The sequence below is a fragment of the Verrucomicrobiia bacterium genome (assembly GCA_036268055.1).
Classification (GTDB): Bacteria; Verrucomicrobiota; Verrucomicrobiia; order Limisphaerales; family Pedosphaeraceae; genus DATAUW01.
Genome location: DATAUW010000017.1, coordinates 403,701 through 461,371, shown reverse-complemented (window position 1 = coordinate 461,371; position 57,671 = coordinate 403,701). Strand labels below are relative to the sequence as shown.

Genomic DNA, 57,671 nt, shown 5'->3' with positions numbered 1-57,671 from the left:
CGAAGGAACTCGGTCTTTACCGCGCCGACCAGGAAAACAATCGTATCAAGGCTGCATGGGCGAAGCTGACTCTGGATGGCCGCGAAGTCGAAGGCCCGGTTTGGGTGCAACCCGGCCAGGCAGACAACACCGTTGGCCTTGCGCTCGGTTATGGCCGCACGCAGACGGGTCGCGTCGGAAAAAATTCCGGTTTCGACGCGTATAAACTTCGCACGCTCAAGAATACTCATATCGCTCTTGGCGGAAAGCTGACCGACCTCCGCAAACCCCACGCTCTTTCCGTCACACAGGATCACGGCGCGATGGAAGGCCGCCCGATCATTCGCGAAGCGACGCTCAAGCAATATCAACAGCATCCGCAATTCGCGCGCGGTTATGACATGGAACAGCCGCCCGCTTTCGCGCCACTGTATCCGAATCCTTTCGACGAGGCGAAAAAGCTCGGCCACCATCAATGGGGCATGTCCATTGACTTGAGCGCCTGCGTTGGCTGCTCGTCGTGCATGGTTGCCTGCCAAAGCGAAAACAATGTTCCCATCGTCGGCAAATATCAGGTGGCGAACAATCGCGAGATGCATTGGATCCGCATAGACCGTTATTATACCGGCGATCCGGACAAGGAAGACAGCATCCAGGTCGTCAACCAGCCCATGCTTTGCCAGCACTGCGAAGCGGCTCCCTGCGAAAACGTCTGCCCCGTCAATGCGACCGTGCATGACCAGGAAGGCTTGAACGTGATGGTTTACAATCGGTGCGTTGGCACACGTTATTGTTCAAATAACTGCCCGTATAAAGTGCGCCGGTTCAACTTTTTCGATTACAATCGCCGTCCGCTCGAACAGTTGGAAGGGCCTTTGTATTCGACGCCTTTGACTCACACGACCGATGGCGAGCTGGACCTGTTCCGCTGGTGGAAAGACCCGGACCGCGGTAACAAACCTTCGGATGAGTGGGAATTGCTCAAGCTGCTCAAGAACCCGGACGTGACAGTGCGCATGCGCGGTGTCATGGAGAAATGCAGCTATTGTATCCAGCGCATCCAGGGCGCGGAGATTTTGCAGAAGGTCAAGGCCCGCGACTCAGGGGATGTTCTCGTGCCCGACGGCATGATCAAGACCGCCTGCCAGCAGGCTTGCCCCGCGGAAGCCATCGTGTTCGGCAATATCGCCGATCCCGAAAGCCGCGTCGCCAAGCTCAAGGCGCAGGAACGCGATTATAAAGTTTTGGATTTCCTGAACACCAAGCCGCGCACCACTTACCTGGCGCGCATCCGCAATCCGAATCCCGAAATGCCTGACGCGTTCGACACGCCTCACAGCGCTGAGGAATTCGACGCGGCGAACCATCAAAATCCTTTCGAGAGCAAGGGCGAATCAGAACACGCCGAGTCCGCGCACGAAGCTGAGAAAGGAGCGCGCTAATGTCCGACGCGACCACTCACCAGCCTCATGGCCTGCCCAAAGCCGGCGATCCTGAAATCGTTGTCGGCAGCTTGATCGTCCAACCGCCGCCCGTGGAATTGCGCCGCGAGCCGCTCGTTGCCAATTATCGTTCGCCGGGCTGGATTTCCGATGCCATCGCCGGCGTCGCTGAAAACAAAACCCCGCTTTGGTGGTGGATTTCTTTCGTGCCCAGCGTCATTTTGATGACGGTTTGTTTCTCGATGATTCTCTGGTTGCTCTCCACCGGTGTTGGCGTGTGGGGTCCTGGCCATCCAGCCATGTGGGGCTGGGCGATCGTCAATTTCGTGTGGTGGATCGGTATCGGCCACGCTGGCACACTGATTTCCGCGATTCTCTTTTTGCTCCGTCAAAAGTGGCGCACCTCCATTAATCGCGCCGCAGAAGCCATGACGATTTTCGCCGTCATGTGCGCAGGTATTTATCCGCTGATTCACATCGGGCGTATTTGGTTCGGCTGGTGGTTGTTCCCGATTCCAAATTCGTTCGGCATCTGGCCGCAATTCCGTTCGCCGCTGATGTGGGACGTTTTCGCCGTTTCGACTTACTTTACGGTCTCGGTACTGTTCTGGTACATGGGCTTGATTCCTGATCTCGCGGTCATGCGTGATCGCGCCCGCAACAAGATCCGCAAATTCTCTTACGGTCTGTTTGCGCTCGGCTGGACCGGCTCGAACCGCCATTGGAGCAATTACGAAAAAGCGTATTTGATTCTCGCTGGCCTCTCGACCCCGCTGGTGCTCTCGGTGCATTCCATCGTGTCCCTGGACTTCTCAGTGTCACAACTCCCCGGCTGGCATACCACGATTTTTCCGCCCTACTTTGTCGCGGGTGCGGTGTTCTCCGGCTTCGGCATGGTGCTCTCGCTCCTTGTGCCGTTGCGCAAATTGCTGCGGCTCGAAGAAATCATCACCGTTCGCCACGTCGAATTGATGTGCAAAGTGACACTCGCGACCAGTTGCATCGTCGCCTACGCCTACGGCATGGAATTTTTCATCGCCTGGTATAGCGGCAATCCTTACGAACGCTTCACGTTCCTGCAACGCGTGTTCGGTCCTTATAACTGGGCGTGGATCACGATGGTTTCCTGCAACTGTATTTTCCCGCAACTTTTCTGGTTCAAGAAAGTGCGCACGAGCATGCTCACGGTGTTCATCCTGTCCATCTTCGTGAACATCGGCATGTGGTTCGAGCGCTTCGTCATCATCATCATGCCGCTGACCCGCGAGTTCATTCCCGCGAACTGGGGTTATTTCCGCCCGACCGCCGTGGACATCCTGCAATATCTCGGCACGTTCGGCTTGTTCTTTACGTTGTTCCTTTTGTTCATCCGCTTCGTCCCGCTGGTGGCCATCGCTGAAGTCAAGGGCGTGACCCCGCAGGCCGACCCGCATCACCCGCTGGGCGGTGCGAAAGGAGGGCATCACTAAAATGGCTGCCACCCCCAAACCTTACGGCATCATCGCCGAGTTTTTGACTCCGGCGGATGTCATGCACGCCGCGGAAAAAGTCCGCGACGCCGGTTTCCGCAAATGGGATGTCTTCACGCCGTTTCCAGTCCACGGACTGGATCAAGCGATGGGTTTGAAGAATTCGCCGGTCGGCTGGTTTTCGTTCATCGGCGGTGTGACCGGTTACACGACCGGCATGCTGATGATCTGGTGGATGAATGCCTATAATTATCCGATCCTCATCGGCGGCAAGCCCATGTTCAGCCCGTTCTCGGCTTTCCCGCCATCGTATGAATTGACGATTCTTTTCGGCGCGTTCGGCGCGCTCGGCGGCATGCTCATCATGAATCGCCTCCCGCGCCTGCATCATCCGCTGTTGAAGAACCGCCGCTTCGGCTTGGCGACGCACGACCGCTTTTTCCTTGTGATTGAAACCAGCGACCCAAAATATTCCGAAATCGAAACCCGCAAACTGGTCGAGTCTCTCGGCAGTTCGCATATCGAGATGGTGGAGGAATAAGCGATGCGTTATTTTCTGCTCATTTTCGTGATATGCTGCGGGTTGGTGGTGGTCGTGGCCGGCAAGCGTGGCAGCCTTTCGCGCCGCGAGCCCATCGAAATTTTCCCTGACATGAACCGCCAGCCCAAGCTGCGTCCGCAAACGCCGGACATGTTTTTTGCCGATGGCAAAGCCTCGCGTGTTCCCGTCGCCGGGACGATTGCCCGCGAAGATACTCATTATGAAGACCAGCCGGTCAATACCGGCCACGTCCCTGGCACGACGAATTTCATCGCAACCATTCCTGTTCAGGTAACTGAAGCATTGCTGGCCCGCGGCCAGCAGCGGTTTCTGATTAATTGCTCGCCCTGCCACGGAGCGCAAGGCGATGGCAACGGCATCACCAAGCGCATCGGCGCGATGGCCACGGTCGCCAACTTGCACGACAAACGCATCGTTGAATTGGCCGACGGCGAAATTTTCAACACCATCACTTACGGCAAGAGCCTCATGGGCCCTTACGGCGCGAACGTGACGGTGGATGACCGCTGGGCGATCGTCGCGTATGTGCGTGCGCTGCAGCTTAGCCAGTTGGGAACCATTGATGACGTGCCCGAACAAATGCGTTCGACGTTGAAGAAATAGCCTATGAGTTCGCACACCAAGTCACCAACTATCCTGCCGCCGCTGGACTTGTCCAAGTGGCGCAATGTGCCCATGTGGCTGATGGTAATCGGCGGCATCGGCGCTATCGCCGGGGTGGCCACCAACCAAAAGCAATTTGCTTTCTCCTGGCTGCTGGCCTACATGTTTTTTCTGAGCCTTTGCCTCGGCTCGCTCGGCTTTACCATGCTGCATCACTTGTTTGATGCCTCGTGGTCGGTGCCCGTGCGCCGCGTGCTGGAGCAAATGTCTTGCTCGTTCAAGCACATGGTTTATCTGTGGATCCCGATCGGAGTTTTCGCTCCCAAGTTGTATAAATGGATGGAAGGCGGCTGGACGCAAGCGACGCCAGATTTGGCAACGCAAGCCAAGCATCCTCTCTTCACAACGCCCGGTTTCTTTATCTCCTCCATCATTTGCCTTCTGGTTTGGTGGTGGCTCTCCAGCCAACTGCGCGCCTGGTCGCTTAAGCAGGACGAAACCGGCTCGGTCGAATGCACGCGCATGATGCGCCGTTACTCGGCTTTCGGCATTTTCCTCTTCGCCTTCTCCCTGACCACCGCCGCCATCATGTGGGTCAAGGCGCTGGAACACGAATGGTTCTCCACGATGTATGGCGTCTATTATTTCGCGGGCAGCATGTGGCTCACGATGATCACGCTTTACGTCATCGTCCTGCTCCTGCAACGCCAGGGGCCGCTCAAGCCTTACGTCCACGACAAAACCTATTACTTCATGGGCTCGCTTTTCTTCGCGTTCACTGTGTTCTACGGTTACGTGACCTTCGCTCAATATTTCATCATCTGGAACGCCAACATGCCGGAAGAAACTTTCTGGTATGTCCTGCGCGAAAAAGGCACTTGGTGGGACATCGGCCAGATCATTATCTTCGGCCATTTCTTCGTGCCGTTCCTGTTGCTCCTGCGCATTGACTGGAAACTCAAACTTCCGGTGATGGGTTTCCTGTTCGTCTGGGCGTGGCTGATGCATTTCAACGATATGGCCTTCAACATCGGCCCGGTGCTGCACCCGAACAATTATCATCTCGACTGGCGCGATGTCGCCTGCTTCATGTTGATCGGCGGCATCCTGTCGCATTTCTTTATCAAACGACTTTATTCCAGCCCCATGATTCCGCAGAAAGACCCGCGGTTCGCCGAATCGCAGGACATCTATGTGCGTCAGCCAGATCAATATGTTGAGGCAGCCACCACCACTGTCGTTGAGGTCAAGACCGGAGGTCACCATTGAATTCGCAGCCTGATTCTGATTGCCCGGAATGCAAGTCATGTGGTCGGTGTGCCTACGTGGCCGCCATCATCGGTGCTTTTCTCATCGTCGCCGGACTCGTTTGGGTCATGCGCTATTATACTCGTCCGATACCGCTCGGTGCAGACCGCGCCGCTGTCCGCATCAAGGCCTTGAGGGAGTTGCGCGCCAATAACGAGGAAGTGCTGAACTCCTACGGCTGGCAGGACCAAAATAAAGGCGTCGTTCGCATGCCGATCAAGGATGCCATGGCATTGTCTCTCAAACTTTGGCAGGACCCGGTGTCAGCCCGTTCCAATCTGGTTGCCCGCGTCGAAAAAGCGACGGCTGTGCCGCCGCCCCAGTCGTTCGAGTAATCCGTGGCTGTATAAAGATGAGCGCGATTTCCTCCCCATCGCAAACGATTTCCACTGGCGGCGCCCAAGCCGTTTCGCCAGCCGGATCGTTGGAGATTGACGCATCCTGCCGCGGTCCGGTGCTGTTCCTTTTCCTGTCCGCGCTCGGCTGGCTCCTGATTGGTTCGCTGCTCGGCCTGATCGCCTCGCTCAAATTTCATGCGCCCAATCTGCTCGCGGAATGTTCCGCATTGACTTATGGCCGCGTTCATCCGGCTCACCTGAACGCCCTCATTTATGGCTTTGCCGCGCAAGCCGGATTGGGCGTCCTGCTCTGGATCACGGCGCATCTCAGCCGCGTGCGTTTGGCGATGACTCCCGCCATCCTCACCGGAACCATACTTTGGAATTGCGCCGTCACGCTGGGCATCCTGGGAATTTTCTACGGCGAAAGCACCGGTTATGAATGGCTCGAAATGCCCCGCTACGCTTCCGCGACTTTGTTTTTCGGTTATCTGCTGATTGCCCTTGGCGCGATGGTTACTCTCCATCTGCGAACTGACCGCCAATTTTATATCTCGCAATGGTTCATTCTCGGCGCGCTGTTTTGGTTCCCCTGGATCTATTCCACGGCAAGCCTCACCTTGGTAGCTCATCCCGCGCGCGGCGTGCTGCAAACCGCCATTGATTCCTGGTACATCAACAACCTCTCAACCATCTGGTTTGGTTTCATCGGCATTGCCACCATCTTTTATTTCGTTCCCAAGATCAGCCAGCGTCCGCTTCACAGCCATTATCTGGGCGTCTTTACTTTCTTTGCGCTCGCGCTGTTCGGTTCGTGGGGCAACATCCCCGCCGCGACTCCGTTGCCCTCGTGGATGCCCGCGTTGAGCACGATGGGCGCGCTGATGACCATCGCCCCGATTCTTGGCGTCGGAATGAACGTCTTCGGCACCATCTGTGGTGATAAGTCCGCGCTCCGCGAAAACCGCCGGTTCAAGTTCTTTATTTTCGCCACTTCAATTTATATCGTGACTGGGCTTGCCAACGCCGTGACCTCGCTCGCATCGGTCAGCCGCATCACGAATTTCACCTGGTTCACACCGGGAATCACGATGCTGTTCCTGTATGGATTTTTCGCGATGACCATGTTCGGTGCGATGTTTTATATCGTGCCGCGATTGGTGCAGGCGGAGTTTTCAAAACCGGGGATGATCTGCGGCCAATTCGCCATCGCCGGTTTGGGCGTCATCATTTATTCGGTGCTGCTCGCAATCGGCGGCGTAGTTCAAGGTTTTGCGTTGAACGATTCGACGAAAGCATTTCCTGACGTCACACAATCCACGTTGCTCTTCCTTCGCGGCAGCACGCTTGGCGAACTGCTGATGATCCTTGCCAATCTCATGATACTCCTGAGCGTCGTCAGTCTGCTTGTGAGCGTCGGACGCAAAGTTGCGACCACCGCATTTGCCACCAGCGTTAAAAACGTGGAGGTGATCTGGTGAACTCGGGACCGCTTTTGTTTTTGGGAACCTTTTTCGCGATGTCCGCCTCGTGGCTCGGCTTCGTGCTCGCGCCGCAGTTGCAGCTTGGCAATCAGGCCCGCGAAGAATCCAAGGTCGGCGATTTATATCCCTCGATGCGCCCCGGCATTGCGCGCCAGGGCGAACAAATTTATCGCGCCAACGGCTGCTTCTATTGCCACAGCCAGCAAGTTCGCCCAAAAGGTTACGGCACTGATTTTGAGCGTGGATGGGGTGGCCGTCACGGTGTCGTCCAGAGTGTTGACGAAGATTATCTCTACGACGAACCCGCGATGCTCGGCACGCAACGCATCGGCCCTGACCTCGCAAACGTCGGTTTGCGCATCGGAACCAATGAGGCTCCCATCCTGCAACATATTTACGATCCGCGCTCGACCATGCCCGGCTCGCTGATGCCGCCTTATCAATATTTGTTCAAGAAACACAAGCTCGGCTTCAACGAACATCCGTCTGACGATGCCTTGCCCGCGGATAAGAACACTCCGGCCGGTTACGAAATCATTCCGACTGAAAACGCGCACGCACTGGTCGCTTACTTGATGAGCCTGCGCTCTGACGCGGTGTTGTTTGAAACACCGCCTTTCCCGCCGCCGGCCAAGCCAAAAAGTGCCTCGACCAATGCGCCCGCTGCTGCGGCCACAACGAATTCCGCCGCCAAATGAGTCTCGAACCTAACAAACCATTTGCGGAAACGATGGACGACGCCCCACCGCGCTCGAACTATACGGCTGCGCCGGTATTATTGATCGCACTCTTCGCGCTAATGACCTTCATCGGCATGGCTTACCTTGAAGATCACGGTGGTGAATTCAACAGCCAGGTCTATACCCCCTACGTCTCCTATCAAGAGGTGAAAGACCATCAGATTCATGATCCGCTGGAGGATTTCCGCATTGCTGGCGGTAGAATTTATTCGTCCACTTGCGCTGCGTGTCATCAGGCCAGCGGTTCAGGTTCTGCGGCTGTTAATGCACCGCCGCTGGCTGGTTCCGAATGGGTCAATGCGGAAGGTCCCAATCGTGTATTGCGTATCGTGATGAATGGTCTCAAAGGGCCCGTCACGGTTAAAGGCCAGCAGTTCGGCGCAGGCGTGATGGCCGCGTGGAAAGAAACTTACTCCGACGAGCAACTCGCCCAAATTCTCAGCTACATTCGTGGCAATAAAGATTGGGGTAATAACGCACCGCCCATCACCACGGAACAAGTCCACGCCATGCGCGAGAAGCTCAAGACCCGCTCGGTCCAGGACGCTTTCACCTCGGACGAATTGTTGAAGATTCCTGAAAAGGATTAATCCTCGATTTGTTCAACCGCCCAGCGCGCGTGCTCGGCAATCAACGGCTCCGCATCTTCAGACGCCCGCTTCAACGCCGGCAAAGCGGATTTATCCCCGCTGTTTCCCAAAGCGACACAAACATTTCTTAACAGTCCGCGCCGTTTCGTCCGCAACATCGGCGTGCCACGAAAACGCTCCTTGAACGCCGCGTCATCGAGCGACAACAATTCCAGCAAATCCGGTGTGGCCAAATCCGCGCGCGCGTGTTCACGCATCAGCCGCCCCTCCTGCGCAAAACGATTCCACGGACACGCCGCCAGGCAATCATCGCACCCATAAATCCGTTGCCCAATCGCGGGCCGAAGCTCCACGGGAATCGCGCCTTTCAATTCGATCGTGAGATACGAAATACACCGCCGCGCGTCGAGTTGAAACGGTGCGGTGATCGCTTCCGTGGGACACGCGCTGATGCAACGCTCGCACGAGCCGCAACGATTTTTCTCCGCCGCGTCCGGCGCCAACTCAAGCGTCGTCAAGATTTCCGCCAAAAAAATCCAGTTGCCTAGACGCCGGCTAATGACGTTCGTGTGCTTGCCGACAAATCCCACACCCGCGCGTTGCGCAATATCGCGCTCCAATAACGGCCCCGTGTCCACATACCAAAGCGACCGCGCACCTTTGCCGCCGAGTTGCGTCACAAAGTCCACCAGCGTCTTCAACCGCTCGCCCATGATGTCATGGTAATCCCCAAACCGCGCGTACCGCGCCACGACTCCTTCACACGAGGTGGCAACTTTCTTCGCCTCCGCCGCATCATACGAAACCGCCAGCGAAATAATCGTCTTCGCTCCGGCGAGAACTTGTTGAGGATCCATGCGTTTGTGCGCGTTGCGCTCGAGATATGCCATTTCGCCATGCTGCTTTTTCGCGAGCCAATCGGCAAAGTGTGGAGCCGTCGCGGGCGGTGACGCCGCGGCGAAACGGCAATCATCGAAGCCAAGCTCGAGAGCGCGCTGTTGAATGGCGGTCTTCACGGCACCCGCGAGCGCGCGGATTGAAATTGATGCAGCACCTGGGCCGCCACTTCCTTGAGCGGCCGTGACTCCGTGTTCAACAGCACATCGGCCTGCTTATAAACCGGCTCGCGCACCAGCAGCAGCGAACGGATTTTTGCGAGCGGATCGGCCTCGCGCAACAGCGGACGATGCGTCTGCGTGCGGACGCGTTCCCAGATTTTTTCCGGCGATGCCCATAAACAAATCACCAGCGCGTGCTGCTTGAGATTGGCGATATTCGCAGGATTCGCGCCCAGGCCGCCGCCGGCGGAAATCACCAGGTGCCGCCGCGAATTTAATTCCTCCACAATCTTTCGCTCCTGTTCGCGAAACGCCGGTTCGCCGTCGTTCGCAAAAATCGCCGCGATGGTTTTGCCCGCGCGCGACTCGATCAATTCATCCGTGTCGAGAAATTCGAAACGTAATTGGTCCGCGACCAGCCGACCAACGGTGGACTTGCCCGTGCCCATGAAGCCGATCAGCGCAAGGTTATGGATTTGCCGCGAGCTGTTCATGCTTTCACTTACCGCAGAAAATTTCCGTTGGCACGCAGTTATTTTGACTGGGTCGCAAAGCAATCGAGAAAATTGCGCAACACCGGCGAGGTATTCGAGCGCTTCCACACAACCAAGGTCTGCACCGGCGGCAAACCGTCCGGCAATTCGCGGAACGCCAATCCCGGACGCTTGACTTCGGCGATGGTTTTCGTTGTCGGCGCGACGCCGAAGCCCGCGGAGATCAACCACATCTTGGAATGCACATCGTTCGCGTACTGCCCGACCAGCGGCGTCGCGCCCGCCTTGGCGCAGTTCTCAAGAAATTTGTCGTAATAGCCGTGCTGCAACGTCGGATGAATCATGACCATCGGTTCGCTGTTAAAATCCATCCATTTTATCTTCCGCAATTTCGTCAGGCGATGCCCCGCCGGCGCCGCCAGCACCATCGGCGATTCCTCCATGAAAATCCAATCCAGTTCGGGAAATTCCACCGGTGGCCGCAACAATCCCACGTCGAGCTGGTCTTCGCGCAGGCGATGTAATTGCTCGATGGACGTCAACTCAAACAGCGAGAATTGCACGGCGGGATATTTTTGGCGATACGAACTGAGCGTGCGCGCCAGCCGCGGCGTGGCCGTAGGCGCGAGGATGCCGATGCGCAACGGCCCCAGCAAACCCTGGTGGGCCTTGCGGACATTTTGCTGCGCGCGTTCCGCCGCCATGAGCACCGCGCGCGCCTCCGTGAGAAAAACATTTCCTGCCGGAGTTAATTTGACTGTGCGCGTAGAACGATCGAACAGCCTCATCCCCAATTCATCCTCCAACGCCTTGATTTGCGAACTCAGCGGCGGCTGGGCGAGGTGCAAACGCTCGGCGGCGCGGCGAAAACTCAATTCCTCCGCCACCGCCACGAAATAACGCAAATGCCGTAATTCCATGATTGATACATACAAAGTATCAATCTTATTGTAAACATATATTGGCCAAGCGGGGTCAATAAGACGATTAATAGTGTGTCGCGGATGTAAGTTGTCGAAACCTGACAACGGTCTGCGGCCACCCCCGTTTCATTATTGGATAATGCGGTGGTGTCGTTAAATTGAGAGAAAGCTATGTGGATTGTCCGATTAGCCTTGCGGCGGCCTTATACGTTTGTGGTGGCAGCATTGGTCCTGGTGTTGCTGACCCCGTTCGTGTTGTTGCGCACGCCCACCGATATTTTCCCCGCGATTGATATCCCGGTCGTCAGCATCATCTGGCAATACGTCGGCCTCGACGCCGGCGAAATTGAAAAGCGCATCATCTACAATCACGAGCGCACGCTGACCACGACGGTCAATGACATCGAACACGTCGAATCCACTTCCTACAACGGCGTGGGCATCATCAAGGTCTTTTTGCAGCCGGGTTCGTCCGTGGATGCCGGCGTCGCGCAAATCACCGCCGTCGCGCAAACCATTCTCAAGCAGATGCCGCCGGGCGCCACGCCGCCACTGATCATTCGCTATAACGCCTCGACTGTGCCAATCCTGCAATACAGCATCACCAGCAAGACACTTTCCGAGCAGGAACTTTACGACATGACGCAGAACCAGGTGCGCGTCGGTTTGTCCACGGTTCGCGGCGCGGCGATTCCCTGGCCGTATGGCGGTCGTGCGCGGCAGGTTTCGGTGGACTTGGATTTGTCCGCGCTCAAGTCGAAGGGGCTTTCGCCGCAGGATGTCGTTAATGCCATCAGCGCGCAGAATTTGATTCTGCCCAGTGGCACCGCGAAAATCGGGCCGACGGAATATGACATCGAATTGAATTCCACCACGCGCCAACTGGACGAACTGAATGACCTGCCGATCAAGACGGTGAATGGCGCAACGATCTATATCCATGACGTCGCCCACGTGCGCGACGGTTTTGCCCCGCAACAAAATATCGTTCACATGGATGGTGTGCGCGGCGCGTTGCTGACGATTCTCAAGAATGGGTCTGCTTCAACCCTCGACGTGGTGAAGGGTATCAAGGCGACCATGCCAACTATGTTGAAGACGCTTCCACTCGGTCTGGACGTGCAGGAATTTGCCGATCAATCGCTCTTCGTGCGCGCGGCCATCAGCGGCGTGATGAAGGAAGGCATTGTCGCCGCTGCCTTGACGGCGGTCATGATTCTATTGTTCATCGGCTCGTGGCGCAGCACGTTCATCATAGCGCTCTCGATTCCGCTTTCGGTCATCAGTTCACTGATCATCCTCGGCGCGCTCGGTGAAACGATCAATCTGATGACCCTCGGCGGTTTGGCGCTTGCGGTGGGTATTCTCGTGGACGACGCCACGGTGGAAATCGAAAATGTGCATCGCCAGATGTCGCTCGGCAAGCCGCTGCAACAGGCCATCCTTGACGGCGCGCAGGAAATTGCGCTGCCGGCTTTCGTCTCCACACTTTGTATTTGCATCGTGTTCGTGCCGATGTTTTTCCTCACGGGCGTGGGCCGCTATCTGTTCGTGCCGCTGGCCGAGGCGGTGGTTTTCGCGATGCTTGCGAGTTACGTTCTCTCCCGCACGCTGATTCCGACGCTGGTGATGTATTTCTACCGGAATTTTTCCTATTACGAACATCATACCCAGCACGGCGATCATGTCGAAGACGCACCCGGGTGGAAGCGTCCGTTCATGGTCATTCAGGACCGCTTCGAGCGCGGGTATGCACGTTTTCAGCAAGGTTATCGCAGCCTGCTCGAGGCGATCTTTGAGCGGCGCGTGGGTTTCATGATTTTGTTTTTGGCATTGTGCATTGCGTCCGGTTTGCTGGTTCCGTTTCTCGGTCAGGACTTTTTCCCGAACGTGGATGCTGGGCAAATTCGTTTGCACTTGCGAGCACGCACGGGAACCCGCGTCGAAGAAACGGCCAGCCTCGTGGCGGACATCGAAGATGCCATCCGCAAAGTCATTCCCAAGGATGAACTGGTCGGCATGCTCGACAACATCGGCATTCCCAACTCCTCCATCGCGCTTAGTTACAGCAATAACGGCCTCATCGGCGCGGGCGATTCCGACATCCTGATTTCCTTGAAACAGGGTCATCATCATTCCACCGATGGCTATGTGGAAAAATTGCGGCATGACCTGAACGACGAATTTCCCGGCACGATGTTTTATTTCCTTCCGGCAGACATCGTCAGCCAGACGTTGAGCTTCGGCATTCCCGCGCCGTTGAATGTGCAGATCACCGGCTGGGACCGCGCCAAGAGCCGGCAGATTGCCGCCGACCTTGCCGAAAAAATGCGCAAGATTCCCGGAGCGGTGGACATCCGCATCCAGCAACCCGGCGACTTGCCCAAGTTGCGCTTTGACATTGACCGCACCAAGGCCCAGGAGATCGGCCTTTCGGAAGGCGACGTGGCGAACGCGGTGCTGCTGGCCGTCAGCGGCAGCGGCCAGGTCACGCCCGCTTACTGGCTGAACACCGTCTATGGCATTCAATATTTGATCAATGCCCGCGCGCCGGAACGGGTGCTCAATTCTCTCACCGCGCTAAACTCTTTGCCCGTCAGCGGCAGTGGCAAAGGCGAACAAGTGCTGGCAAATGTCGCCACCATGACACGCACAAATGATTCTCCCGTATTCTCGCATTACAACGCCGTGCCGGTCGTGGATATTTTCGGCGGCGTGAGTGGGCGTGATTTGGGCGGCGTATTGCGCGACCTTCAACCGCTGCTCGACCAGACGCGCAAGAGTTTGCCGCGCGGCAGCCAATTAATTTTGCGCGGCGCGGCGGAGACGATGCACTCAAGTTTCGTCGGACTGGGCGTCGGTTTGGTCGGCGCGATCGGACTGGTCTATTTGTTGCTGGTGGTGAATTTCCAAAGCTGGCTGGATCCGTTCATCATCATTTGCGCATTGCCCGGCGCGCTGGCGGGCGTTATCTGGGGATTGTTCCTCACCTTCACGACGATGAGCGTTCCCGCATTGATGGGCGCCATCATGTGCCTCGGCGTCGCCACCGCCAACGCCGTGCTCGTGGTGACGTTCGCGCGAAATAATCTGGATCAGGGCATGAGCCCGGTGCAAGCCGCGCTCACCGCCGGCGCGGGCCGCCTGCGCCCCGTCATCATGACCGCGCTCGCGATGGTCATCGGCATGCTGCCCATGAGCCTTGGCCTTGGCGAAGGCGGCGAGCAAAATGCGCCGCTTGGCCGAGCGGTCATCGGCGGTTTGTTCGTGGCCACGATTGCCACCTTGTTTTTCGTGCCGGTTGTTTTCAGCCTGGTCCACCGCCACAAGAAACAACCCGTCACCAGCCCGAACGGCGAAGCGCTGCCACACGCCGAACCTCTTTCTGCATAAACTAAATGAACTCACTGGAACGCAAAGCAACTCCTGTCATGGAATCACCCCTGCCCGCCCCGTCGAATGGTGACCGCACCGCGCATTCGCCATCGTCTTCGCCAAAACTTGGCCGCTGGATGATCGGCATCATCATTTTATTATTGGCGCTGGTCGTCGCCGGGCTCGTCCCACGCTGGCTGCACACGCAAGCGCTGGCCAAGGAAACCGTGGAACTGGCCACGCCGACGGTGCAGGTTGTCTCAGCCGCGCCGGGTGCCGCTGTGTCCACGCTTAAGCTTCCCGCCGAAGTCCAGGCGTTCGTGGCCGCGCCGATTTACGCGCGCGCCAATGGCTACGTGAAACATTGGTACGTGGACATTGGCACGGCGGTTGAAGCGGGCAAATTGCTGGCGGATATTGACACGCCGGAGTTGGATCAGCAGTTGACCGGCGCGCGGGCTGAACTCGTGCAGGCCCAGGCGGCCGAGTCGCTCGCGCAGATCACCGCCGATCGCTGGACGGAATTAATGAAGACTTCCAGCGTGAGCGCGCAGGAAGACGCCGAGAAACAGGGCGACTTGAAACTCAAGATCGCCGCCGTGGACACCGCCAAGGCCAATGTGGAACGGCTCGCGGATTTGCAATCTTTCAGCCACGTCACCGCGCCGTTCAACGGAACCATCACCACCCGTGATATTGACGTCGGCGATCTTATCATGCCGGGCAAGGAATTGTTTCGCCTCGCCGAGACCAGCAAATTGCGCGTGTTCGTTCGCGTGCCGCAATCGGCCACCCCTGGAATCGCCACCGGCGTGGACGCGGAATTGACCGTGCCGGAATTGCCGGGCCGCACCTTCACCGCCAAAGTGGTTCGCACCGCCGGGGCCATTGATGCCTCCTCGCGCACGCTGCTCGTCGAACTCGAAGTGAACAATCCGAAGAACGAAATCTTCGCCGGCAGTTACGCCGAAGTCAGTTTTCCTGACGTGAAACAAGCGCCGTCGCTGGTGCTGCCCGCGAACACCCTGCTCTTTCGCGATGCGATGCAAGTCGGCGTCGTCGGCGCGAACAACAAAGTGGAATTGCGCAACGTGGGCATCGGCCGCGATTTTGGCAAAACGGTTGAAATTGTTTCTGGCATCACGGCGCAGGACAAAATCATCATCAACCCCGTGGACTCGTTGACTTCCGGCATCACCGTGCGCGTGGCGGAAACACCCGTGGCGGAAAAGGCGCAATGAACAGCAATGACGGCAGGCGGGCCGGCGCGCTGGCAGCGACGGCATTGATCGTGGGTTTGGCGGGTTGCGCGGTGGGACCGGATTACAAACGTCCTTCGGCGGCAGTTCCCCCGGCTTACGCCAGCGACACGAATTCTTTCGGCACCAACGAATGGAAAATCGCGGAGCCGCGCGCGAATCTTCCCAAGGGCAAGTGGTGGGAAATTTTTCAGGACGCCCAGTTAAATGGGCTCGAAGCGGACGCCGCAACTTCCAACCAGGATTTGAAGGCAGCCGTCGCGGTCTTCGAGCAGGCGCGCGCGTTCGTGGACATCAATCGGTCGGGGCTTTTTCCGCACGTGGCCTTCGCGCCTTCCTACACACGCGAACGCGATTCCGCGAATCGCCCGATCAACGGCATCTCCAATGGTCTGCCGGACACTTACAACAATTTCACTGTGCCGCTGGATGCCAGCTACGAAGTGGATGTGTGGGGACGCGTGCGGCGCACGGTGGAAGCCGCGCGCACGGCGGCGCAAGCCAGCGCGGACGATGTCGAAGCCACGCGGCTTTCCATCCAGGCGGAATTGGCCACGGATTATTTTACGCTGCGCGCGCTGGATGCCGAGTTGGCGTTGTTGCGCTCGAGTGTCGAGGTGTTTCAAAAATCGTACGACCTCACACGCAATCGCCGTGCGGGCGGTGTGGCGACCGACCTCGATGTTGCACAGGCGGAAACGGTTTTGAAAACAACCGAGGCGCAGTTGCCTGTGACCTTGCTTGAACGCACGAAAGTGGAACATGCCTTGGCGGTTCTTACCGGCCGTCCGGCTTCCTCGTTTGATTTGCCGGAGAAAACCCTGACTCTCGCTCCGCCGATTTTGCCTGCCGGTGTGCCTTCGGAATTGCTCGAACGCCGTCCAGACATCGCTTCGGCGGAACGGCGCATGGCTTCGGCGAACGCGAATATCGGTGTGGCGAAAGCGGCATTTTATCCGCGCATCCAGTTGAGCGGGCTGGCGGGTTACCAAAGTGTCAGCGCGGGCACGGCGTTCGATTGGCCGAGTCATATCTGGGCGTTCGGCCCATCGGTGACGTTTCCACTTTTTGAAGGCGGACAGTTGCGCGCGGAATTAAAACGGACTCAAGCGGTCTATGACGAAGTTGTCGCGCAATATCGTCAAAATGTTTTGAATGCCTTTGCCGAAGTGGAAGACAACCTCGCCGGCCAGCGCTTGCTTGCTGTGGAAAACGAAGCTGAAGCCGCCGCACTTCAATCTGCCGAAAAGACTTTGGACATCGCCAACAACCGTTACCGCGCCGGCTTGGTGACTTATCTCGAAGTGGCCACGGCGGAAAACGCCGCGCTCGATCTCCAACGCACCGCTGTCCGCCTTCACGGTGATCAACTGGTCACGACCGTGGCTTTGATCAAATCCCTCGGCGGCACCTGGCAAGTCCCGCCAAAACAGCTTTAATCAACGGCTTGCAATCGTTGTCAGCATCCGTTCAGCCCGTGAAAAGGCTGGGCGGATAGACTGATTTTCGCCTTCCCTGGCTTCACCGCAATGTCTTCCCAGCGCACTCATTTTCTTCCGTAAGTTATTGCCGGTAGTGCTTGTTATATTTTTTGGCAACCCTATACTCCCGTCCAATTATTGCATCCAAAAGCCGGTTTCAAACGAATTCATTGCGGACGGGTTGGTGTTTTATGAGGTGATTCGGGCGGATTTGAAATTATGGACCGTTTAAAACCATTTTTTAAGGCGAGCTTTATTTCCGTGGTCCAGTGGGTGGACTCCGATTTTGGAAACGAAGATACCGCCGCGATCAAGGCGAAACCGGATCGCGTGGAATGGGTGCGGACCATCCCCTTCGTCATTTTGCATCTCGGTTGTCTCGGCGTCATCTGGGTTCATTGGAGTTGGATTTCCGTTTGCGTGGCCATCGGTTTATACCTCGCGCGCATGTTCGCCATCACCGGATTTTATCACCGCTATTTTTCGCACAAAACTTTTCATACCTCGCGGCTGGTTCAATTCCTCTTCGCTCTGGTGGGCGCTTCCGCTGTCCAGCGCGGGCCGCTTTGGTGGGCGTATCAACACCGTCATCATCATCAGCACTCCGACGAAGAATGCGATGTTCATTCACCGAACCAGCGCGGGTTCTGGTGGTCGCACATCGGCTGGATCACGAGCGCGCGCAACTTTCCCACCGATTACAATCAGGTCCGCGACCTTGCAAAATATCCCGAACTCGTTTTCCTCAATCGCTTCGACTCACTCGTTCCCATCGTGCTCGCGGTGCTGCTCGCGTTTGTTGGCCATCTGCTCTACGTCTTCAAGCCGAGCCTCGGTGTGACCGGCAACCAGCTTTTGGTCTGGGGCTTTTTTATCAGCACGACCGCCTTGTTCCACGCCACGTCTTCCATTAATTCCCTCGCGCATCTCCTCGGCAAACGCCGCTACGAAACCAGCGACAACAGCCGCAACAGTTTGATCCTCGCGCTCATCACGCTCGGCGAAGGCTGGCACAATAATCACCATCGCTACATGAGTTCCACGCGCCAGGGTTTCTATTGGTGGGAAGTGGATATTTCTTATTACGTGCTCAAGGCGATTTCCTGGACGGGCATCATTTGGAACTTGAAGCCCGTGCCGATCTCGGCGTATCAGGCACCGGCGTTGAAACCGAATAGTTCCGCGTCCGTGGCCAATCACCGTGCCTGACGGTTGTGACGAAGCTTGCGATCATCGGGACAGGCATTGCCGGGCTGGGTTGCGCGTATTTTTTGCATCCGCATTACGACCTGTCGCTTTACGAAAAAAATGATTACGCCGGCGGCCATACGAACACGATTACGGTCAACGAAGGCAATATCGCCGTGCCGATTGACACCGGTTTCATGGTGTATAACGAAGTCACTTATCCGAACCTGACCCGCCTATTTCGGGAATTGAACGTGGCCGTAAAACCCACTTCGATGTCCTTCAGCGTGCAACATTTGTCTTCCGGCCTCGAGTTCTGCGGCACCAGCCTGAACCACCTTTTCGCCCAGCGCCGCAATCTTTTCAGCCCGCGCTTCTGGCGGATGATCCGGCAAATAAATCGTTTCAACGAGGAAGCCGTCGCCGCGCTCAATCAATCCGAATACGCCGCGATGAACGTCGGCGATTACGTCCGCACGCGCAAATATGGCGACGATTTTCTGCATCTTTATCTCGTCCCGATGAGCGCTGCCGTCTGGTCCACGCCGCCTGATTTGATGCTCGAGTTTCCCGCGATGACGTTGCTGCGCTTTTTTCACAATCATGGTTTTCTCGGCCTGCACACGCAGCACCCGTGGCTCACGGTCGTCAACGGCGCAAAATCTTACGTGCAAAAAATCACCGCGCCTTTTCGCGATCGTTTGAAGTTGCAAAGCGGCGCAGCGAAGGTCGTCCGCGAAGGCGGCAAGGTGAAAATCATTTCGCGCGATGGCCGTTCAGAAACGTACGACAAAGTTATCTTCGCCTGCCACGCTGACGAAGCGTTGCAACTGCTCTCCGATGCCGATGCGCAGGAACGCGCCGTGTTGGGCGAATTCAAATATCAACCAAACATCGCGACCCTTCACACCGACGCGAGCGTGATGCCCAAAACCAAAATGTGCTGGGCGTCGTGGAATTATCGCATTGATAAAAACGCGGATGGAGGGGTTTCACCTTCGACGATTTATTGGATGAACAGCCTCCAAGGCGTTTCTCAAAAGCAGAATTATTTCGTTTCCATCAATGGGGCGGAAAAGATTCATCCAGATCGTGTGCTCAAGCGTATCTCATACGATCACCCGGTGTTCAGCCTGGGTGCGATTCGCGCGCAATCGGAATTGCCGCGGCTCAATCAGCGCATGAGCAATACATTTTTTTGCGGCAGTTATTTTCGCTACGGTTTCCACGAGGACGCCTTCACGTCGTCGCTCGATCTGTCGCGTCTGCTCGCCCAAGGAGTGTGGTCGTGAACTCCTGCCTTTATGAATGTTCGGTGATGCACCATCGCCTCGCGCCCAAGGAGCATTATTTCAATCACACTATTTTCATGTTCTATCTCGACCTGAACGAGGTGGATCACGTGGCGAAAAAAATATTTTTCTTTAGCCGCAATCGCCGCAACCTTTACGAATTCCGCGACGCCGATCACATGCCGCAAAGCGCCGGTCCTATTCGGCAAAGCGTGCTCGATTATCTTTCCCGCAACGGTATCGAGTTCGATCCTAATGGCCGTATCATGCTTCTCACTTTGCCGCGCACACTTGGCTATATTTTCAATCCGGTTTCATTTTATTTTTGTTTTGATACTGCGGGCGCGCCGGTTTGTGCAGTCGCGGAAGTTGGTAATACATTTCGCGAAAAGAAACTTTTTCTCCTTCGCGGCGCGGAGTTGGATGCGAAAGGCACGTTCCGCAAAATTACCACAAAACTTTTTTATGTTTCGCCGTTTTCAAGCCTTGATCTCAGCTTTGATTTCAAATTGAAAATTCCTGGCGACAATTTGGAAATTCATATTGATGATCGCGATGGCGCGGACCGGGTTTTGTTGAGCACGCTTGCGGGCAAGCGCGCGGAGTTGACGAACGCGCGGCTCGCGTGGTTCACGGTGAAATACCCGCTGGTCACGCTCAAGGTGATTTTTCTCATCCACTGGCACGCGCTGTTGCTTTACTTGAAAAAAATTCCGTTCTATCGCAAAGCCGAAAATCCAGCGATGCAGTCTGACGTCTTGAATCCGCACCCAACCTTAACCGGGAGAGCCAAATGAACCAGCACACCACCGCCACGCTCAATCAGCCGATCGCGACTTCTGCCGCGCGCATGCCGCTGCCTTTTTATGCGCGCATCATCATGCAAACGCTTGAGCGCATGACGCTTGGCTGCCTGCATCTTGAATTGCCCGACGGTTCGCGCCGCGTTATCGGGCAGCCCGGCGCGAGGGTTGAAGCGCAGGTGCGCATTCTGACCTGGGATTTTTTTAAACGCTGCGTGTTGTTCGGCGACATTGGTTTTGGCGAGGCTTACGTGGATGGGGATTGGGACACTGACAACATCACGCAGGTTATTTCGTGGTTTGTGCTGAATGTCGAAAATTCTCCAGCGATGTCGGGGTCGCAGAGCAAAAAATTTATCATCAATTTGCTGGGCAAATATAATCGCGCGCTGCACCTGCTCCGGCCCAACAGTCTCACGACCAGCCGGCGCAATATTCAGGAGCATTACGATCTCGGCAACGAATTTTATAAGTTGTTCCTCGACTCCACGATGACTTATTCGTCGGCGTATTTTGAATCGCCGGGGCAAAGCCTTGCGGAGGCCCAGACTGCCAAGTATGACCGGCTCTGCCGCAAGCTGCGCATCAAACCCGGCGAACATGTTCTCGAAATCGGCAGCGGCTGGGGCGGGTTCAGCCGTCACGCCGTAAAAAATTATGGCTGTCGCGTGACGACTATTACTATTTCCGATGAGCAGTTTAAATATGCGCGGGAATTGTTTCAGCGCGAAGGCATCGCGGACCGGGTGGATATTAAGTTGATGGATTATCGTTTGTTGGAAGGGCAGTTTGATAAGATTGCGTCCATTGAAATGCTCGAAGCCGTTGGAGACGCTTATCTCGAAACTTATTTTGGCAAATGCCAGCGGCTTTTGAAACGCGATGGGCTGCTCGGAGTGCAGATGATCACGTGCCCGGATGCGCGTTACGACTCGCTGCGCAAAAATGTGGATTGGATTCAGAAACATATTTTTCCCGGCTCGCTCCTGCTTTCCATTAATCGCGTGAATGAAGCTGTCTGCCACACTGGCGGCATGTTCATGCACGACCTCACTGATATGGGATTGTTCTACGCCGAGACGCTCAAGCGCTGGCATACGTCCTTCAATCAGCGCCGCGAAGAGGTTCTCAAGCTTGGCTTCGACGAACGCTTCATCCGCAAATGGAATTATTATTTGTGTTACTGCGAAGCGGCGTTCGCGATGCGCAACATCAGCGTCGTGCAGGCCATTTTCACGCGCGCCAACAACGCCACGTTGATGTAATCGCTCACGCCATGCCCGCGACGACCGCCGAACCAAAAGTTCCTGACGCCAGGTCATTCTGGCAGCGGCGGGTTGTGGATGTTATCGTTGGGCAACTCAAACAAGGCATCACGCCGGAAAAAGTTTCACTTACGATTGCCCTTGGCGTGACGCTGGCGATGTTTCCCATCATGGGCAGCACTACCCTGCTGTGCGGGCTGGTTGCCTTCGCGCTCAAGCTCAATCAGCCTATCATCCAACTCGTCAACTGGCTCATGTATCCGGTGCAGCTTTCGACGATTCTGGTTTATGTGCGCATCGGTGAATGGATCACGCGCGCCCAGCGCGTGCCGTTTTCCATTCCCGAACTGTTGAAAAAATTCAAGGAATCGCCGGCCAATTTCATGCGGGAATTTGGCATGACGGGTTTGCATGGAATTATCGGCTGGGTGGTGGTCGCTCCGTTCGTTGCGGCGGCGCTTTATTTTATTTTGCTTCCGGCGATGCGGAAACTTTCGAACCTCAACAAACCTGTGCATGCTGACTGAGTTTCTAAAATTATTTTTTACCGGCTGGGTGTTTGCCGGGTTGTTCATGGTGGTGACTTTTATCGTCAGCCGCCGGATAAAAAATACTGGGATCGTGGATGTCGCGTGGTCCATTGGGTTCGCGCCCGTCGCTATTTTCTATGCGACATTTTCGCATGGCGATCTTACGCGGCGCTGGCTGATCGCCGGCATGGCGACACTTTGGTCGGTGCGGCTGGCCGCGCATATCGCGGCTCGGGTGAAACACTCGCATCCCAAGGAAGATGAGCGTTACCACAAACTGCGCGAGGAATGGGGCGCGCAGGAAGCGCAAAAAATGTTTGGCTTTTTTCAGGTGCAAGCGGCTTTGCTGATCGTTTTATCCGTGCCATTTTTGCTGGCGTGCATGAATGCCCGCACAGGAATTTCCGCGTTTGAAATGGTTGGGGTCGCAGTCTGGTTGATTGCGCTCGGCGGCGAAAGTTTGTCCGACCATCAGCTCAAGCAATTCAAGGCCGATCCAAAAAACAAAGGCCATGTCTGCCAGGCGGGCTTGTGGCATTACTCGCGGCATCCCAATTATTTTTTCGAGTGGTTGATCTGGATGGGTTATTTCATTTTCGCGCTCGGTTCGCCGTGGGGTTGGATCACCGTTTATTGCCCCGCGCTCATGCTGTTCTTTCTGCTCAAGGTCACCGGCATACCGATGACCGAGGAGTTGTCCGTGAAAAATCGCGGCGATGAATATCGCCAATATCAAAAGACCACGAGCGCGTTCGTGCCGTGGTTTCGCAAAGGCTGATTTGGATTCAAAACTGGAGATGTTTTATGGCGCTTGATGCTCTGTTGGAAAAAGACGTGGTTCCGGATTATTTGATCCGGGTTGGCATTCGCCGCCTGCTTGCCGAACGCCTGCGCGAAGAAAGCGAGGGCGGCGTCGAGGCGCAGCAGGCGCGGCTGCTGGCGCTCATCGCGGATTTGAAATCCAGTCCCATCGCCATCGAAACCAAAGCCGCCAACGAACAACATTACGAAGTCCCCACGCGCTTCTATCAACTCTGTCTCGGCAAACGCCTCAAATATAGCGGCGCTTATTATCCTGACGGTGTCCACACGCTCGACGAAGCCGAGGAAACCATGCTCAAGCTTACCTGCGAACGTGCCCGCTTCGCCGATGGCCAGGACGTGCTCGAACTCGGTTGCGGCTGGGGTTCGATGTCGTTGTGGCTGGCAGAAAATTATCCCAACAGCCGCATCACCGGCGTCTCGAATTCCGCGACGCAAAAATTGCACATTGATGCCGAATGTAAACGGCGCGGACTGAAAAACCTGCGCATCCTCACCTGCGACATGAATCGTTTCGACATCGAAGAAAAATTCGATCGCGTGATTTCTGTTGAGATGTTCGAGCACATGAAGAATTACGAAAAGCTCCTGGGCAACATCGCGCGCTGGCTGAAGCCGGATGGAAAATTATTTGTTCATATCTTTACGCATCGCGATTTTGCCTATCATTTCATCGCGCGCGACGATTCCGATTGGATGGCGAAATATTTTTTCACCGGCGGCATCATGCCGAGCGACGATCTGCTGCTCTATTTCCAAAAGGATTTGAAAATCGCCGAGCACTGGCGCGTCAGCGGCGTGCATTATCAAAAAACCGCCGAAGCGTGGCTCACCAACATGGACAGCAACGAGGACGAAATCCGCCCGATTTTTGCGGAAACCTACGGCGCGGACCAGGAATCGAAGTGGTGGGCTTACTGGCGCATCTTTTACATGGCTTGCGCCGAATTATGGGGTTACAATGGCGGTAAAGAGTGGCTGGTTTCTCACTATTTATTTGAAAAATAATACCGCGCATCGTTTGGCCGCGGTTTTGGAAATTCAAGAAAGGCGGTTGCACTTATTATATGGCTAAAAAATATTTCGCGCGGCTGGCTTTGATGCTATTCGCACTGGCGCTGGTGGCCGGTTGCGTTCCGCGTTTGCCCGATTCGGTAAAGCACGAAGCGAATATTGAATACGCCCGCGTCGGCACGAATTCGCTTTTGCTCGACATCTATTCGCCGAAACAACCGATTGGAAAATTGCCGGTGGTGGTGTGGATCCACGGCGGTTCGTGGAAATCGGGCAGCAAGGATCCCTGCTACATCGGTTTCATGGCAACGCAAAATCTGGCGATTGTCAGCATCAATTACCGCTTGAGTGGCGTCGCTCCGTATCCCGCGCAAATTTATGACTGCAAGGGCGTCATCCGCTGGCTGCGAGCGCACGCCGATAAATACGATCTCGATCCCGATCACATCGGCGTGTTCGGCGCTTCGGCCGGCGGGCATCTCGCGGCCCTGCTTGGCACGACGGCGGGGGTGAAGGAATTGGAGGGCGACGTGGGCGGCAATTTAAATTATTCCAGCAAGGTCCAAGTGGTGTGCGCATTTTATCCGCCGACGGATTTGGACAAATTGGTCACGGAAGAAAGCCTGCGCGTGAGTCCGGATACGGACGTGGCCAAATTTTTGGGCGGCCCGGTGAACAGCGAGCTTGCCAATGCCGCGCTGGCCAATCCGGTTCGTTATGTGACCAAGGACTCGGCGCCATTTTATATTCTTCATGGCGCGCAGGACAAACTTGTGCCAGTTTCACAGAGTCAACTATTGTATGACGCGTTGACCAACGCGGGAGTGGAGGCGCATCTGGCGATTGTCCCCGGCGGACATGGCATTATCGCGCCGCGCAAACCCGCGATGGAAATTTACAAATTTTTTCAAGCGCACCTGGGGATGACGCCCAAGACCGGATAGGCAGAATCACCCGCGCGCGCGGGAAGTCGAAATGGCATTGCTCCTGATTACAACTCTGATGTTGGGAGGCATCGTGGCGCTGGTGGCGTTCTATTGCCGGGAGTTTCACGAAATCTCCGCGGAATATACGCGCCGCTGGTTCCTGGGTTGGTTCGTGCGCGGCATTGGCGCGCCGGTCGCAATCTGGCTGATGTTAAACTGGGGCCCATTGCCTTTTCTCCCGCCGCTCAATCCCTTCGTCGCGAACCTGCGCGCAAAAGGTTTTTACGCCGAGGCTCTCGTGTTCCAAACCTTGTTCGCAGCGGTGCCGATCGTTTCTTATTGGGGCGCGCTGAGCTTCGGCTGGTTTCTCACCAGCCTGTTCAAGCGCGCGAAAAATACGGATGACTTCATCATCGCGCTCATTGTGTGGGGGCCGGTGCTGCTGCTGCTGGCGTTGATCTTCTGGGCGGTCAGCGGCTGGTACGGTGTCGGCTGCGGCGCGGTGCTTTGGGCATGGCCACTCACTCAATATTTGTTGAACACCGCGAATATGAGCGTTCCCGCGCCTGCCTACTCCCGCGCCATCGGCAAAATAAAATTCGGCAAATATGCGGAAGCGGAAATGGCGATCATCGGCGAATTGGAGAAAGTTGAAAATGATTTTGATGGCTGGATGATGCTCGCCGAACTTTACGCGCGCCAATATCACGACTTGTCGGAAGCCGAAAGAACCATTTACGAAATTTGCGGCGATTCGGCGACCACGCCTTCGCAAGTTTCCCTGGCACTTCAAAAGTTGGCGGATTGGTATTTGCATTTTGGCAGCGATCCCGTTTCCGCGCGGCGGGTGCTAGAAGACCTTTGCGAGCGTGTTACGGGAACTCATCTGGCGTTCATGGCGCGCCAGCGCATCAATCAAATTCCCGCATCGCGCGCCGAGTTTGATGAGCAATCAAAACCACAAAAGATCGCCATGCCCGCGCTCAATGACAGCCTTGATGAACCGGATGCGCCGCACGCCAGCGCCAAGACGCGCGAAGCGGCGATGACCTCGATCAATCAACTGATTGAAAAACTCAACGCCGATCCCAACGACATCGCCGCCCGCGAGAAACTCGCCAAACTTTTTGCCGACCAACTCGAAAAATTCGAACTCGCCATCGAGCAGGTCGAATTGCTTCTGGGAATACCGGAGCAGCCGGAGCGTAAAGTCGCCGAATGGCTTGCCCTTCTGGCTGCGTGGCAAATAAAACAGTTTGGCGAAGGCCCGGAAGCCAAAAAAACTTTGGAACGATTGATCCACGAATTTCCGCATTCCGCCCAGGCGTTTGCCGCCCAGCGCCGGCTCAATTTGATCAACATGAATTCAAAAATGCGTCCCGTGCGTCCGATGGGGAAAAACGCCGAGTCGAAATCCTAGCTGCCGACTGCCACTTTCTGCGCGAGATGCCGCTCCTGCCGTTTGGGAACTTTCACCCGCGCCTTGTCTCTTCGTGACACGATCACGTCCGGCAAATGCGGCCGCAAAAACAACGGCTTGTCACTTCGCCCACCCGCCTGATAATCCTGCCAAATCGCCGATGCCACGATGTCCACTGGCATTTTTTTCTCTTCCACCAAAAATTCAAATAAGGCTTCGCCAAGTTGCGCCAGCGCAATGCCATGCCGCCGCCCGAACTTTTCATGCAACCAATCGCAAAGCCGCAAAAACTCTTTGAACGGCGATTGCGCATCCCGCCAAATCAGCGGTGCGGCGGTGACAAAATTTCCGCTGTTGCCGATCAAATCCCAGAATCGCGCGAACCGGCGCAGCCGTTGTAACTCGGAAAAGTTCAATAACTTTGTCTGCAAAATCTCGTAAGGCGGATGCTCGTGATAAACCATTTCCCATTCGGCGTCGTGGCGCACAATCGGGGTGCCGCGCAGCCGCTTCAAAATTCCCACCTGGATTTCCTGCGGCCCGAGCGCCAGCAAACGGTCAAAGCCCTGGCCAAAACTTTCCAGCGATTCGCCGGGAAGGCCGACGATCAAATCGGCATGCACATGCACGCCGGTGTGTTCGCGCAGGAATTTGAAATTATCCGCGAGCCGGTCGTAATCCTGCCGGCGGCTGATGAGTTGCGAGACGTGCGGATTGAAAGTTTGGATGCCGACTTCAAATTGCAGCGCGCCCGGCGGAAACCTGGCGATGATTTCGCGCAACGCTTCGGGCAGACGGTCGGGTATCATTTCAAAATGCACGAACAGGCCGGGCTCATAACGGTCGAGAAAAAATTGCAGCAGAGCTTTGCTGGTCGCGAGATTTAGATTGAAGGTGCGGTCAACGAATTTGAATTGCCGCACGCCCCGGCGCAATAATTCCTCCAGATTTTTCAGCAGCGGCGCGAGCGGGAATTGGCGCACGGGAATATCCAGCGACGAGAGGCAAAATTCGCAGGTGAATGGGCATCCGCGCGAAGCCTCCACATAAATAATGCGATGCGCCACGTCCCGCTCGTCATACAAATCGTACGGCGCGACAATTTTATCGAGCACCGGCAATTCGGCAGGAATGATTTTCGGCAGCGAGGTTTCTCCGGCGAGCAAACGGCCACACACTTCGGCGAATTTGAGGTCGGCCTCGCCGGTGATGACGTGGTCGGATTGACGAACGATCGGCTGATGCTCGGTTTCGTAACTGACTTCGGGGCCGCCCAAAATAATGATGAGGTCGGGGCGCAGACGTTTGAGCGTGGAGACTAGTTCTGTGGTTGGAGTGATGTTCCAGATGTAAACGCCGAGGCCGAGGATGCGCGGATTTTCGGCGAGCAGCGTTTCGGCGATTTCGATGGGCCGCTGGTTGATGTCGAATTCAAGCAACTTCGCCCGCGAACGCAAGCCGCCGAGGTTGGCGAGCAGGTAACGCAAACCAAATGCGGCATGGATATATTTTGCGTTGAGCGTTGCGAGGACGATGTCCGCCATACTCCGCGAATTTAAGCCAAAATCCGCGTTGTGAACAGCGCAAATCGGGATGGAGTTTGGGTTCTTTAAACATGATGCTTCTAATGAAGCTTATTAATTACGGCTCGCGAGTACGCTCGCCCTCCCATTAAAAATGCCTTCATCTGCGATTGACGCGGCCAGCGTGGGCCACTTAAATGTTGCGAGTTACATCCAACATTATGGCCTCAACCGAAAAACCGACCAACATCACTTCGCTGTCCCACGAGGAACGCGTATTCGCTCCCGCAAAAAGTTTTTCCGCCGGCGCCCATGTCAAATCCATGGCGGAGTATCGCAAGCTTTACAACGAGTCCATCAAGTCGCCGGAAAAATTTTGGGCGAAGCAGGCGAAGAATGAACTGGTCTGGTTCGCGCCGTGGAAAAAAGTGCTGCAATGGAAAGCGCCGTTCGCAAAATGGTTCGTCGGCGGCAAGCTCAACGTGAGTTACAACTGTCTCGACAGGCATCTCAACACGCCGACGGCCAATAAGGCGGCGATTATTTGGGAAGGCGAGCCCGCAGGGGCGGGAATTCCGGGCGAGGAGCGTACGCTGACTTATAAGCAGTTGCATCGCGAGGTTTGTTTGTTCGCTAATGTGCTCAAGCGCAATGGCTTGAAGAAGGGCGACCGGGTCATTATTTACTTGCCGATGGTGCCCGAGGCGGCGATTGCCATGCTCGCTTGTGCGCGAATGGGCGCGATCCACTCGGTGGTGTTCGGCGGGTTCAGCGCGCAGTCGGTGGCGGACCGGGTTTTTGATTGCCAGGCGAAAATGGTTATCACTTCCGACGGAGGTTTTCGCCGCGGTGCGGTTGTTCCGCTCAAGAAAAATGTGGATGACGCGCTGGCGATCAAGGACGCGCAAGGCGAGTTGCTCGCGAAGACCATCGAGAAGGTCATCGTGCTCCGGCGCGCGAATAATGACATTCGCATTCAGGAGGGGCGCGACGTGTGGTGGCATCGCGAAATGGAACAGGTGAGCGCGGATTGTCCGGCTGAAAAAATGGATAGCAAATCGCCGTTGTTCATTCTTTACACCAGCGGTTCGACCGGCAAGCCCAAGGGAATTTTGCACACCACCGGCGGCTATCTGCTCGGCGCGAAGATGACCACGAAGTATGTCTTCGACTTGCGCGATACCGATGTCTATTGGTGCACCGCGGATGTCGGCTGGGTCACGGGCCACAGCTATGTCGTGTACGGGCCGCTGGCGAATGGCGCGACGAGTTTCATGTACGAAGGCGCGCCGAATTTTCCGGAGCCGGATCGCTTCTGGCGCATCGTGGCGAAATACGGCGTGAGCGTGCTTTATACGGCGCCGACGGCGATTCGTGCATTCATGAAGTGGGGAATCGAATGGCCGAAGAAACATGATTTGAGTTCGCTGCGTTTGCTGGGCACGGTCGGCGAGCCCATCAATCCCGAAGCGTGGATTTGGTATCACGAAGTTATCGGCGGCAAGCGTTGTCCGATTGTGGATACCTGGTGGCAAACCGAAACCGGCGCGATCATGATCACGCCGTTGCCCGGCGCGACGCCGACAAAACCCGGCACGGCTACGCTGCCATTTTTCGGCGTGCTGCCCGAAGTCGTGGATGACCAAGGCAAGGCGGTGCCAAAAAATAGCGGCGGCAAACTTGTCATTCGCAAACCTTGGCCGAGCATGTTGCGTGGAATCTGGGGCGACATGCAGCGGTATAAGGAAACGTATTGGAGCGAGGTTAAGGGCAGTTACTTCACCGGTGACGGTTGCCGACAGGATGCCGATGGATATTTTTGGATCGTGGGCCGTATTGACGACGTGCTCAATGTCGCCGGGCATCGCATCGGCACGGCTGAAGTTGAAAGCGCGCTCGTGAGCAATCAAAAAGTTGCCGAGGCTGCGGTCGTGGGTCGTCCGGATGAATTGAAAGGCCAGGCGCTCGTTGCCTTCGTGACCGTCAAAACGGGCGTCGTGGCCGATCAAAAATTGCGTGATGAATTGCGTGCGCATGTGGGCAAGGAAATCGGTCCCGTGGCGAAACCCGACGACATCCGTTTCGCCGAAGCATTGCCGAAAACGCGCTCGGGAAAAATCATGCGCCGCCTGCTCAAGCAAGTCGCGTCTGGCGCAGAGATCAAGGGCGACACCACGACACTGGAAGATTTCAGCGTGCTCGCCCGTCTTGGAAGCAGTGAGGAATAAACGAGCTGCCCTGGCTGCAAATCTCGAACAGTTCTTAGCCACACAAAAAACTTGCGCTGAAGCCGGGGGGTTTGTAAATTTTGGGGCTCTTGGCTGCACCCATAGCTCAATTGGATAGAGCGTCTGACTACGGATCAGAAGGTTAGAGGTTCAACTCCTCTTGGGTGCACCACTGTTCAAGGATTCCCTCACGGTCCATTCACCAATTATTTTTTTGAACTTGCCAGCGCTTCGAATTGACTTTTAAAAGCCACAAGACAAGAATCGTTCCGGGCGGCGGAACAAGCCACCCTAACTCTTATGTCTTCCGCACAAAGCGTTACGATAGGACAACAGCACATTGAATTGCACACGTTCACTGGCGAAGTCGTGGACGAAAAGAAATGGACTTCCACCCAGGTCTCCAGCAGTGGGGGCGGTTATAATGTGGGATCCGGTCAAAACAACCCCGTTTCGATTTCCTCCAGCAGCGAGACGCATGACCAATTTTTCCTGAAAGACGTGACGGGGCGAGAACAGGCCATCGAACTGACAAACGCCAATGTTGCCATCCGAAAGGGGCATTGCGTCACTGTCATCTGGGGCATACTCAGAGGCCAGGAACGCGGGCCTTATCTCGCGATCTACAATCATAATACGAGCACGCTGGACCATTTCAATGCGGTCATGCAAAGCCTGGTTGTGCAATCGCCGCCCTGGTGGGAAGGTTTCGCGTGGGGTATCAGTATTTTGGCCATTTGTTTCTATGGTGTTGGAATCATTGGCGTGATCATCCTCGCGGTGAAACGCAAGCATCGCTTTCGGCAAAATCAAGAAAACCTCGCGGCGCTTAAAGGAGCGGTTGCCAAACTTGTCGAAGAGACTCAAATCAACCGCGGCATTCCCTGATGGAATTCGCTAAAGATAATCAAACTCGCGGTGGAATTCTCCCAACCTGATGGCGAGGTGCGGTTACTTTGAGGGATTTGCGCCCTTCACATCCATGCGAATGGAATACAGCCCCGTGCTGGCGGTGATGAAAAGCGTTTGATGATCCTTGCCCGCGAAGCTGACATTCGCTGTCCACGGTTCCTGCACGTCAATGTGCTCGATTTTTTTTCCGTCCCTATCAAATACCGTTACGCCGCGGCCGGTAATATATATATCGCCGCGGTCGTCAATGGTCATGCCATCGGAACCCATCGTGCAAAAAAGTTTTTTATTCGCGAGCGAACCGTCAGGTTGGATGTCGTACGAATAGGTGCGGCCCGCGCCAATGTCCGACACGAAAAGTTTTTTGCCGTCGGGGGTGCCGGTGATGCCATTAGGCTTCTTCAAATCGTCGGTGATCCGCACTAATTTTTTTCCGTCTGCGGAAAGAAAATAAACCTGCTCAGAATCCAGTTGCATCGTCGTGTGGTCCCACCAGGAGCGTTTATAAAACGGGTCCGTGATATACATGTCCCCGTTCGGCGACACCCAGACGTCGTTCGGGCCGTTGAGATCTTTCCCCTGATAATCCTTGATGAGCACCTTCACCGTTTTGTCGGGAGCGATGGACCACAACTCATTTTTTTCGTCAGCGCACGCGATCAGGTTGCCCTTGCCATCGAAATACATTCCGTTCGCGCGACCGGAGGGTTGCATGAAGGTGGAAAGTTTCCCATCCACGCTCCACTCCATGATGCGATTAGTATTCTGATCCGTGAAAAATAAATTTCCTTGTGCGTCGCATGTCGGGCCTTCCGTAAACAAAAAGTCACTGGAAAGTTTCTCGAGCTTGGCACCGGGCGCGATAATATCGGCGGCGGTCAAACAAAACGGCAGCGCGAGCAGGCCACAAACCAGTCCGGCAAGCGCGAACGACGATTTATTTTTGGTCATGTATCCAGTGTGTGTCCGCACCGGGTAACGAGCGAGAAAAAAATACGCCCGCAAGGCGAAGCGGCGCTGCCTTGCCGCAGGGTTAATTCAGCTGAACTGCCGCTCAACCCTGGCATTTAGTGGAGCTACGTTAAAGGCGTTCTGATGGTGAGTTACTCATTGAAAGTAACTCAAAGTTTGAATTACAATTTATTCATCTCGCATGAAAAACAAAATTGAACGAGCCATCCAGGATTCCACCGCATTTAAAATGACCCGCCGCCGTTTGCTCGGTTCAGCGGCGCGCCTGGCGGCACTTGCGGCCGCGTCTTCCATTCTTCCGCCGAATTTGCGACGCGTCCTCGCGCAGGAACCTCCGCGCCGCGGCTCGCTCAAGGACATCAAGCACGTCGTCCTGCTCATGCAGGAGAACCGTTCCTTCGACCATTATTTCGGCACGATGGCCGGCGTGCGTGGATTTGATGATCCCAATGCCTTGACGCTTTCAACCGGCAAATCCGTTTTTCACCAACCCGACCCGCAAAATCCCAACGGTTATTTATTGCCGTTTCACCTGGACACGCGTAACACGAGCGCGCAGAAAATTCCCTCCACCAGCCACTCGTGGGGTCCGCAACATGAGGCGTGGAACGACGGCAAGATGGATAACTGGATGCCCGCGCATCGAAAAGTGGACGGCAAGAATGCGCCTTACATCATGGGTTATCACACGCGCGCGGATATTCCCTTTCAATTCGCGCTCGCCGAGGCTTTCACGATTTGCGATGCCTATCATTGTTCCGTGCTCGGTCCCACCTGGCCGAATCGCATGTATTGGATGACCGGCATGGTGGATCCCGATGGCAAATACGGCGGCCCCATGACCCGCAATGTCGCGCCCGAGGAAGGCTATCGCTGGAAAACCTATCCCGAGCGTCTCGAAAAGGCCGGCGTGAGTTGGAAAGTGTATCAGCAGGACGACAATTTCGAATGCGACGTGCTCGAACTTTTCAAACAGTATCGCGAATCCGGCGACAATTCCCCGTTGCGCCTCAAAGGTATGACGCGCTCGCCCGAAGGCAGATTTGAATACGACGCCATGAACGACAAGCTGCCCGCCGTCTCGTGGATCATCCCGACGAGTTATGAATCGGAGCATCCCGAATACATGCCCGCGGCGGGCGCGGCGTTCGTCGCAAAAAAAATTGATGCCATCGCCGCCAATCCCGAAGTCTGGGCGAAGACCGCGTTCATTCTCAACTACGATGAAAACGATGGCCTGTTCGACCACGTCGCTCCGCCCACGCCGCCGCCCGGCACGCCGCATGAATTCATCAAAGACCTGCCCATCGGCGGAGGCTTTCGTGTCCCGTGCATCATCGTTTCGCCGTGGACAGCGGGCGGATGGGTTTGCAGCGAGCCGCTCGACCACACGTCCATTTTGCAATTCCTGGAAAAATTCACCGGCGTGAAAGAGCCAAACATCAGCGATTGGCGGCGCAAAACTTTCGGCGACATGGTGTCCGCCTTTCGCTTTGACGACGACAAAGCCGCCGCGCCGCCGCAATTGCCGGACGCCAGCAATTCCTACAGCCGCGCCAAGTATGAAGCGGGAAATTTGCCGGAACCGAAATTGCCCGGGGCCGAACAAAGTGTTCCCACGCAGGAAAAAGGCGAACGCAAACGGGTGCCGAAGAAGAGTAATGGTTAACTGCGTAGTGGCTATTCAATGTTCAGGTAGTGGCTGGGATGTGAGCGGCAATTAGACCTTGACCATCCATAAGCACTGCGGAATGGCGGCTCGGCATGAGCGAACTAGCCAGATTCGACAATATAGAAAACGAAAGGCGTGACAGACACCGAAAGAAACATGCCGCTATGTCTTTGCCCTGGAATTTCTAAGAAATAAATGGCGGCGCAACGAAAATAGTTATTGCCTTAGAGTCGTGCCTAAGGCGGGTTTATAAGAGACTGTGTTCCGGCCCTTTGTGTGATTTCCCTAAGCAAAAACGCTATTAAATCTACAAAGCTTTCGCGGTACTGGGAAACATTTATCTCAACATCAACAATCAAGCTACCGGAAGGACTGACCAATCGATTTTTCTCGTAAAGTGAGTGTAAATCTACTGTTCGTAGTCCACTTGTTTTTGGCCACACATTCAATTTTACTAAATATCTTTTTTTGTAAAATGACTTCTTGACCGGCATAAAAAACTCTGCGACTAGTCTTCGCGTCACACTCAAACCAAATAAGGGAACTTCTTTGGGCAGCTAAGTAATCAATCGAAAAAACCAGGTAACGTGATGGCTATTTCAAAGAGTGAACCATTAACCGTTGTAATTACTGGGGTTACCCGTGGGCTTGGCCGTGCTATGGTTGACGAGTTCATCCGGCTTGGCCATACCGTATGTGGGTGCGCCCGCACAAAAAGCCAAATCGCCAAGCTGCAGTTCATCTATCCGGCCCATGATTTTCAAAAGGTGGATGTCGCCTTGAATTCGGAAGTAGCGGCGTGGGCCCGGCGTCTTGCTTCAAAGCATCAACATCCTTATATACTATTGAACAACGCAGCTATTATAAATAACAAAGGTCCACTTTATAGCGCCGACAGCAGGTCTTTCTCTCGAGAAATTGATATCAATATTAAAGGGGTATTTCACGTTATACGCCATTTCGCTCCAATGATGATCAAACAAAGGCGTGGGGTTATCGTGAATTTCACGTCTCGATGGGGAAGACATTTTGAAAAGGAAATTGCGTCCTATTGCGCTACCAAATGGGCCGTTACGGCGCTTACGGCGGCTTTGGCTGAAGAGCTTAAGCCGATGCAAGTCGCTGCCATTGGATTAAACCCCGGAGTTGTTAAGACTGCCATGCTGAAAAAATATCTTGGCAGCAATGCGGCTTTCGCCGCAGCCGACTATCTGTCGCCTTCTGAATGGGCGAAAATCGCAGTACCTTTCATTCTGCGTTTGGGTTTTAAAGATACCGGGAAGATTCGGAAGGTACGGATTTGATCACTGGACGCACTCACAAAGAAAAAGAAAGGAAACCGATGAAAAACATGTACCGAGTAACCAGACCAGCATGGGCTGATAAAGAAAGAATGGAGACGGTTGTGATCTTCGTGGCAAGCTTTGCTCTTGCCATTTATGCGGCAGGAGGAGAATGGATAGCTGGCAGCGCGTTGGCATATTTTCACCTTCCTACGAACGGCCTTAATTATGTATGGCCAATAATTGATCTCATCGTTGTCACCTTTGGTTGTCTTTGGTTGATACAGTTTTACAAGAAGCGAAGCATTTGTTGTTATCCGAGCACTTTCCTATACGCCTTCAACATGCCTGAGGCATCCAACCCAAGTGGAAAATCCAAAGTGCTTGGTTATATTCATATAAAACCGGACATGAAAAGAGGCAACCTAATCGTGGAGGGCACATCATTCATTTGGGAGGATGGCTCCTTAGGCCAACGGACGGGGTTTACCTCGTCTGTAACCTTGGGAACAGAAGAGAACAATGAAACAGTTTGCCATATACATATTGATATCAACGAGGCAGATCGGTCAACCCGGCATTATAGCCACGGCATTCTTCAATTTCAGACGGTATTGGATTCAACAGGAAGTGCGACTCATGATGCCTATGCCGGATATTTAGAATCATATAAAAAACAGGGGGAACTTCAAAACCTGGTTGTCAGGGCAAGAGGTTACGCTGAGCGGTATCGAAGCGGCATCGTGCCGGAATCAGATATTCAACCCGTACTGCAAAGGATTGGGAATTTTTTATTCGCCAAATTTGATGCGATATCGGGCGGGCCGACTCTGCCTGCCTTGTGGACTGCAAATCCGCTGATTTCCTCTGAAAAGGCTAATATTTGGAAGCATGACATTCCGACTCCGCAGGCCGCCATCCTTAATGAAACGCTTCAACCTTATATCGAAAAATATTTAAGGGGTGTGCTGCAGCTATTCGGCCTCGATAATTCCGCGATCGCAAAATTTCAGTCTCTAGTCATCAAAAAAGCTAAAGCGGAAGACACACTGGTTGGTTATGAACGAGAATTGAAGGCCGGCCTGATTGGCCAACCTCGGCGGAAAGAGGATAAAGCTCTAAACCAACGCGCAGAGATAATATATAGCGAAATCAAGCAATTTTTTTCTGGGGAATCCTTGCTCGACATCGGTTGCGGAAACGGGCTCATCAGCAGCCTGGCAAAAAAGCACTTCAGCCATATACAGTTATTGGATGTAGTAGAGTATGTGCCAAAAGCTTTGAATCTGGCTTTCACTCCTTATATTGAAGGGCAGCCCTTTCCGATCAAAGATCCGTTTGACACAGTAATTCTGATAGCCGTGTTGCATCATTCACTTGCTCCGGTTGAACTTTTGAAGCTTGCATGGGGCGCGACCAAACAGCGGCTTATCATTATCGAATCGGTAGTAGGTGTCCACAATGTTCTTCCGTCAGTAAAATACGACTTAGTTGAGTTGTCCAATCAGGACCAGATTGCCTTTGCTGCCTTCGTTGACTGGTTTTATAATCGAGTACTTCATAACGATGTGCCCGTTCCGTATAACTTCACAACCATCGAAAACTGGCAGGCCACCTTCCTGCAACACAATATGCGATTAACCCAAACGATTCATTTGGGGCAGGATATAGAAATTGGCCCCGAATACCATGTCCTGTTTGTACTCGAAAAAGAGTCCTCTCCACGTAACCTTCCCAAAGTTTCTGATTCTGACGTGATTACCGCGTCCCTCGTATCCGGAATAAATTCAAAAAAATTCCAATCCTGGGCCGGTGGCGAACGCGTAACGCTTGCAATAGTGTTTACCGATATTGTCGGATCAACTTCAATGGGCCAGGAATTGAGAGACGCGGGCATGAACGCCGTGCGTCAAGCCCACTTTGACCGATGCCGAAACCGGATAAGTCACCTAAAAGGCTATGAAATAAAAACTTTGGGTGATGGTATCATGGTCGCTTTCAAATCTACGGATGCCGCGTTGGATTATGCGATTGATCTGCAATCCAATACTGGCCATCCACTGGTAAAAATTCGCGCCGGCATTCATATCGGTTCGGTGCTGGTGGAAGAAGAGGATGTATTCGGGGGCCCCGTGAATTTTGCTGCGCGAGTTGTAGGGACTATAAAAGAGGCCGAAATATGGCTGAGCAACGAAGCAAAATTAGACATTAGTCAGCTTGGAGCAGAAAGGCACCGGCATCTTCGATGGCAATGTCACGAAGGAAACATTCTGAGAGGTTTTCCCGGAACTTTTACGTTATGGTCGCTTAAGGAATAATAAAATAGTGGACGAAATTGGAAGCGAATGGACTCACCACCAGCGCTTGACTCCCCCATTTCTCCTCCGTTAATCTGCGCCAAGGTGAATATGAGAAATTCCATTTCGACTTTTTTGGCAGTGCTGGCGGCGGGCGGCGTGCTCTCGGTGCGCGCGGCAGAAATCGCGGACAGCCTGAACGCCGTCGTCAACGAAGTTCCCATCACCCAGCAGGCCGTCGAGCGCATCTCGGGCACGGAAGAGCAATATCTTTTTCAGCAATATAATAATCAGCCGGACATCTTGAACAAGAAAGTCATCACGCTCCGGCAAAACGCCTCAGAATTTCTCATCAATCGCGAAGTCATCCTGCACGATTTCAAAACCAGCATTAAAGTGCCTGACAGCATCATTGACGATATTGTCAGCGAACAGATCAAGAAGAAGTACCCCGACAACATCGCGCTTACCAAGCAGCTTCAGGCGCAGGGAACCACGCTTGAGGAACTCCGCCAGCAATTCCGCGATCAGTTCATCGTTGAGCAGATGCGGTTGAAATTCGTGCCCGAGCCGATCATTTCGCCACTCAAGATCGAGCAGTATTACACCGCGCACCTGGCCGATTTCAAGCTCGAGGACCAGATCAAGATGCGGATGATTTTCCTCAAAAAATCTTCCCCCGAAGAAGATGCCGCCACGCGCAAGCGCGCCGGGGAAATCCTTTCGCAGATCAAGGGCGGCGCTTCGTTCGAGGAATTGGCGCGCAGTTATTCGGAAGGCTCGTTACGTTCGGACGGCGGCGAAACCGGCTGGGAAGACCTTTCAGTGGTCAACAAAACTTTGGCCGAAGCCGTCAACCAACTCAAGCCGGGCCAATACAGCGATGTTATTGAAGCGTCCGAAGGTTTTTATTTGTTGTTGCTCGAGGATCGCCATGCCGCGCATTATAAGCCGTTGAACGAAGTGCGCGTCGCGATTGAGCATACCTTGTCTGACCAGGAAACCGAGCGCTTGCAAAAGCAATGGATTGACCGGTTGCGCAAGAAGACGTTCGTGCAGGTTTTCTAAGCGCTGGCTGGCCTCTTCCCGCTGGCTCGCCATTTGATTTCTATGACCGGCTGCATCGGCATATCCCTCGGTGACGTTTCGGGCATCGGCCCCGAAGTCACACTCAAAGCGCTCGCCGCTGAAGCTGCCGCCGACGACACGCGTTATCTGCTCATCGGAGATGCCGCTCACTTAGACAAACTCAATCAAAAGTTAGGCACGAACCTGCCGCTTGAGCCATTGGCAAACGCAAAAAGCGGCGCGCGTTTTCTCGTGCATAATCCTTTGGACGAACCGCTGCCCGCTGACCTTGCGCCCGGTTCGCCCGCGGCGGCCAAGGCCGCAATCGCCTGGTTGCGGGAGGGTGCGCATCGCTGCCTCCATCATGAATTGGATGCCCTCGTCACCGCGCCGGTCAATAAGGAGTCCATCATCCAAACGGGCATGCCCTTCATCGGGCAGACGGAATTTCTTTCGCAACTTGCCGGGGCCGAACGCACCGGCATGATGCTGCTCGGCCAGGATGACCGCGGACGCTGGCTGCGCGTCGTGCTCGCGACGACTCACGTTCCTCTTCGCCACGTCGCTGATCAACTCACGCAAGCCAAAGTCGAACTAGCGATTGAACTCGCCGCCCAGGCTTGCGCCGATTTGAATCTTTCCCGCGCGCGCGTCGCCGTGTGCGGATTGAATCCACACGCCGGTGAGGGCGGCCAGCTTGGCACCGAAGAAATCACGGTGATTACTCCCGCCGTCCGCACCGTCCGGCACGCCAGCAAAATCGAAGTGGCCGGTCCCTTCGCTGCCGACGCCCTGTTCCATCAGGTCTATGCGGGCGATTACGAAATCGTCGTGGCCATGTATCACGATCAGGGATTGGTTCCGTTGAAGATGATCGGTTTCGAAACCGGCATTAATTGGACTCTCGGCCTGCCGTTTATCCGCACCTCGCCCGACCACGGAACCGCATATAACATTGCGGGCCAAGGCATCGCGAACCCTTCGAGCATGGGAGCCGCGCTCCGGCTGGCCAAACAGTTGGCGCGCAGCAAAAAAAGCTGAAATTGTCTGGCAAAATGCGATTTTTAAAAGAAGCTGCATTTTTCTTGAAATGACTGTTGACTTAACTACCAGTTTTGCTACTTTCTCCCCTCCTTTTATCAGGATTTTAGATGAAAACGCATTTGCCGAAAGTTAACGTGGATCAGCGCAAGTGGCACGTCATTGATGCCGACGGAGCCGTCTTGGGCCGTCTGGCTGTTTTGATTGCCGATACCCTGCGCGGAAAAAACAAACCCATTTACACCGCGCATCTCGACGCGGGTGATTTCGTGGTCGTCATCAACGCCGAGAAAGTCGCCCTCACCGGCAAGAAGGAAAGTGACAAGTACTTCATGACCTACTCCGGCTGGAAAGGCGGCGAGCGCTACAAATCTGTCGCGCAGATCCGCGAGAAACATCCCGAGCAGCTCATCACCCACGCGGTGCGCGGCATGGTTCCCAAGAACCGCCTCGGCCGGGTGCTCATGACCAAGCTCAAAGTTTACAAGGGCGACAAGCATCCGCACAGCGCTCAGCAACCCGCCGCGCTGGAGCACAACTCGCCCGTCCAAAAAGACAATTAATTAAATTATGGCAGCCATCTCTGAATTCCTCGGCACCGGCCGTCGCAAGACCTCCGTCGCCCGCGTCCGCCTCGCTTCCGGTTCCGGCAAGATCGTCGTGAACGGTCGCGCGTTTGAAACTTATTTTCCCACAGAAACCCTGCGCATGGTCGTCAGCCAGCCGCTGGTGGTCACTTCCCTCACCGGCAAGTATGACATTCGCGTGAACGTCCAGGGCGGCGGTCCCACCGGCCAGGCCGGCGCGGTCCGTCACGGCATTGCCCGCGCGTTGCTCGAGGCGGACATCGCCTTGCGCCCCACGCTCAAGTCCGAGGGCCTGCTCACTCGCGATTCCCGCGAGAAGGAACGCAAAAAATACGGCCAGCCCGGCGCGCGCAAGCGCTTCCAGTACAGCAAGCGTTGATCCTGTTGTTATTTCGCAACACCCCGCAGGTTCAACCTTGCGGGGTTTTTCTTTTTCAGACACAAATGACCGTCGCAGTTTGGTTTGTTTTCAACGCCCGTGAATAATAAAATCAAAGTAGGAATTGTCGGCGCGTCCGGTTACTCCGGCGAGGAATTGGTGCGCCTCTTGTTGACGCATCCCCACGCGGAATTGACCGCGCTCACTTCGCGCCAATACGCCGGGCAGACGCTCGCCCAGGTTTTCCCGCAATTCGGCCATCATCCGCAGGCCAAAACGCTCCGCTTCAGCGAGCCCAATGCCGAACTGCTCGCGAAGCAAGCGCAAATTGTTTTTCTCGCGCTGCCGCATGGCGTCGCCGCCGAATTCGCCGTGCCGCTGCTGCAACTTGGCTGCCAGGTGATTGACTTGAGCGCGGATTTTCGACTTAAGAGCGCGGCGGTTTACAAAGACTTTTACGCCCATGAACATCCCGCGCCGGATTTGCTCGCGACTTCCATTTACGGATTGCCCGAAGTTTATCGCGAAGAAATAAAAAATGGGATGCTCATCGCCTCGCCCGGATGTTATCCCACAAGTATTTTGTTGCCCGTGTTGCCGTTGCTGCGCGCTAAATTGATTAAATCCGTAGGCATCATCGCCGACTCACTGAGCGGTGTGAGCGGCGCGGGCCGGAAGGTGGAACAGGATTATCTCTTTGTGGAATGCAACGAAAGCGTGCGGCCTTACGGCGTGCCCAAGCATCGGCATCTTTCCGAAATTGAACAGGAACTTTCCCTCGCCGCCGGCGAACCCATCGTCATTCAATTCACGCCGCACCTGATCCCGGTCAATCGCGGCATTCTCACCACGCTTTATCTCGCGCCCACGCAAACTATTTCCACCGCCGCCGAAGCCGCCGCGTTCAACGAAAAAATCGCTGCATGTTATCAGACCGCTTATGCAAACGAACCCTTCGTGCGTTTGCTCGACGGCAAAATGTTGCCCGACACCAAGCACGTCGTCGGCACGAACGTCATTGAAATCGCGTGGCGGCTCGACCCGCGCACCGGGCGGCTGATCGTCATGAGCGCAGAGGACAACATCGTTAAAGGCGCGAGCGGCCAGGCCGTTCAAAGTTTGAATATCATGTGCGGTTTTCCCGAGACTGCGGGTTTGATTTGATTTTCCATCCCGCGCCATTTCTAAATTATGAAGCATAAGCAAATCACTGGCTCCATCACCGCTCCCCAGGGTTTTTTGGCCGCTGGAATTTTCTGCGACATCAAACGCCTCGGCACCGGCAAAGGCTCGAACAAAGGCCGAAAGCGCGACCTCGCGATTATTTTTTCCGAAGCGCCCGCAACCGTCGCCGGTTTGTTTACAACCAGCCAGGTTTGCGCCGCGCCAGTGAAGGTCAGCATACCACGCGCAAACAAATCCCAAGCCCAAGCCATCGTGGTCAATTCGGGCAATGCAAATGCCTGCACCGGCAAACAAGGTTTGCGCGATGCCGAAGCGATGGCGTCCGAGACGGGCAAACTTTTGAAATTGGCCGCGGAAGACGTGCTCGTCGCTTCGACGGGCCGTATCGGCGTGACGTTGCCGATGGCAAATGTGAAGCGCGGTATTCACGCAGCGGTTCCGTTGCTGGCGCGCACTGAGGAAAATGCGCATCACGCCGCCGAAGCCATCATGACCAGCGACACGCGTCCCAAGGAAGTCGCGGTTGAATTTAAATTGGGTGGACGCACCGTGCGTGTCGGTGGCATTTGCAAAGGCGCAGGCATGATCCAGCCCGGCATGTCGCCCACAGGTGTACGCCCCGCCGCGGCGCCCTATGCGGGTCTTCATGCCACGATGCTTTGTTTTATCACCACCGATGCCGCCATCGAATCGAAGGCGCTCAAAGCCGCGCTCGCCGAAGCGGTCGCGAACAGTTTCAACCGCATCACGGTTGACGGTGACATGAGCACCAACGACACCGTGCTCGTGCTCGCCAATGGCCTGGCGAGAAACAAAAAGGTCACGAGCAGCAGCGCCGAATTCAAAATATTTTCTGACGCGTTGAATCACGCCTGCCTGGAACTCGCCAAGATGATTGTACGCGATGGCGAAGGCGTCACCCGCTTCGTCACCGTCCGGCTCACCGGCGCGGAATCGTTCAACGATGCCGATGCCGCCGCGCGCGCCGTCGCGAACAGTTCGCTCGTGCGCACAAGCTGGTTCGGCGGCGATCCGAATTGGGGCCGCATTCTCGGCGCACTGGGTTATTCGCCCGCGCGCATCGTCGAGGAAAAAATTGACGTGGCGTACAGCTTGCCGGACAGCAAAAAACTTTTGTTCGCATTGAAAAAAGGCACGCCCACGAAAACCTCTTTCGCCGCGCTGTGCAAGATCACCGCGCAAAAGGAATTTGATCTGCATATCAATCTGAATCTCGGCAAATCGAGCGCGATCATTCACGCTGCCGATCTCACCGAAGAGTATGTGGACTTCAACAAGGGTGACGTGAGCGACCCGACGTCGCTGGGAGGCTGAGATGCAAGACCTGATTTCCAAAGCCGCGGTGTTGCTGGAAGCCCTGCCCTATTTGCAGCGTTTTCATGGCCAAACTTTCGTCATCAAATACGGCGGCAGTTTCATGGACTCGCCGGACGCCGCCGTGCGCGAAGGCGTGGCGCGCGACGTCGTTTTTCTCGAAGCATCGGGCATCAAGCCGGTCGTGGTTCATGGTGGCGGCAAAGCGATCACGCGCGCGATGGACGCCGCCGGTCTCAAGGCAAACTTTGTCCAGGGCATGCGTATCACCGATGAGGCGGCGGTGAAAGTCGTGGACCAGGTTCTTTCGCGCGAGATCAATCCCGAGGTTGTCGCCACTATCAATTCGCTCAAGGGTCGTGCGCGCGGTTTTGCCGGCACGGATATTTTTACCTGCCGCAAGCTTTGGCTCACCGGCCCGGCGGGCGAACAGCTTGATCCCGGTTTCGTCGGCGAAGTCATCGGCGTGAATACCGCGCCGCTGTTCGATTGCCTTGCGCAAGGTTTCACGCCCGTGATCAGCCCCACCGCGCGCGGCGAAGACGGACATATTTATAATTGCAATGCCGACGTCGCGGCGGCGCAGGCGGCCATTGCGTTGAAGGCGAAACGGCTCGTTTTCATGAGCGACGTTCCCGGCTTGATGCGCGATCCGAAAAAAGAAGAGACCTTGATTCCGCAACTGCGCATCAGTGAAGTGGACGGCTTGAAGCGCGCCGGAATCGTGGACAAGGGGATGATTCCCAAGGTGGACAGCGCGGTCGCGGCGATCAAGTCGGGCGTGAACAAAGTTTCGCTCGTGGACGGACGCATGCCGCATTCGGTGTTGCTCGAGATCTTTACCGATCGCGGCGTCGGCACCGAAGTCGTTGAATAGTCACAAACAAAACGCGAATTCCGCTTTTATCCTGAAATTTTCCTGCTAAAAATTTTCTTTCGCTTGATCGAAATAACATGAAAGAGATTATTCCAACGCCGCCCGCCGTCGTTCACAACGAAACGGCGGAGATCCAGGCCTTGTTCCAAAAAAATGTCATACCGACGTATGGCCGCTTCGACATCGTGCTCAGCCACGGCGCGGGCAGTTACGTTTGGGACATCACCGGCAAGCGTTACCTCGACCTCGGCGGCGGCGTCGCCGTGCTGGCGCTCGGTCACTCGCCCGCGGCGATCACGGACACGCTCATCGAGCAATCGCGCAAGCTCATCCACACTTCCAATTTTTATTATCACGGCCCGCAAGGCCAGTTAGCCGAGAAGCTCGTGAACCTGATCGGTCCGGGAAAATGTTTTTTCGCCAACAGCGGCGTCGAGGCCAACGAAGGCTTGTTCAAACTTGCGCGCAAATTCGGCCATGATGAAGGCCGTTTCGAGATCATTACGGCCATCAATTCCTTTCACGGCCGCACGCTGGGTGGCATCGCCGCCACCGGGCAGGACAAAGTCAAAAAAGGTTTTGAGCCCATCATCCCGGGCTTTCGGCATGTGCCTTACAATGACCTCGCCGCGATGCGTAATGCGATTTCTCCCGCGACCGCCGCGATTTTTATCGAAGGCATCCAGGGCGAAGGTGGCGTGTCGCCCGCGGCGCCAGAATATCTGCTGGGCTTGCGGCAATTATGCGATGAGAAAAAATTGTTGCTGATGATGGACAGCGTGCAGTGCGGCCACTTCCGCACGGGCCGTTTTCAAAGTTATCAGCGCACGCTCGAGAACACACCCGGTGGCGATAAATTCATGCCCGACGCGATCTCAATGGCCAAATCACTCGGCGGCGGTTTTCCGATCGGCGCGTTTTGGGTACGGCAGCCTTACGCGGATCTGCTCGGCGCAGGGACACACGGAAGCACGTTCGGCGGCTCGCCGCTCGGTTGCGCGGTCGCGTTGAAAATTCTTTCGGTCATCGAACAAGAAAAACTCGCGGACAATGTGCGCTCCGTCGGCGACCATTTGAAAAACAGTTTGCTGGAACTCGCGCGCAAATATCCGTCCGTCATTCAAAACGTGCGCGGCCTGGGTTTCATGCTCGGCATCGAACTCGCGCAAAACATTCCCGCCTTCGCCAGCGAAGGCAAAACCCCGACGCTGCGGTTCGTGAATTTGCTGCACGCCGCGGGACTGCTGGCGATTCCCGCCAGCACGAATATCGTCCGCCTATTGCCGCCACTGAATCTGCGGCGGAGCGAGGCTGACGAGGGATTGAAAATCATCGGTTCGGTGGTGGAAAAATTGGCATCATGAAAAATCTGTTGAGCATCGAGGAACTCAGCGCCTCCGACATGCGGGCGATCCTGTCCGCGTCGGGCCCGTTGAAAAAGGAACGCGGACATCATCAGCAACAGCCGCTCGCCGGGCAGGTCTGGGCGATGATTTTTACGAAATCGTCCACGCGCACGCGCGTGTCGTTCGAAGTCGCCATCCGCGAACTGGGCGGCCAAGCGCTGTTCCTGAACGCGAACGATATTCAACTCGGCCGCGGCGAGGAGATCAAAGACACCGCGCGCGTTTTGGGCCGCATGGTTCACGGCGCGATCATCCGCACCTTCGCGCAAAGCGACGTCGTGGATTTCGCGCGCTATTCCAAATTGCCGACGATCAATGCCCTCACGGACGACGAGCATCCCTGCCAGATTCTCGCGGACATTTTTACCTTTGAAGAACAGCGCGGCCCAATCGCCGGAAAAGTGGTGACGCTCATTGGCGATGGCGCAAGCAACATGACGTACTCGTGGATGTTCGCCGCCGCGAAAATGGGTTTTGAATTGCGGGTCGCCGCGCCGAAGGGTTATCAGCCCGCGCCGGAATTGCTCGCGCGTGCCAGCGGAAAAATCATCGTGACCGAAGACGTGCAAGCGGCTGCGAAAGGCGCTGACATGCTCTATACCGACGTCTGGATTTCAATGGGCAAGGAAGCGGAATCCGCCGAACGCATCAAAACGATGGCCGGTTATCAGATCAATGGCCCGCTCGTGCAACTTGCCAAGCCCGGTGCGCTGGTGATGCATTGCCTCCCCGCTTACAAGGGCAAGGAGATTGACGAAGCGACCTTTGAGGCGCATGCAAAGACCATCTTCGACCAGGCGGAAAATCGCCTGCACGTTCAGAAGGCGATCCTTGCGTGGGTCGCCGCCTAAACCGCCGCGTAACGCCGCAGATATTTGATCGCCACGGTCAGGTCTTTCGGCAGCGGCGAAGTGATGGCGACTTCCACACCAGTCACGGGATGCGGCAATTTTAACTCCGCCGCGTGCAGCGCGACGCGATCCATCAGCGGACGTTCCGTTTTTTTGGGCTTGAGATGATAGTCCATTTTCAGGCGCGACAGCAGCAACGGGTTTCCGCCGTAAAGTTCATCGCCCACGATCGGTAAACCCGCCTGCCGCAAATGCACGCGTATCTGATGCGTGCGGCCCGTCTGCGGACGGCATTGCAACACCGAGTAACCGTTGAATTTCTCGATCAACTGAAAATCCGTCCGCGCGCGCTTGCCATTTTTTTCATCCACGCGAATCAAACCGAGCTTCACCGGATGCGGCGCAAGTTTGGCCTCCACTTCAAAAGTTTCCCGGACCGGATTTCCGTGAACCAAGGCGAGATACGTCTTCACCGGTTTTTCCGAGCCAAATAAATTTGCGAGCGCGATCAACGCCGGTTTATTTTTCGCGAGCAGAATGATGCCGCTGGTTTCAAAATCCAGCCGATGCGCATTCATCAGATAAGTGAGCCCGCGCTGGCGCGCCCAAGGCTTGCCGGCTTCGACAGCCGCATGCAGCAGCTTCATCAAGTTCGGACGCGCGGGATCATAACGGTCCGGCGAAGTCAGCAGGCGGCTGGGCTTGTCAATCGCGAGCAGATTCCCGTCTTCAAACAGCACGGGCAACTCCCAAAACTCGCGCGTGGCCGGCGAAGATAATTTAATGACTTCGCTCATGAGAATTTTGGCGCGACGCCGCACTGGCGGCGCTGCGCATCACGACTTGCGGCGATTGGCGGCGCTGCTTCTCGCCTGGGAATCTTCCGTCAACTTCTGGATGTATTGCATGAAGTCGGGATCCTGATGCACCGCCGTGCTGAACCATTGATTGAAGGCATCACCTTCGCGGGCCGAGCGCAGCCCAGACAAAAACTCCGGCATCTCCGCTTTCATTTTCGCTTCATCAATCGGCAGGCGCTTGTCAACATACAGAAGGAATGCGCCATCGCGAGCCGCCGCGAGTCCGCTGGCTTTGCCCGGCTGAGTGCCAAACGCCGCCTGTTTGAGCGCGTTGATGCTGACCTTGTCTTCCAACATCGGCGGCACATTGCGCGCGTTGAGCGAGAACGGCGGCAGCGGCTGGGGCTTCACGCCCGCCTGCGCGCAAATATCCTTGAAGGATTTTCCCGCCGCCAAGCCGTTGGTCACCGCGCCGTTGAATTTGAAAGCTTCCTGCTGCGCCATCTGCACCGCGTTCATATAACGATAATCAGCCGTAACCTTCTCGCGAATTTTATCGAGCGATGGCGTCTCGGCAGGCAGACGCTGTTTGAGCGCGATCACATACACTCCGTCTTCTGCGACGATTGGTCCGGCATAAGGATCATCCTGCGCGAGCGCGAAAGCCTTCTGCGTGAAGCTCGGCGGAACAATAAATTCCTGCGGACCGTATTCGCGGTCGAACGGCGCCGTGGTCAAGACTTGTAATTTTTCCGCCGCGGCTTGCTTGTCAAAATTCGCCAGTGAATGATTCGTTTCCTGATCAATCGCCGTGGCGAAAGCCAGCGCGGCGCGCTGGGCATCCACCAACGCATGCTGGCGGACAAGGTCACTGCGGATGTTGGCCTTCGATTCGTCAGCCGTCTTGGCGTTCCGATAAAAATTCGTGCCGAGCCGGTCCACGTTTGCCTGCACCATCTGGTCCATGTTGGTGATGCTCTTCTCAGCGGCGGTCATATAATTGGTCACGTTATATTTTACGTAACTGACCTGCACTTCTTCCGGCACGCGATAATGCTCAAGCTGGTTCGTGTAGAATTGCGCCACGGCGTCCGGCGCGGTGAGAACGCTCTTCATGTAATTCGTCGCCGAAAAATAAACCAGCACCGTATCCACGTCCTGATGCTCCAGGCGGTACATCGTCTCCGCTTCCTGCGGCGTGACCAATCGTCCGGCGACGCCCGCCGTCAACGCCAGTTGCTCGATACCCAATTCGTGGCGGAGAAAATGATCAAAATCCGTCGCGTCCAAGCCTTCGGGCTTGAGGACCTTTTCCACAAAATCATCCATCGAAGCTTGGCCCAAAATGCGATGAGCAAAAGCCGCTGCCGCATCCGTCGGCACTTCGATGCCCATTTCCTTTTGCTTTTGGTTCAGGAACAGGCGCATGTAAGCCTGGCGATTGAGATCAGGATTGTTGCGGTCGGGCCATTGCTGGTTCTTGAGAAAATAATCCAACTCCACTTCATGGATGGCGCCGACGATTTGTTCGCGGGTAATGGCGCGGCCTGCAAGCATGCCGAAATTATCCCGTCCCCCGGAGCCGTTGCCCGATTTGTTATTTGCGCCGGTCCAAACTATGAGGCTGAGGCAGGTCACGACAATGATGATAGCCCAAAGCCAGGTCTGATGTTTTCTAATGGTCCCAAACATACGTTTTGTTCAAATGATGAGCGGCCAGCCTAACCGCGTTGGGGAGTGGTGGTCAAACGTAAAAGCAGTATTTTTGCGTGCAAAAAGTCCATTTACAACCGCCCCGGCTTGTGCAAGGCTCTCTATACATACTATGCGTATTGTTAAGACATTATTGCCCATGCTCTTGCTTGGCGCGCTCCTCACCGGATGCGCCTCCGGCACCATCACCAACCTCACAGCCAAGCAGCAGTTCCGCAATGACAATGGCTTTTACCCCATCGAGGCCGCCTTCGCCTCGAGCCAGCAATCCCTCATCTGGCCGTCCATCAGGCCCGTCGCCATCTCGGGCAAAGAACCCTTTCCGATGCACCTGACCACGCTCATGACCAATCGCTGGGAAACCATCATCCCCGCGCCCCCCGGAGCCAAGGTCATTTATTACCGCTTCAAGTTCGATTACAGCTACAACGGTTTCGGCCCGGTGAAGGATAACAGCAAACTTTCCCCCGTTTACCGTCTGCAAATCCTCGACAAATAACCGGCCCGCGCCGGTTTTATTCAATCCAACCCTCTGCAGGATCAGTGTGCCCAGGCACATCTGACGCCTTTTCTGTCAGCGAAGCCATTTTTTAGGCAAACCGATTCAGTGCTCGCCTTTCCCCAATAATTTTTTTCCCCCGCTAAGCGAACTTATCCGAGCTTATCCGAGCCAACGCGAATTTAAGCGAGCCAAACCGGCCTCATCTGGCGTTTTTTATACATTTTTGGAAGAGCATTGACAGAAATTATGTAGTGGTGTGAAGCGAGGATTTTTGGCTTTTGGCGAGGCTTTGGCGAAGGAGCAGGCCCGCAGTGGCCTGTGACTGAGCCAAAACGACGCCAAAAGTCAAAAAGACTGCTTCCTTTCAAGGCACCAGCACACCGCTACATCATTTGTGGAAATGCTCTAATTATTCGGTATGCGCCAAAATTCAGCTCGGCTTAACGGTCAACTCCATTTCAAAGAACTGCCCCACCATACTCCATTTCCGGGATGCGTCCACCCTTCCATAGGATACAAATATGCTTTTATCCAGTGGACCATACACGCTTTGCGGACGCCGACGGCCTACCCGCGCTTTCACGCTCGTCGTCCCGCTTTAGACCTTGTATTGCTTCGTTGAGTTGCGAATAATTCCCGCAGCCGCGCCGATGAATACGGTCTAAAACCATGTTCAGACTCTTACCAAAAGCCACCAATCTCATCATCGTCTTTGCGGGCATGTTGATTTTGTGGATGAGCCAATGGTCGCTCATCACCGGGTTTCCCCTATGGAAAAAGGCGGAAGGCGCGCTGATTGACCATCGCTATAAACAGCGCGGAGAACGATTTCCCGATACGAACATCGTCCTCGTCGGCGTCGAAACCAGTTCCTTGTCCCTGGATACGCTTAATCCTTCCGAAATTGAAGCTTCTCTCACGCTTCAAGAAATGTCCCAGCCGTTTCCCTGGAGCCGCGACGTGTATGCCGCAACTCTCGATAAATTAATGGATGCCGGCGCGAAGGTTGTGGTGTTCGATTTCGTTTTTGCCGCGCCCAGCCAGGGCGACGACGCTTTTGCCGCTGAACTTAGAAAATACCAGGGCCATGTAGTACTCGGCGCGATGTATGAAGCGACCGAACAAAAAATTACTCCCCCTAACAGCAACTTGCTCGCTGCCGCCACCGATAAAGGTGTTGGTCTGGCAAATATTTGGTCGGATATAGACGGAGTATTCCGGCGCGGCAAGTATCGCACTTCGCAAATACGGGAAAGCAGCAATCAGGACATTAAAAAATTTCTGGACCAATATCCCGATGACCTGGTCGCGATGAGCGCGCGCGCGGTTGAAGAATATCGCGGTGCCATCCGCACACCGCCCTATGATCATGATAATTTCATCAATTTTCACGGCGCTGCCGGTCTTTACCGGCCTATACCGATTGAAACTCTTTTCGTGGACCGACTGTGGAACAATCCTCCCATCAGTGGCGGCAGCATATTTAAAAATAAGATAGTGGTTGTCGGCCCCATCGCGCAAATCTTCCAGGACGTTCATGAAACCCCTTACGGCGACATGCCCGGGCCCGAAATTCAAATCGAAATGATGGCTACTTTGGACACGCATTCATCGCTCGAAGATTCATCGCGCATCTTCAACTTGTCCGTTACGGCTGCCATGGTCATCCTCGCGTTGCTCATCTGCCTTCGTGTTCACAATGCCGCGCTGAAACTGTGCTTCCTGTTTGGCACCACGCTTGGGTTTCTCATTGTGTGCCAGATCACCTTTAACAAGGCCAACGTCGTCATTGCCATGATGCCGCCACTTTTCGGTTTTATCGGCACCGGCTCCTTCGGCATCTTTTTTCAATACACCCTGGAGCAGTTCGAAAAACGGCGTTATCGTAACATCCTTGACCGTTACGTCTCCAAAAGTGTTGCCAAGTCCATCCTCGAAGATAAACGCTCCTTTGAAGAATCCCTCAGCGGACGTAAACAATCCTGCACCGTGCTTTTCAGCGACATTCGCGGCTTCACGACCATGACTGAAGGCGCCGACCCCGAACAACTCGTCAAGCAACTCAATGAATATTTTTTGGAAATGGTCGGCGCGGTGTTGAAAGAGGACGGCTCACTCCAAAAATTCATTGGCGACGCCATCATGGCGGCCTGGGGTGACGTGAAAACCGAAGGGCCGGAAAACGATGCCCGGCGTGCCGTCCGCACCGCTCTCGCCATGCGCGCCGCGTTGATCAAACTGAACGAACGCTGGCAGAAGCAGCCCAACCGTCTGCCCTTGCATATCGGCGTTGGCATTAATGAGGGCGAGATGATTGTCGGCAACATCGGCCATCCGCAACGCATGGAATTCACCCTTCTCGGCGATGGTGTCAACCTCGCTGCCCGCTTGGAGAGTGCCACCAAACAATTCCACGCCGATATTTTGATCGGTGAACGTGTTGAAGCCTTGACGCGCGAACATTTTGTTTATCGCCGGGTTGGCCTCATCACCTTTCGAGGCAAAACCAGACCCATCGAAACCTTTGATGTCATCAGCGAAAGCACCCAACCGCCCCCGCCGTGGCTTGAAAAATATCACGACGCCATCAAATTATTTCGCACCCGCGAATTCCAGGCCGCCCGCGAAATCTTCCAGAAAGTCTCATCCGAATTGAGCGGCCTCGATTTCCTTTGCGAAATGTACATCGAGCGTTGTCGCGATTATACGGAAAACCCGCCGCCCGCTGATTGGAACGGAACCTTCGTCCTCACCGAAAAATAATCATGTGCGCGGCCTGATTGGCCCATTCCTCACCCGCCGAGCCGATAATATTCCAGTGCACGGTAGGGCGGAGCCGCTGCTCCGCCGCCCGAAGTCCCGCAGGGACAACTGATATTCTAGCGCATGGTAGGGCTGCGCTGCCGCGCAGCCGTCCGAAGTCCCGGAGGGACGGCCGATCTTAGTCCAGCAATTTATTGCTGGGTATTGATTTCCTCCGATTCAAGTCCCACCAGGGACGAAAGAAATCTCAAATCTTTCTATCCACATTCCGAAAAATATTCGCCCGCTTCTTTCGTCCCTTGCAGGACTTTCAAAAACCACAAAACTCATTCCCGTCCCACCGCCGCGATGAACGGCTTGAGTTCCTCCATCAGCTTCGCGAACAACTCCAGCGACACTTGCTGCGCGCCATCGCTCCACGCCTCCGCCGGGTTCGGATGCACTTCGATCAGCAACGCGTCCGCGCCCATCGCCACCGCGCCCTTGCACATACTCATCACCAGGTCCGCGCGCCCCGCGCCTTGGCTCGGGTCAATCACGATCGGCGAATGCGATTCCTTTTTGATAATCGGAATCGTCGAAAGGTCGAGCGTGTTGCGCGTGTAGTTCTCGAACGTGCGGATACCGCGCTCGCAGAAAAGCAGATTGGGATTGCCATTGGAAAGCACATATTCGCCCGCCAGCAACCATTCCTCGATGCGCATCGAAAGTCCGCGCTTCAGCAAAACCGGCTTGCCGGTTTTCGCGGCGGCAATTAACAACTGGAAATTCTGCGAGTTGCGCGCTCCGATCTGAAGAATGTCCGCGTACTCGGCGACCATCTCCGCATGGTCTTGCGAAAGCAATTCCGTGATGATGCCCAAACCGGTTTCGCGCCGCGCCTTCGCGAGCAGCTTCAATCCCTTCAATCCCAATCCCTGGAATTCGTACGGCGAAGTCCGCGGCTTGAACGCGCCGCCGCGCAGAATCGTCGCGCCCGCCGCCTTGACCGCATGCGCCGTTGTGAGCAACTGCTTCTCGCTCTCCACCGAGCATGGTCCTGCCATGATCTGGACTTTTTTTCCGCCGATGAGCTGGCCGCGCACATTCACGGTGGAATTCGCCGGATGCGCTTCGCGGCTCACGAGCTTGTAACGCTTTTGCACTGGCATCACACTCTCGACCGCGTTCGGAAACGTCGCCGGCAAAGCCTCCAGCGATTTATGCGTCAGTTCATCGCCAATGGCGCCGATGACCGTCCGCGCCACGCCGCGCATGATGTGAGGCTCGTAACCTAGTTTGCGGATTTCCTTGAGCACGGCCGATTCGTCGCGCCTGGAAAGATTGGGTTTGAGGACAATGATCATTTTGACTCCTGGATTCGCCCGGGTCTCCACCAGGATTCCGCAGGTGGCGACCTGCGGCTGGATTTGGGATTGGTGGACTAGCGCAGCCGCAAACGCCAGTTCACCGGGCTGAAATAAAACCAGCCCGCGACGCTGCCGCTAAAATAGTAGCTGCTGAAAGTCACGTTTTCAGCCTAACAGAGGAATCCCCGCCGTCAAGTGCGGCCGTGCGACGTGTACGCTCCCGGTTCTTTATCATCAGCCTTAACGCAGAGGCGCAGAGAAAAACAAAAACGTGAAGCCACAGATTAAACACCGATCAAACACTGACTAGAAAAAAATTTCGTTGAACACAAAAAGAAAAATTTCCTATCGTGTTTAATCCGCTAAATTTTTTCTCCCAGTGGCCGTCCGCAAGGACCTCTGCGCCTCTGCGTCAAAAAAAGAATTCACCGGCGCGATAAACCGTAAAAAAAAGAGTCCCCTACCCCGGTCTCGTTCGGCGCTTGCGCACCGGCGAGAACCCGACTAGAGGACTCAATTTGTTGAGCAGCTTCCCGGCACCGCCGGAAAAACAGTGCCGGACCACTCAACGTGCCTGTTCGATCCAACCAACCAACGAACCAACGAACCATGAACTGAGGAACCAATCCTAAATTTGCGGCCCCAACCTGAGCCGGCTAATCCCTCAGCCATTACAATTCGTAATGAGCATCACCAATGCCAAACGCAAACGTGCGAACCGGCTTGGTGAGAACCGCCCAGTGTGAACCACCGCGATAAACGAATCTCGCGATTAGAAGAAAACCTCAGACAAACTACCTCTGGTTACGAACGGGCTTTGAGCAAATCCCGTATCTCGACCAGAAGCTTTTCCTGCGCTGTCGGTTCGGGAGCCGCGGGGGGCGGGGCGTTGTTCAATCTATTCATCAACTTGACCAGCAGAAAAATACAAAACGCCACGATGATGAAATCCACCGTCGCCGTAAGAAACTGCCCGTAAGCGATTACGGGGCCGGCTTTCTGCGCGTCGGCCAAGACTTCGATGCCCTTGGTTTTCTCCGGCGCGAGACTGAGGAATTTATTTTTGAAATCCGCGCCTCCCGTCAGCACTCCGATGATCGGCGTGAAAATATCCGCGACTAGCGACGACACAATTTTGCCAAACGCCGCGCCGATCACCACGCCGATGGCGAGGTCCACCACGTTGCCGCGCATCGCGAACTCCTTGAATTCCTTCAGGAAACCGGCGGGTTTTTTTATCGTATCGTTAAAATTTGTCATAGGTTTGGCCCCAATCTGATGCCGCAAATCTAGCCGCCCGCGCCGTTTCTGCAAGCGCGGAATGGGCATCAGTGGCTCAGGATTTGCTTCGAATCCCCTGCGCGCAACGCACGAAAAAATTTCGCCGCCGCCCGCATTAATCTGTGAACATTATGAAATTGTGTACCGTTTTCCGCACACTCCTTTTTGTCACTGTACCGTTTTTTGGCGCGTTGAGGGTGCTGCATTCCGCCGAAATACCCGCCGACCTCATCATTCACAACGCAAAGGTCATTTCAGTAAATTCCTCCTTCGCGTTGGGCCAGGCGATCGGCGTCCGCGGCGATAAAATTATCGCCGTCGGTAAAGACAAACAACTCGAGCCTTTCCACGGCCCGAACACGCGGATGATTGACGCCCACGGCGCCACGGTGATGCCCGGCTTATACGATAGTGATGTGGATTCCTACGCCGCCACCGTGAGCGAACTCACCTCGACCACGCCCAAATTGAATTCCCTCGCCGAAGCTTTTAAATACATTCGCGAACAGGCCGCGCACAAACCGACGAATTCCTGGATCACCATTGATCATGTCTATCCCACTCGCGTCACCGAAGGCCGCCTGCCCACCAAAGCCGAACTCGATGCCGCCGCACCCAATCATCCCGTCTATTGGAATTGCGGCCCGCTCGTGATGCTCAATTCCAAAGCGCTCCAAATTTCAAAAATTACCAGCGCCACCACCAACCCGCCCGGTGGAGAAATCGTCTTCAAATCCGACAGCGTCGAACCCTCCGGCCTTTTGCGCAACGCCGCTGAACTCGTCAAAATTCCTCCCACGCGCCCGCCTGCCGCCGAACAAACCCGTGCCGCGCTCAAGCAACTTTATCAATCCTACAATCAGCAAGGCATCACCAGCATTTGCGAAAGCGATGCTGAACCCGCCGCGATAGATCTGTTCCGCGACCTCAGCCAGTCAGACGAGTTGACCGTCCGCATCCATTGTATGCGCCCGATTGATCCAGCGCCGACGATTGATGAAAGTCTCGCGCGCCTTAATGTCGTGACCAACGCCGCTCACGGCAAACTTCCTTACGGCCCCACCGGCGTCGGCGATAATTGGGTGCGCATTGGCGCGCTCAAATGCCGGCTCGATGGCGATGTCCTCACCGGCAGTGCTTACCTGCGCGCGCCCTGGGGCATCGGCCCGACATACGGCATCACCGAACCCTCCTATCGCGGCAACTTTTTTGAGGAATCAGAAGTTCTGCCGGACTTGTTTCTAAAAGCCATCAAGCAAGGGTGGCAACTCAGCGCCGATTGCACCGGCGATGCCTGTCTCGATCAGGTGCTCAATTCTTTTGAGAAAGTTCAATTCAAGACCGACATCCGCCAGGGCCGCTTTATCATCAATCACGCCAGTTTTCAGGCGGCTCAGGATTGGACGCGCTGCCGGGATTTGGGCGTCGCCGCCAGCCTGCAACCCGCGTGGCTCTATTTCGACGGTGACAGCCTGGAAAAAACCTTGGGCGATCACCGCCTCAAAAATTTCATCGCCGCTAAAAGCTGGCTTACCAATGGCGTGACCATTGGTATGGGCAGCAGCCACTTCGCGAAATTAGATTCCGCCACCGCGATAAATTCGTGGAGTCCCTGGCTCGGCATGGAAACCCTGCTCACGCGCCAGGCCAGTTCCGGCGCAGAAATCCATCCCGAGGAAGCCTTGGACCGCGCGAACGCCATCCGTTGTTACACCATCAACAATGCCTATCTCGGCTTTGAGGAAAATAATCGCGGCTCGCTCGAACTTGGCAAACTCGCCGACCTCATCATGATTGATACCGATATCCTTAAATGCCCCGTGAATCAAGTGCGCGACACCAAAGTCCTGTTGACCATGGTCGGTGGAAAAATCGTCTGGGAAGCGAAATAGCCGCGCGATTATTGCTTCGGCTTTTCGTCCAGAAATACCAGCCGCACGCCGCCCTCTTTGGGCTTGGAAAAATTATCGAGCAGATTTGAACTGGCCGTCGCAGGCGTCACGACCGCTGGCTTCGCTTCCGTTGCGTCCGGTTCTAACGCCGAACGCAACGCGCCTTCCACCAGTTGCGCGCAATGAATTTTCATCGGCGGCAGCGGCCCAAGTTCGCCCGCCAATTCTTCCGTCTTGAGCGCCAGCGCTTCCTCAGCCGTCTTGCCGCGAATCAACTCCGTCGCCAGGCTCGCCACCGCGATCGCTGTTTCACAGCCAAACGATTGGAACGTCGCGCGATCAATCACCTTGCGGCCATTGTCCTCCTTGAACTTCACCCACATCCGCAGCATTTCGCCGCACTCGGAATTTCCCACCGTGCCGATGCTGTCCGCCCCCGCCATCTCGCCCATGTTTTGCGGGTTGGCGATGGCCTGCTGGATTCGTTTTTGCAAATCTTCGTTCATATCACGCCAGTTGATACCGCCGCACACTGCTGTCCACTTCGCGCGCCCAGGCATCAATGCCCCCGCGCAAACACCGCACCTGTTCAAACCCATGTCCGAGAAAATAAGCCGCCGCATCGAGCGCAAGTTTGCCGGTGTGATCCACAATGACGAATTCCTCCGTCCGTGGCCAGTGCGCCATGATTTCCTGCACCACCGGCTGCGACATCAGCAACGCGCCTTCAATATGTGTTGCCTCAAATTCTTCACGCGAACGCACATCGAGAATTTTCAACGCCGGGTTTTGCCCGCGCATTTTTGCCAGGTCCGCCGCCGACACAAAAACTTTCTCGTCCTGCTCGTGGCTCGATTGGATGTGCGCCATCACCTCATCCACGTTCAAATTACCATTGCGCGCGCAAACCTGCGCCAGCGTCTCCGTCGGCTGAAACCCGCAACTGGCGCACCCGCCGATGTGATACTTGCGAAACATCGCCCGCTGCGCGCCCGGAAACTTCTCGAGCACTTCACTCATTTTGGATTGCGCGTTAATAGTCATTTAAAAATTCGGATATTTACTCTGCCAGGCGGCGCGCCAAATTGCGCGCTCCATGCATAAGCCGCCATGCGGTTAAAACATTTTCATTCAAGCGATAAAAGATCAAAAAGTTCTGAAATGGAGGCGTAAGACGAAAAGATCTCAAGTCACGAAGGATTGGATTTCGAAATTTTCGAACTCGCCCAATTTCCGGCTGTTTGCCGAGCCGGATTATCGTTTCATCAACTGCATCAGAAAATCGCTGCCACGTCCTCATTAGCCATTGAAAGATACCAATCAAATTGATTCGTCATATCCGCTTGAAAATGCGGTGACCATTCAATGATAAGGTTATTCACGTCTTTCC

General features: G+C 55.2%; 50 protein-coding genes and 1 tRNA gene (2 of these 51 cut by a window edge). 39 read left to right on the top strand and 12 right to left on the bottom strand.

All coding sequences use genetic code 11. From position 1 onward, the window contains the following. The 9 genes in view from VH413_11995 to VH413_11955 are tightly spaced (at most 56 nt apart) and all read left to right on the top strand, a layout consistent with a single transcriptional unit that may run on beyond the window. Positions 1 to 1,421, top strand: the final stretch of a protein-coding gene (locus tag VH413_11995; GenBank protein ID HEX3799411.1) for a TAT-variant-translocated molybdopterin oxidoreductase. Its footprint begins 1,885 nt before the window's first position; the window shows 1,421 of its 3,306 coding nt (coding positions 1,886–3,306); its start codon lies off the left edge, out of view; its stop codon occupies positions 1,419 to 1,421. Continuing rightward, on the top strand, positions 1,421 to 2,890 hold the full coding sequence (gene nrfD / locus VH413_11990) for an NrfD/PsrC family molybdoenzyme membrane anchor subunit (protein HEX3799410.1): 1,470 nt from the start codon (positions 1,421 to 1,423) through the stop codon (positions 2,888 to 2,890). The genes VH413_11995 and nrfD overlap by 1 nt, the downstream gene beginning before the upstream one ends. Position 2,891: 1 nt before the next feature. Then, complete coding sequence (locus VH413_11985) at positions 2,892 to 3,431, top strand: DUF3341 domain-containing protein (GenBank protein ID HEX3799409.1); 540 nt, start codon at positions 2,892 to 2,894, stop codon at positions 3,429 to 3,431. A gap of 3 nt (positions 3,432 to 3,434) precedes the next feature. Beyond that, a complete protein-coding gene (locus VH413_11980; GenBank protein HEX3799408.1) occupies positions 3,435 to 4,055 on the top strand; it encodes a cytochrome c in 621 nt (206 codons plus the stop codon). A gap of 3 nt (positions 4,056 to 4,058) precedes the next feature. Beyond that, positions 4,059 to 5,324, top strand: coding sequence for a hypothetical protein (locus VH413_11975; GenBank protein ID HEX3799407.1), 1,266 nt, complete (start codon positions 4,059 to 4,061; stop codon positions 5,322 to 5,324). 56 nt (positions 5,325 to 5,380) lie between these two features. After that, a complete protein-coding gene (locus VH413_11970; protein ID HEX3799406.1) occupies positions 5,381 to 5,698 on the top strand; it encodes a hypothetical protein in 318 nt (105 codons plus the stop codon). 17 nt (positions 5,699 to 5,715) lie between these two features. Further along, positions 5,716 to 7,182, top strand: a complete 1,467-nt coding sequence (locus VH413_11965) for a cbb3-type cytochrome c oxidase subunit I (GenBank protein HEX3799405.1) — start codon at positions 5,716 to 5,718, stop codon at positions 7,180 to 7,182. A gap of 20 nt (positions 7,183 to 7,202) precedes the next feature. Beyond that, a complete protein-coding gene (locus VH413_11960) occupies positions 7,203 to 7,883 on the top strand; it encodes a cbb3-type cytochrome c oxidase subunit II (GenBank protein HEX3799404.1) in 681 nt (226 codons plus the stop codon). Further along, entirely contained in the window at positions 7,880 to 8,515 is a 636-nt protein-coding gene (locus VH413_11955; protein HEX3799403.1) for a cytochrome c, read from the top strand. The genes VH413_11960 and VH413_11955 overlap by 4 nt, the downstream gene beginning before the upstream one ends. On the opposite strand, the gene queG is transcribed toward VH413_11955, so the two are convergent. Genes queG through VH413_11940 form a run of 3 tightly spaced genes read right to left on the bottom strand, consistent with a single transcriptional unit; the run spans position 8,512 to position 10,987 of the window. Beyond that, on the bottom strand, positions 8,512 to 9,531 hold the full coding sequence (gene queG / locus VH413_11950; protein ID HEX3799402.1) for a tRNA epoxyqueuosine(34) reductase QueG: 1,020 nt from the start codon (positions 9,529 to 9,531) through the stop codon (positions 8,512 to 8,514). The genes VH413_11955 and queG overlap by 4 nt on opposite strands. Continuing rightward, complete coding sequence (locus tag VH413_11945) at positions 9,528 to 10,067, bottom strand: shikimate kinase (protein HEX3799401.1); 540 nt, start codon at positions 10,065 to 10,067, stop codon at positions 9,528 to 9,530. The genes queG and VH413_11945 overlap by 4 nt, the downstream gene beginning before the upstream one ends. 38 nt (positions 10,068 to 10,105) lie before the next feature. Beyond that, entirely contained in the window at positions 10,106 to 10,987 is an 882-nt protein-coding gene (locus VH413_11940; GenBank protein ID HEX3799400.1) for a LysR substrate-binding domain-containing protein, read from the bottom strand. A 174-nt stretch (positions 10,988 to 11,161) separates the two neighbouring features. Between VH413_11940 and VH413_11935 the strand changes: the two genes are divergently transcribed. From VH413_11935 to VH413_11880, 12 genes are all read left to right on the top strand, one after another. After that, the gene (locus VH413_11935; GenBank protein ID HEX3799399.1) at positions 11,162 to 14,383 is read left to right on the top strand and encodes an efflux RND transporter permease subunit; all 3,222 of its coding nucleotides are present in this window, start codon (positions 11,162 to 11,164) and stop codon (positions 14,381 to 14,383) included. A gap of 5 nt (positions 14,384 to 14,388) precedes the next feature. Next, entirely contained in the window at positions 14,389 to 15,606 is a 1,218-nt protein-coding gene (locus tag VH413_11930) for an efflux RND transporter periplasmic adaptor subunit (GenBank protein ID HEX3799398.1), read from the top strand. Next, positions 15,603 to 17,063, top strand: coding sequence for an efflux transporter outer membrane subunit (locus VH413_11925; protein HEX3799397.1), 1,461 nt, complete (start codon positions 15,603 to 15,605; stop codon positions 17,061 to 17,063). Before VH413_11930 ends, VH413_11925 begins: the two co-directional genes overlap by 4 nt. A 261-nt stretch (positions 17,064 to 17,324) precedes the next feature. Beyond that, positions 17,325 to 18,314: an acyl-CoA desaturase gene (locus VH413_11920; GenBank protein HEX3799396.1), complete on the top strand. Its 990-nt coding sequence runs from the start codon at positions 17,325 to 17,327 to the stop codon at positions 18,312 to 18,314. Positions 18,315 to 18,319: 5 nt separating this feature from the next. Beyond that, complete coding sequence (locus VH413_11915) at positions 18,320 to 19,585, top strand: FAD-dependent oxidoreductase (GenBank protein HEX3799395.1); 1,266 nt, start codon at positions 18,320 to 18,322, stop codon at positions 19,583 to 19,585. Beyond that, positions 19,582 to 20,382 carry a DUF1365 domain-containing protein gene (locus VH413_11910; GenBank protein HEX3799394.1) on the top strand — a complete coding sequence of 267 codons (801 nt, stop codon included), beginning with the start codon at positions 19,582 to 19,584 and terminating at the stop codon, positions 20,380 to 20,382. Before VH413_11915 ends, VH413_11910 begins: the two co-directional genes overlap by 4 nt. Next, on the top strand, positions 20,379 to 21,653 hold the full coding sequence (locus VH413_11905) for a cyclopropane-fatty-acyl-phospholipid synthase family protein (protein HEX3799393.1): 1,275 nt from the start codon (positions 20,379 to 20,381) through the stop codon (positions 21,651 to 21,653). Before VH413_11910 ends, VH413_11905 begins: the two co-directional genes overlap by 4 nt. Positions 21,654 to 21,664: 11 nt before the next feature. Next, a complete protein-coding gene (locus VH413_11900) occupies positions 21,665 to 22,180 on the top strand; it encodes a DUF2062 domain-containing protein (GenBank protein HEX3799392.1) in 516 nt (171 codons plus the stop codon). Beyond that, positions 22,170 to 22,961, top strand: coding sequence for a DUF1295 domain-containing protein (locus tag VH413_11895; GenBank protein ID HEX3799391.1), 792 nt, complete (start codon positions 22,170 to 22,172; stop codon positions 22,959 to 22,961). The genes VH413_11900 and VH413_11895 overlap by 11 nt, the downstream gene beginning before the upstream one ends. A gap of 26 nt (positions 22,962 to 22,987) precedes the next feature. Next, positions 22,988 to 24,013, top strand: a complete 1,026-nt coding sequence (locus tag VH413_11890) for a cyclopropane-fatty-acyl-phospholipid synthase family protein (protein HEX3799390.1) — start codon at positions 22,988 to 22,990, stop codon at positions 24,011 to 24,013. 59 nt (positions 24,014 to 24,072) lie between these two features. Beyond that, positions 24,073 to 24,963 carry an alpha/beta hydrolase gene (locus VH413_11885; protein HEX3799389.1) on the top strand — a complete coding sequence of 297 codons (891 nt, stop codon included), beginning with the start codon at positions 24,073 to 24,075 and terminating at the stop codon, positions 24,961 to 24,963. A 31-nt stretch (positions 24,964 to 24,994) separates the two neighbouring features. Further along, on the top strand, positions 24,995 to 26,365 hold the full coding sequence (locus VH413_11880; protein HEX3799388.1) for a hypothetical protein: 1,371 nt from the start codon (positions 24,995 to 24,997) through the stop codon (positions 26,363 to 26,365). On the opposite strand, the gene VH413_11875 is transcribed toward VH413_11880, so the two are convergent. After that, positions 26,362 to 27,909 (bottom strand): DUF4080 domain-containing protein, encoded by a 1,548-nt coding sequence (locus VH413_11875; protein HEX3799387.1) that lies wholly within the window; start codon positions 27,907 to 27,909, stop codon positions 26,362 to 26,364. The genes VH413_11880 and VH413_11875 overlap by 4 nt on opposite strands. Positions 27,910 to 28,109: 200 nt before the next feature. On the opposite strand from VH413_11875, the gene acs reads away from it, so the two are divergent. The 3 genes from acs to VH413_11860 all read left to right on the top strand — a co-directional run bounded on the left by acs (position 28,110) and on the right by VH413_11860 (position 31,004). Continuing rightward, entirely contained in the window at positions 28,110 to 30,116 is a 2,007-nt protein-coding gene (acs, locus tag VH413_11870) for an acetate--CoA ligase (GenBank protein HEX3799386.1), read from the top strand. A gap of 95 nt (positions 30,117 to 30,211) precedes the next feature. Continuing rightward, positions 30,212 to 30,288, top strand: a tRNA-Arg gene (locus VH413_11865). 128 nt (positions 30,289 to 30,416) lie between these two features. Next, entirely contained in the window at positions 30,417 to 31,004 is a 588-nt protein-coding gene (locus VH413_11860) for a hypothetical protein (protein ID HEX3799385.1), read from the top strand. A 63-nt stretch (positions 31,005 to 31,067) separates the two neighbouring features. Here VH413_11860 and VH413_11855 read toward each other — a convergent pair whose 3' ends face one another. Beyond that, positions 31,068 to 31,979, bottom strand: a complete 912-nt coding sequence (locus tag VH413_11855; protein ID HEX3799384.1) for an SMP-30/gluconolactonase/LRE family protein — start codon at positions 31,977 to 31,979, stop codon at positions 31,068 to 31,070. 250 nt (positions 31,980 to 32,229) lie between these two features. Here VH413_11855 and VH413_11850 point away from each other — a divergent pair, with 250 nt between their 5' ends. The 12 genes from VH413_11850 to argF all read left to right on the top strand — a co-directional run bounded on the left by VH413_11850 (position 32,230) and on the right by argF (position 45,981). Then, entirely contained in the window at positions 32,230 to 33,669 is a 1,440-nt protein-coding gene (locus VH413_11850; GenBank protein ID HEX3799383.1) for an alkaline phosphatase family protein, read from the top strand. A 593-nt stretch (positions 33,670 to 34,262) separates the two neighbouring features. Next, positions 34,263 to 34,976 carry an SDR family oxidoreductase gene (locus VH413_11845; GenBank protein HEX3799382.1) on the top strand — a complete coding sequence of 238 codons (714 nt, stop codon included), beginning with the start codon at positions 34,263 to 34,265 and terminating at the stop codon, positions 34,974 to 34,976. Continuing rightward, positions 34,973 to 37,273, top strand: a complete 2,301-nt coding sequence (locus VH413_11840) for an adenylate/guanylate cyclase domain-containing protein (GenBank protein ID HEX3799381.1) — start codon at positions 34,973 to 34,975, stop codon at positions 37,271 to 37,273. The genes VH413_11845 and VH413_11840 overlap by 4 nt, the downstream gene beginning before the upstream one ends. A 90-nt stretch (positions 37,274 to 37,363) precedes the next feature. After that, entirely contained in the window at positions 37,364 to 38,320 is a 957-nt protein-coding gene (locus VH413_11835; protein HEX3799380.1) for a peptidylprolyl isomerase, read from the top strand. Between the two features lie 42 nt (positions 38,321 to 38,362). Then, positions 38,363 to 39,361 carry a 4-hydroxythreonine-4-phosphate dehydrogenase PdxA gene (gene pdxA, locus VH413_11830; GenBank protein HEX3799379.1) on the top strand — a complete coding sequence of 333 codons (999 nt, stop codon included), beginning with the start codon at positions 38,363 to 38,365 and terminating at the stop codon, positions 39,359 to 39,361. 110 nt (positions 39,362 to 39,471) lie between these two features. Further along, positions 39,472 to 39,924: a 50S ribosomal protein L13 gene (gene rplM / locus VH413_11825; GenBank protein HEX3799378.1), complete on the top strand. Its 453-nt coding sequence runs from the start codon at positions 39,472 to 39,474 to the stop codon at positions 39,922 to 39,924. A gap of 7 nt (positions 39,925 to 39,931) precedes the next feature. Then, a complete protein-coding gene (rpsI, locus tag VH413_11820; protein HEX3799377.1) occupies positions 39,932 to 40,327 on the top strand; it encodes a 30S ribosomal protein S9 in 396 nt (131 codons plus the stop codon). 99 nt (positions 40,328 to 40,426) lie between these two features. Continuing rightward, the gene (gene argC, locus VH413_11815; protein ID HEX3799376.1) at positions 40,427 to 41,491 is read left to right on the top strand and encodes an N-acetyl-gamma-glutamyl-phosphate reductase; all 1,065 of its coding nucleotides are present in this window, start codon (positions 40,427 to 40,429) and stop codon (positions 41,489 to 41,491) included. A gap of 27 nt (positions 41,492 to 41,518) precedes the next feature. Further along, complete coding sequence (argJ, locus tag VH413_11810) at positions 41,519 to 42,847, top strand: bifunctional glutamate N-acetyltransferase/amino-acid acetyltransferase ArgJ (protein HEX3799375.1); 1,329 nt, start codon at positions 41,519 to 41,521, stop codon at positions 42,845 to 42,847. Position 42,848: 1 nt separating this feature from the next. Then, complete coding sequence (gene argB, locus VH413_11805; protein HEX3799374.1) at positions 42,849 to 43,724, top strand: acetylglutamate kinase; 876 nt, start codon at positions 42,849 to 42,851, stop codon at positions 43,722 to 43,724. A gap of 77 nt (positions 43,725 to 43,801) precedes the next feature. Continuing rightward, entirely contained in the window at positions 43,802 to 45,088 is a 1,287-nt protein-coding gene (locus tag VH413_11800) for an acetylornithine transaminase (GenBank protein HEX3799373.1), read from the top strand. Beyond that, entirely contained in the window at positions 45,085 to 45,981 is an 897-nt protein-coding gene (argF, locus tag VH413_11795; GenBank protein HEX3799372.1) for an ornithine carbamoyltransferase, read from the top strand. The genes VH413_11800 and argF overlap by 4 nt, the downstream gene beginning before the upstream one ends. Here the strand turns inward: argF and VH413_11790 are convergent. Then, entirely contained in the window at positions 45,978 to 46,778 is an 801-nt protein-coding gene (locus VH413_11790; protein HEX3799371.1) for an RluA family pseudouridine synthase, read from the bottom strand. The genes argF and VH413_11790 overlap by 4 nt on opposite strands. A gap of 39 nt (positions 46,779 to 46,817) precedes the next feature. After that, positions 46,818 to 48,473 (bottom strand): peptidylprolyl isomerase, encoded by a 1,656-nt coding sequence (locus VH413_11785; protein HEX3799370.1) that lies wholly within the window; start codon positions 48,471 to 48,473, stop codon positions 46,818 to 46,820. A gap of 133 nt (positions 48,474 to 48,606) precedes the next feature. Here VH413_11785 and VH413_11780 point away from each other — a divergent pair, with 133 nt between their 5' ends. Together VH413_11780 and VH413_11775 are read left to right on the top strand one after the other, a co-directional pair. Continuing rightward, the gene (locus VH413_11780) at positions 48,607 to 48,993 is read left to right on the top strand and encodes a hypothetical protein (protein ID HEX3799369.1); all 387 of its coding nucleotides are present in this window, start codon (positions 48,607 to 48,609) and stop codon (positions 48,991 to 48,993) included. Between the two features lie 672 nt (positions 48,994 to 49,665). Beyond that, entirely contained in the window at positions 49,666 to 51,759 is a 2,094-nt protein-coding gene (locus VH413_11775) for an adenylate/guanylate cyclase domain-containing protein (GenBank protein HEX3799368.1), read from the top strand. Between the two features lie 326 nt (positions 51,760 to 52,085). Here the strand turns inward: VH413_11775 and aroF are convergent, their stop codons facing one another. Both aroF and mscL read right to left on the bottom strand, forming a co-directional pair. After that, positions 52,086 to 53,105 (bottom strand): 3-deoxy-7-phosphoheptulonate synthase, encoded by a 1,020-nt coding sequence (gene aroF / locus VH413_11770; protein HEX3799367.1) that lies wholly within the window; start codon positions 53,103 to 53,105, stop codon positions 52,086 to 52,088. An 807-nt stretch (positions 53,106 to 53,912) separates the two neighbouring features. Next, on the bottom strand, positions 53,913 to 54,368 hold the full coding sequence (gene mscL, locus VH413_11765) for a large conductance mechanosensitive channel protein MscL (GenBank protein HEX3799366.1): 456 nt from the start codon (positions 54,366 to 54,368) through the stop codon (positions 53,913 to 53,915). A 152-nt stretch (positions 54,369 to 54,520) separates the two neighbouring features. Between mscL and VH413_11760 the strand changes: the two genes are divergently transcribed. Continuing rightward, positions 54,521 to 56,281, top strand: coding sequence for an amidohydrolase (locus tag VH413_11760; GenBank protein ID HEX3799365.1), 1,761 nt, complete (start codon positions 54,521 to 54,523; stop codon positions 56,279 to 56,281). An 8-nt stretch (positions 56,282 to 56,289) separates the two neighbouring features. On the opposite strand, the gene VH413_11755 is transcribed toward VH413_11760, so the two are convergent. The 3 genes from VH413_11755 to VH413_11745 form a co-directional block, all read right to left on the bottom strand. Next, the gene (locus VH413_11755; protein HEX3799364.1) at positions 56,290 to 56,787 is read right to left on the bottom strand and encodes an iron-sulfur cluster assembly scaffold protein; all 498 of its coding nucleotides are present in this window, start codon (positions 56,785 to 56,787) and stop codon (positions 56,290 to 56,292) included. A 1-nt stretch (position 56,788) separates the two neighbouring features. Next, entirely contained in the window at positions 56,789 to 57,325 is a 537-nt protein-coding gene (locus tag VH413_11750; GenBank protein HEX3799363.1) for a rhodanese-like domain-containing protein, read from the bottom strand. A gap of 330 nt (positions 57,326 to 57,655) precedes the next feature. Continuing rightward, on the bottom strand, positions 57,656 to 57,671 hold the end of the coding sequence (locus tag VH413_11745) for a hypothetical protein (protein ID HEX3799362.1). The gene runs 242 nt beyond the window's last position; 16 of the gene's 258 nt are visible here — the last part of the coding sequence; its start codon lies beyond the right edge, outside the window; it ends in the stop codon at positions 57,656 to 57,658.

What these genes read in the sequence shown, in the direction of transcription:
- VH413_11955 (HEX3799403.1), top strand. Translation starts at nt 7,880, where the DNA reads ATGAGTCTCGAACCTAACAAACCATTTGCGGAAACGATGGACGACGCC.
- VH413_11940 (HEX3799400.1), bottom strand. Translation starts at nt 10,987, where the DNA reads ATGGAATTACGGCATTTGCGTTATTTCGTGGCGGTGGCGGAGGAATTG.
- VH413_11835 (HEX3799380.1), top strand. Translation starts at nt 37,364, where the DNA reads ATGAGAAATTCCATTTCGACTTTTTTGGCAGTGCTGGCGGCGGGCGGC.
- VH413_11880 (HEX3799388.1), top strand. Translation starts at nt 24,995, where the DNA reads ATGGCATTGCTCCTGATTACAACTCTGATGTTGGGAGGCATCGTGGCG.
- VH413_11905 (HEX3799393.1), top strand. Translation starts at nt 20,379, where the DNA reads ATGAACCAGCACACCACCGCCACGCTCAATCAGCCGATCGCGACTTCT.
- VH413_11890 (HEX3799390.1), top strand. Translation starts at nt 22,988, where the DNA reads ATGGCGCTTGATGCTCTGTTGGAAAAAGACGTGGTTCCGGATTATTTG.
- VH413_11885 (HEX3799389.1), top strand. Translation starts at nt 24,073, where the DNA reads ATGGCTAAAAAATATTTCGCGCGGCTGGCTTTGATGCTATTCGCACTG.
- VH413_11775 (HEX3799368.1), top strand. Translation starts at nt 49,666, where the DNA reads ATGTTCAGACTCTTACCAAAAGCCACCAATCTCATCATCGTCTTTGCG.
- mscL (HEX3799366.1), bottom strand. Translation starts at nt 54,368, where the DNA reads ATGACAAATTTTAACGATACGATAAAAAAACCCGCCGGTTTCCTGAAG.
- VH413_11935 (HEX3799399.1), top strand. Translation starts at nt 11,162, where the DNA reads ATGTGGATTGTCCGATTAGCCTTGCGGCGGCCTTATACGTTTGTGGTG.
- VH413_11780 (HEX3799369.1), top strand. Translation starts at nt 48,607, where the DNA reads ATGCGTATTGTTAAGACATTATTGCCCATGCTCTTGCTTGGCGCGCTC.
- argJ (HEX3799375.1), top strand. Translation starts at nt 41,519, where the DNA reads ATGAAGCATAAGCAAATCACTGGCTCCATCACCGCTCCCCAGGGTTTT.
- VH413_11760 (HEX3799365.1), top strand. Translation starts at nt 54,521, where the DNA reads ATGAAATTGTGTACCGTTTTCCGCACACTCCTTTTTGTCACTGTACCG.
- VH413_11785 (HEX3799370.1), bottom strand. Translation starts at nt 48,473, where the DNA reads ATGTTTGGGACCATTAGAAAACATCAGACCTGGCTTTGGGCTATCATC.
- acs (HEX3799386.1), top strand. Translation starts at nt 28,110, where the DNA reads ATGGCCTCAACCGAAAAACCGACCAACATCACTTCGCTGTCCCACGAG.
- VH413_11895 (HEX3799391.1), top strand. Translation starts at nt 22,170, where the DNA reads ATGCTGACTGAGTTTCTAAAATTATTTTTTACCGGCTGGGTGTTTGCC.
- nrfD (HEX3799410.1), top strand. Translation starts at nt 1,421, where the DNA reads ATGTCCGACGCGACCACTCACCAGCCTCATGGCCTGCCCAAAGCCGGC.
- rpsI (HEX3799377.1), top strand. Translation starts at nt 39,932, where the DNA reads ATGGCAGCCATCTCTGAATTCCTCGGCACCGGCCGTCGCAAGACCTCC.
- VH413_11750 (HEX3799363.1), bottom strand. Translation starts at nt 57,325, where the DNA reads ATGACTATTAACGCGCAATCCAAAATGAGTGAAGTGCTCGAGAAGTTT.
- VH413_11850 (HEX3799383.1), top strand. Translation starts at nt 32,230, where the DNA reads ATGACCCGCCGCCGTTTGCTCGGTTCAGCGGCGCGCCTGGCGGCACTT.
- VH413_11925 (HEX3799397.1), top strand. Translation starts at nt 15,603, where the DNA reads ATGAACAGCAATGACGGCAGGCGGGCCGGCGCGCTGGCAGCGACGGCA.
- VH413_11975 (HEX3799407.1), top strand. Translation starts at nt 4,059, where the DNA reads ATGAGTTCGCACACCAAGTCACCAACTATCCTGCCGCCGCTGGACTTG.
- VH413_11790 (HEX3799371.1), bottom strand. Translation starts at nt 46,778, where the DNA reads ATGAGCGAAGTCATTAAATTATCTTCGCCGGCCACGCGCGAGTTTTGG.
- aroF (HEX3799367.1), bottom strand. Translation starts at nt 53,105, where the DNA reads ATGATCATTGTCCTCAAACCCAATCTTTCCAGGCGCGACGAATCGGCC.
- VH413_11930 (HEX3799398.1), top strand. Translation starts at nt 14,389, where the DNA reads ATGAACTCACTGGAACGCAAAGCAACTCCTGTCATGGAATCACCCCTG.
- VH413_11755 (HEX3799364.1), bottom strand. Translation starts at nt 56,787, where the DNA reads ATGAACGAAGATTTGCAAAAACGAATCCAGCAGGCCATCGCCAACCCG.
- VH413_11860 (HEX3799385.1), top strand. Translation starts at nt 30,417, where the DNA reads ATGTCTTCCGCACAAAGCGTTACGATAGGACAACAGCACATTGAATTG.
- VH413_11845 (HEX3799382.1), top strand. Translation starts at nt 34,263, where the DNA reads ATGGCTATTTCAAAGAGTGAACCATTAACCGTTGTAATTACTGGGGTT.
- VH413_11985 (HEX3799409.1), top strand. Translation starts at nt 2,892, where the DNA reads ATGGCTGCCACCCCCAAACCTTACGGCATCATCGCCGAGTTTTTGACT.
- VH413_11920 (HEX3799396.1), top strand. Translation starts at nt 17,325, where the DNA reads ATGGACCGTTTAAAACCATTTTTTAAGGCGAGCTTTATTTCCGTGGTC.
- rplM (HEX3799378.1), top strand. Translation starts at nt 39,472, where the DNA reads ATGAAAACGCATTTGCCGAAAGTTAACGTGGATCAGCGCAAGTGGCAC.
- pdxA (HEX3799379.1), top strand. Translation starts at nt 38,363, where the DNA reads ATGACCGGCTGCATCGGCATATCCCTCGGTGACGTTTCGGGCATCGGC.
- VH413_11800 (HEX3799373.1), top strand. Translation starts at nt 43,802, where the DNA reads ATGAAAGAGATTATTCCAACGCCGCCCGCCGTCGTTCACAACGAAACG.
- VH413_11855 (HEX3799384.1), bottom strand. Translation starts at nt 31,979, where the DNA reads ATGACCAAAAATAAATCGTCGTTCGCGCTTGCCGGACTGGTTTGTGGC.
- VH413_11900 (HEX3799392.1), top strand. Translation starts at nt 21,665, where the DNA reads ATGCCCGCGACGACCGCCGAACCAAAAGTTCCTGACGCCAGGTCATTC.
- VH413_11980 (HEX3799408.1), top strand. Translation starts at nt 3,435, where the DNA reads ATGCGTTATTTTCTGCTCATTTTCGTGATATGCTGCGGGTTGGTGGTG.
- argB (HEX3799374.1), top strand. Translation starts at nt 42,849, where the DNA reads ATGCAAGACCTGATTTCCAAAGCCGCGGTGTTGCTGGAAGCCCTGCCC.
- VH413_11875 (HEX3799387.1), bottom strand. Translation starts at nt 27,909, where the DNA reads ATGGCGGACATCGTCCTCGCAACGCTCAACGCAAAATATATCCATGCC.
- VH413_11965 (HEX3799405.1), top strand. Translation starts at nt 5,716, where the DNA reads ATGAGCGCGATTTCCTCCCCATCGCAAACGATTTCCACTGGCGGCGCC.
- argF (HEX3799372.1), top strand. Translation starts at nt 45,085, where the DNA reads ATGAAAAATCTGTTGAGCATCGAGGAACTCAGCGCCTCCGACATGCGG.
- VH413_11945 (HEX3799401.1), bottom strand. Translation starts at nt 10,067, where the DNA reads ATGAACAGCTCGCGGCAAATCCATAACCTTGCGCTGATCGGCTTCATG.